Here is a 56,262-nt window from a genome sequence, read left to right as displayed (position 1 = left end):
TAAGAGGAGATTGTGATGGAATTATTTCCAGAACGATTTTTTTAAAATAAATAGGGTGATAATAACGTCAGGATATCGATTAAATATAACTTTTTCGCGCGCTAAATACTGTTATTCATTCGCCATGTTTATGTTTAACATTCCGCTCGTCGCAGCAGAATGTTATTTTCTATTATTGTCAGCGAGTCATTTTGCGCAGTAATACGCCTTAATCCGGGCGCTGCTTTTCGCTCATCAGCTGGCGACAGCGCTGCTGGTCCTGGCTGATACTTTTCTGCTCTTCCGGCGTCAACTGCTGCCAGGTGTCCAGCATCCGTTGGCCCAGAGCGGGCACGTAGTGGGTCTTATGCAGCGCATAATCCGAATTGCCGCCTTCAATCATATTTTCCATATCGCGGAGAAACGCACGGCTGTCCTGATGGTCAATAACGCAGAAGACGGAGCGGTAGTACGCGACGTCCTCTTCGGCGTAGCGGGGCGTGAACCACCAGATAAGTAGAGCGATAAGCGCCAAAAGCGGGGCAATAAAAACGAGTTTCTTCAACATGAGTCATTCAAAAAGGCAAATTGAAGGATCAGTGTAGCCGTTGATGAAACAGGATGTAAGCGCCGTCGCGGGCCGGCAGCGTAATTCCGGCCCGCAGCGGCGCCGGTCAGTAGCCGACCTTATAGATCCGTCCGCTCTGAACGCCTTCTACGCTACGGCGGTAGGCCTGAGCCACGCTGGCGGCGGGGACGCTGGTAAAACCGGGGAAGAAACCGTCGTAGGCTGCCGCCGATTCCGTTAATACGGTGGGGCTAATCAGGTTAATTCGTATTCCGCGCGGCAGTTCGCAGGCGGCGGCGCGAACGAATCCTTCCAGCCCGGCGTTGACGGTGGTTGCATTGACGCCCTGAGCGATGGGCTCATGGGCGACGATCCCGCTAATCAGCGTAATAGATCCGCCGTCGTTCAGATAATGCTGGCCGGTCAGCGCCAGGCGAATCTGCCCCAGTAGTTTATCCTGTAAGCCCTGGTTGAAATCGCTGTCGGTCATGGTCGCCAGCGGGCCAAAGAAGAGATTGCCGGTGGCGGAAACAATCGCGTCTACCCGACCGGTTTTCGCAAACAGGTTCTGCACGCTCTGCTGTGAGGTGATATCGACCTGATAGTCGCCCTGAGTGCGGCCGACGCGAATGACTTCATGACGCTGGTTTAATTCTTGCGCAACCGCGCGGCCAACGGTACCGCTGGCGCCAATAATGATGATTTTCATAGCAGGTTCCTCTCTCGGGTGAGAGGCTATTCTTTAATAAAACAAATATCGGATAAACTGGCTAAAAGTTAAATAATTACTAACCAGGGGTTTGTAATATGGATAAGCTGCGGGCGATGGAGACCTTTATTGCGGTCGTGGAGTGCGGAAGCTTTACCGGTGCCGCAGCGCGGCTCGAGATGTCGGCGGTGATGGTCGGGAAATATATCGCGCTGATCGAGCGGCAGCTTAATACCCGTCTTCTTGAGCGCAATACCCGTCGCCAGAGCCTGACCGACGCCGGGCGGGTCTATTTTGACGAGGCGAAACGCGTCCTGGAGCAGGTCTCCATCGCCGAAAGTTCAGTGGAGAGACTACGGGTCGCGCCCGCGGGCACGCTGCGGGTAAGCGCGCCGACGTCGTTTGGCGCCTGCGTGATTGCCCCGCTGACCGCCACGTTTCTGCAGGCCTGGCCCGACGTGCGCGTGGAGCTGGATCTGACCAACCGGATGGTCGATCTGGTGGATGAGGGCATCGATCTGGCGATCCGCATCGGCGAGATCCGCAATAACGATCTGGTGGCAAAGTATCTCGCGCCCTACCGGATGACGATCTGCGCCGCGCCCGGGTATTTAGCCCGCCACGGTACGCCGACAACGCCTGCGGACCTGGCCGATCATCTCTGTTTGTCGCATACGGTGTGGACCGCGCGCAATGAGTGGAAGCTGCCGGGCGCGGAGGAGGGCGTACGCTGGAAGCGCGACGCTGTTCTGCGCTGTAATGATGGCTACGCGCTGCGAACGGCGGCGATCGCCGGCGCCGGGCTGCTGCTGCAGCCGGAAGTGCTGCTGGCGGATGCGCTCGAGTGCGGCAAACTGGTGCGCGTGCTCGAGGCGTATACCCCGCAGCCGAGGCCGATTCACCTGCTCTGGCGGCAGGATCTGCGGCCGCTGCCGAAGCTGACGCGCTTTGTTGAGCATCTTCTGCAGGGGCAGGGCCAGAACGGGCAGACTGCTTAATTCTCTGCCGGGCGGCGGGCCTGATGTGATAGGGGATCTTGCCGCCCGGCAAGGCGTTAGCCGCCGCCGGGCAATCTGCTTAGTCGCGCAGCGCGTGGCGCCAGTCGGCGATCAGATCCTGCGGATCTTCAATGCCTACCGACAGCCGAATCAGCTGCGGAGTAATGCCGTTGGCTAAACGCTGCTCCAGCGGGATCGACGCGTGAGTCATGCTAAACGGCTGGCTCACGAGGCTTTCCACGCCGCCGAGGCTCTCCGCGAGGGTAAACAGCTTCAGCTTACGAATAATCCGCTCGGCGTAGCCATCGTCGCCTTTGACCACCACGGAGATCATTCCGCCGGGAAGCGCCATCTGCCTGCGCGCCAGCTGATGATGCGGATGCGAGGCCAGCCACGGGAACCAGACCCTTTCGACCTGCGGCTGCTGCTCCAGCCACTCGGCGAGCAGCAGCGCATTGCTGCTGTGGCGCTCCATACGCAGCGCCAGGGTACGAATACCGCGCAGCGTCAGGAAGCTGCTGAACGGGTCGAGGACGCCGCCGACCGCGTTTTGCAGGTAGCCCAGCTTTTCCGCCAGCGCGGCGTTGTCGCCGACCACCGCCAGCCCGGCGACCACATCGGAGTGGCCGTTAAGGTATTTGGTCGCCGAATGCACCACGATATCAAAGCCCAGCTCCAGCGGACGATGGATAGCCGGCGAGGCGAAGGTGTTGTCGGTGACGCTGATAATATTGTGCCGCCGCGCAATGGCGGCGATGGCGCTGAGGTCGGCCAGCTTAAGCAGCGGGTTGGTCGGCGTTTCAACCCAGATCATGCGCGTATCGGGCCGAATAGCCGCTTCGATGGCCGCCAGATCGTCGGGCTTCACCCAGCTCACCCGCAGGCCGGCGCTGCGGCGGCGAACGTTTTCAATCAGCCGGTATGTACCGCCGTAGACGTCGTCGACGGCGACCAGGTGGCTGTCTTTATCCAGCAGCTCTAGCACGGTTGAGATGGCCGCAAGGCCGGAAGCAAAGGCGTAGCCGCGCGTGCCGCTTTCCAGGTCGGCAATCGCCGTCTCCAGCGCGTGACGGGTCGGGTTGCCGCTGCGCGAATATTCGTACCCGGTATGCTGGCCCGGCGCGGGCTGAGCAAAGGTGGAGGTGGCATAAATAGGCGGCATCACCGCGCCGTGTTCATCGGTAAATGTGCCGCTATGTACGCTCAGGGTATGCAAATTTGTCATTGAGAAGTCCTTACTGTTCGAGTCGGTTACGCCAGGTGGTCAGCACATCGCTGCGGGTAATGAGGCCAAGAAAACGATCGTTGTCGGCGATAACGGCCACCAGGCCGCGATCGAAAATGGCCTTCAGCGCGCTTTCCGGCGCGTGCTTATCCAGGGTCTCCACGTTACGGGTCATCGCTTCCCTGACCGGCAGAGAAAAGCGTTGACTGTCGCCCTGGACGTGGCTAATCAGATCCCATTCGTCGACGATGCCGACGACGCGGCCGTTTTCCAGCACCGGCAGCTGCGAGATGTCGTAGAGGCGCATACGCGCGAGGATGGCCGCCAGGGTATCGTCCGGCGCGGCGGTGACGGTTGCCCCTTCGTCGTGGCGCAGAGCGATAAAATCGCTGAGGTCGCCGCGCGATGGACGGCTTAAAAAGCCCTGCTGGCGCATCCAGTCATCGTTAAACATCTTTGATAGATATTTATTGCCGCTGTCGCAGGCGAAGGTCACCACGCGTTTAGGGGATGTCTGCGCCCGGCAGTAGCGCAGGGCGGCGGTGAGCAGCGTTCCGGTAGAGGAGCCTGCCAGAATGCCTTCAACCTGCAGCAGCTGGCGGGCGGTGGCGAAAGCTTCGCTATCGGTGACGCGGTATGCGCTGCGGACGCCTTCAAGATGGGCCAGCGGCGGAATAAAGTCTTCGCCGATCCCTTCCACCAGCCAGGAGCCGGTTTCGCCGTAGCGCCCGGTTTCGACCTGGTCCGCCAGAATGGAGCCCGCCGGATCGGCGAGGATAAATTCCGTTTCAGGGGAGTGCTCAGCAAACCAGGCCTGAAGCCCGCCGAGCGTTCCGCCGGAGCCGACGCCGACGACGATTGCGTCAATATCGCCATCCAGCTGCTGGAAGATCTCCGGGGCAGTGGTGGTGGCATGCGCCAGCGGGTTAGCCTCGTTATTAAACTGGTCGATATAAAAGGCACCTGGCGTTTCGTCGGCAAGGCGCCGGGCGTAGTCCTGATAGTAGGCGGGATGGCCTTTGTTAACGTCCGATCGGGTAAGCTGCACCTGCGCTCCCAGCGCGCGCAGATGGAAAATCTTCTCGCGGCTCATTTTGTCCGGCACCACCAGAATCAGGCGATAATTTTTCTGCGCGGCGATCAGCGCCAGACCGAGGCCGGTATTGCCGGCGGTGGCTTCGATAATCGTGCCGCCGGGTTTTAATTTCCCTTCGCGCTCTGCCTGCGTAATCATGGATAGCGCGACGCGGTCTTTTATCGAGCCGCCGGGATTTTGATTTTCCAGTTTTAGAAACAGGCTGCAGGGGCCGGTATCAAGCTTATGGAGCTGCAGCAGGGGAGTATGACCAATCAGGTCGCTAACGGAATGAAAAACTGACATAACATTTTGCCCATTCGTATCGAGATGATTTGAATGGTAGGGCTGCAAAATTGGCATTTTAAAGAACTTTTGTCTGCCGCTAAGAGCAAAAAGGAATATAAGATGCTTTTTAGCCGTCCGGAGGGAAAGGTAGTTAGCCGCCTGGGTGTGTTGATTTCCAGAATAGCGCGCTTTTGCCCGGTTTTTCACCGAATTATCCGTTTTTACGCGCTGCTTTATCTCTATTTCAGAAATGGATTGCCGAAAATAATCGATGGATCTCTGGGGCTATTTTAGATGTTGGTGAAACTATCAACGCCGCGTATACCGGCGCGGCAGCCAAAGACAGAAATTCAGACGAAGGAAATTAAAGCTAATAAAGTCGGCCTGCTCGCTTCAATAAATCGTCTATATCAGGAACCTCTTTCCGGAAATATCCTGACCTGGGTGTCATTCAGGCGGGAAATTGTCTGGTACGATCCAGTTAACAGAACAGGAACATAATTTATACCTGAAAGACATATACATGTAATGATTCAGTCGTAACCAGTTACAAGGAAGCTACTATGAATAAAAACGACATGAGTCCTTTACCCACCAATACCCATGAGTGGTTTTTTAATCGTAACAGCATCATCATTTTGCTCGATATTGTTTTGTTTATCGTTCTCTACAACACGCTACCCTATGAGCCGAAGGTGGTCATGGGGCTGAGTATGCTCGCTTTTATCGCCGTATTATGGTTAACGGAAGCGCTGCACGTGACCGTTACGGCAATCATGGTTCCCGTCATGGCCGTGCTGCTGGGGGTATTTAATACCCAGGCGGCGCTAAACAGTTTCGCCAACTCAACGATATTCCTTTTCCTCGGCGGTTTTGCTCTGGCGGCGGCGATGCATGTGCAGGGGCTGGATAAAGTCATTGCCGATAAGGTATTAGCGATGGCGAGGGGTAAAATGCGCCTCGCGGTCTTTATGCTATTTGGCGTGACGGCGCTGCTGTCAATGTGGATCAGTAATACGGCGACGGCCGCAATGATGATGCCGCTGGTATTGGGGATCCTGAGTAAAGTCGATGGCAAAAACCGCCATTCGACCTATGTGTTTGTGCTCCTCGGTATTGCCTATAGCGCCAGCATTGGCGGAATGGCGACCATCGTCGGCAGTCCACCGAATGCGATTGCCGCCGCCGAGGTGGGGCTCTCCTTCTTTGACTGGATGAAGTTCGGTTTCCCGGCAATGATCGTCTTACTGCCTGTCGCTATTGCGATTCTTTACCTCGTGTTCAGGCCGGAACTTAAGGGGACCTTCGAAACGAATAGTGAACAGGTCGATTGGGATAAAGGCAAAATAGTCACCCTGGCTATTTTTGGCCTTACCGTATTCTTCTGGATTTTCAGCGGACCCATTAACGATCTGCTGGGCGGTTTTAAATCCTTCGATACCATCGTGGCTTTAGGCGCCATTATATTAGTCAATTTCGCCCGGGTGGTTCACTGGAAGGATATAGAGAAAACGGCTGACTGGGGCGTGCTGTTATTATTCGGCGGCGGTATCTGCTTAAGTAATGTGTTGAAAGAGACGGGCACCAGCCTGTTCCTGGCAAACCAGATTAGCGGGATGGTGGCTCATATGGGGATATTTATTATTATCCTGGTGATTGCAACATTCGTGGTGTTTCTGACCGAGTTTGCCAGTAATACGGCCAGCGCCGCTTTGCTCATTCCCGTATTTGCCTCAGTGGCCGAAGCGTTCGGCATGTCTCCTGTGATTCTGTCGGTATTGATTGCCATTGCGGCTTCATGCGCTTTTATGCTGCCCGTGGCGACGCCGCCAAACGCTATCGTTTTCGCCACCGGCCATATCAAGCAGCAGGAGATGATGCGCGCCGGCCTGTTTTTGAATGTCGCTTGTATCGTCGTTTTGACCGGATTTAGCATGTTGTTTTGGGTATAACTTCTGATAAGCGAGTTTCCACCCAATATCTTGCAAATTAAGACTGCTGTGCGGCGAATAATCGAACGCAGTTCGATGGAGAGTCCGGCCGCAGAAAAGCAAAAACCCGCCTTTTGGGCGGGTTCTTTAAATAGTGGTGCCCGGACTCGGAATCGAACCAAGGACACGGGGATTTTCAATCCCCTGCTCTACCGACTGAGCTATCCGGGCAACGGGGCGCATTAAACCTGATTCACCGCACCTCGTCAACGAAATTTATCTGTTTCGCAGCAGACTGAACAATCTATCACCACATTGCGTCAAAAGCACGCATCTTCAGGCGAAAAACGCCGTCCAGGCCACTGAAATCGGCATCGCCAGCACCAGGGCCGGCAGCATATTCACCACGGCGAACATTTTAATTCCGCAGATGCGCAGACCGGTCGCGACCAGCAGCATACCGCCGACGGCGGTGAAATCCGCCATCATCATCGGCGTGGTTAACGGCATAATCAGCGACGCGCAGGCCGCCAGCGCCAGCTGGATGGCCAGCATCGGTACGCAAATGGCCGAGACGGCCAGCCCCAGGGTGCAGGCGAAGATAGTGGCGGTAAAGAAGTCGAGAAACGCTTTGGCAATGAGAATGCTGGCGTCGCCGGTCATTCCTTCGCGCATCGCGCCGAAAATCCCGGTTCCGCTGGCGCAGAACAGCACGATTATCGCGACGTAGCTTTGAATATAGGACTCATGCGCTGAGACCTTTTTCTGCCCCTTTTTGGGCGAAAGCAGCTGCTGGAGCTTACTGACCAGCGTATTAATGCCTTTCTCCATGTTGCACACTTCGCCGAGCAGCGCGCCCACCAGCGTTGAAAGCACCATCACCGGCAGGTTGGCGCATTTGATCACCAGCAGAATGCCGATGCCCAGCGACGCGAGGCCAAAAATAGAGGTCATTGATGTACGAATCCGTTCCGGCAATCTTTGACTTAAGAGTGCGCCGAGTACGCCGCCCAAAAGGACCGCGCCGGCGTTAATAAATGGCCCTGTAACCACAGCATGACTCCTGTTAATTATCCCTAATGACTGCATTATTATGACGCTAAACGGGCCAAAAGGCTTGCGCATCCGTGGTATGGCTGCATACGTAATTCATCTTGCGCGGTAGATTTAAAGGTGACATGATTGCGCGAATTTTCTCCTCTCCTGAATGAGGCCGCCGTGATGACGACATCGCCGCTACATCGCCGTTGCCGCTGCGTACAGATGCGCAGGCAGCCTCGTCTTGCTACCCTTACACTGCAACTTCTGCCCACCATGCGGTGAGCGTAACGCAGGCTCACTGCAGGACAACAGTAAGATCGGACGCGGTCTGCTTTTACTGATGTCTGGCGGTCGGAGCTGGGATCCAGCCAGACCCTGACATTTCGTTGGCCAGAGCCCAGACGCCCTGGCCGAAGCCTTTTACTCTCCGGAAACGGGTATTCGCGCTCATGAAATCAATGCACATTGCCGCCAGCCGCGAGCTGGTATCCCGCCTGTCCACCCACCGTCGCGTGGTGGCCCTGGACAGTACAGATTTTACCGATGTGGCGGCAGTCGTCATTACCGTAGCGGACAGCCGCAGCGGCATCCTTGCGTTACTGAAACGCACCGGGTTCAACCTGCCGGTTTATCTGTTCAGTGACGCTGACCACGAAAAACCAGAAGGCGTGACGGCCATCGTTAGCGGCAAAGAGCAGGAGTGGCTCGAACTGGAAGCCGCCGCCTGCGGCTATGAAGAGAACCTGCTGCCGCCGTTCTTCGATACGCTGACCCAATACGTTGAGATGGATAACAGCACCTTCGCGTGCCCGGGCCATCAGCACGGCGCCTTCTTTAAGAAGCATCCGGCGGGACGGCAGTTTTTCGACTTCTTTGGTGAAAACGTCTTTCGCGCCGACATGTGCAACGCCGACGTTAAGCTTGGCGATCTGCTGATTCATGAAGGGTCTGCCAAACACGCGCAGAAGTTTGCGGCGAAGGTCTTCAACGCCGATAAAACCTACTTCGTCCTTAACGGCACCTCTGCGGCGAACAAAGTGGTGACCAACGCGCTGCTGACGCGCGGCGATCTGGTACTGTTTGACCGTAACAACCATAAATCCAATCATCATGGCGCGCTGATTCAGGCCGGCGCAACGCCGGTTTATCTCGAAGCGTCGCGCAATCCGTTCGGTTTTATTGGCGGTATCGACGATCGCTGCTTCGATGAGAAATACCTGCGCGAACTGATACGTGAGACGGCGCCGGAAAAAGCCGATGCGCCGCGCCCGTTCCGCCTGGCGGTGATTCAGCTCGGTACTTATGATGGGACGGTGTACAACGCCCGCCAGGTGGTCGATAAAATCGGCGGTCTGTGCGACTACATCCTGTTTGACTCGGCCTGGGTCGGCTACGAGCAGTTTATCCCGATGATGGCCGACTGTTCGCCGCTGCTGCTGGACCTGACGCCGGACGACCCGGGCATTTTTGTCACTCAGTCGGTGCACAAACAGCAGGCCGGTTTTTCGCAAACGTCGCAGATCCATAAAAAAGATAACCACCTGCGCGGACAGGAACGTTTTTGCCCGCATAAGCGGCTCAACAACGCCTTTATGCTGCACGCCTCGACCAGCCCGTTTTATCCGCTGTTCGCCGCTCTGGACGTGAATGCCAAAATTCACGAAGGAGAGAGCGGGCGCCGCCTGTGGGCGGAGTGCGTGGCGCTGGGTATCGAAGCGCGCAAGGCGATTATCGCCAACTGCAAAATGATCCAGCCGTTTATTCCACCGGTGGTGGCGGGGCGTCCGTGGCAGGATCATCCCACTGAAGCCATCGCCCGCGAACGGCGCTTCTTTAGCTTTGAGCCGGGCGCGCGCTGGCACGGCTTCGAAGGCTATGCCAGCGATCAGTATTTCGTTGACCCCTGTAAACTGCTGCTGACGACGCCGGGGATCGATGCGGAGAGCGGAAAATATACCGATTTTGGTATCCCGGCGACCATTCTGGCCCACTACCTGCGCGAAAACGGCATCGTGCCGGAGAAGTGCGATCTGAACTCCATTCTGTTCCTGCTGACGCCCGCAGAGAGCGCCGAGAAGCTGGCTCAGCTGGTGGCGATGCTCGCCCAGTTTGAGCAGCATATTGAATCCGACACCCCGCTGGCCGACGTTCTGCCGACCATCTTTAATAAATATCCGGTGCGCTATCGGGATTACACCATCCGCGAGCTGTGCCAGGAAATGCATAACCTGTACGTCAGCTTTGACGTGAAGGATTTGCAAAAAGAGATGTTCCGCAAGAGGAGCTTCCCGCGCGCGGTGATGAACCCGCAGGACGCCAACCGCGAGTTTATTCGCGGTAACGTTGAACTGGTGCGCTTAAGCGAAGCAGAAGGGCGCATTACGGCGGAGGGCGCGCTGCCGTATCCACCGGGCGTGCTGTGCGTCGTGCCTGGCGAAATCTGGGGCGGGGCGGTGCTGCGCTATTTTCTGGCGCTGGAGGAAGGCGTCAATATGCTGCCGGGCTTCTCGCCGGAGCTCCAGGGGGTCTACAGCGAAACGGACCCTGACGGCATTAAGCGGCTATATGGCTATGTGCTGAAAGCATAAAAAACGCGCCCCGTTGATAACACCGGGGCGCGTTTTTTTATTCGTAAATCTGGGGTAAGCCGTTTATTTAATGTGCGACGGTCTGCGCCCCGGTTGGTACGCGGACGTGCTTGTACTTAAACAGCGCCACAAAGGCAAAAGCCAGAACCAGCGAATAGCCGGCGAAAATCAGCCATACGGTTTGCCAGTCGGTAATCCCTTCGACGGTAAAGTGCTCCACCACTTTGCCGCTTACCATCCCGCCAAGTATGCAGCCGAAGCCGTTGGTCATCATCAGGAACATCCCCTGCGCGCTGGCACGGATTTCCGGGCGAACCTCTTTTTCCACAAACACCGAACCCGAGATGTTGAAGAAGTCGAAGGCGCAGCCATAAACGATCATCGACAGCACCAGTAGCACGGTGCCGAACGGGGTCGGGTCGCCGTAAGCGAACAGGCCGAAGCGCAGCATCCACGCCACGATACTAATCAGCATCACGTTTTTGATGCCGTAGCGGCTGAGGAAGAACGGGATGGTCAGGATGAACAGGGTTTCCGAGATCTGCGAAATCGACATCATCACCGAGGCGTGCTGCACGATAAAGCTGCTGGCGAACAGCGGATCTTTATCAAAGCTGTGCAGGAAGGTGTTGCCGAACATATTGGTGATTTGCAGTTCGGCGCCCAGCATCATCGAGAAAATAAAGAAGATCGCCATACGTTTGTTTTTAAACAGCGCGAAGGCATCAAGGCCCAGCATGGCGGTCCAGCTCTGGTTTTTCTGCTGATTGGCCACCGGAATATGCGGCAGCGTCAGGGTGAAGAGCACCAGCAGCAAGGAGAGCGCCGCGCCGATATAGAGCTGCATATGGCTCAGTTCAAAGCCGGAGAAGCTGACGCCCCACATGGCGAGGATAAAACCAATGGTGCCCCAGATACGAATCGGCGGGAAATCGGTCACGATATCCATATCCGCAGACTGCAGGCGGTAGTACGAAATGGTGTTAATCAGCCCCAGCGTTGGCATATAGGCCAGCGAGTTGAGCAGGATGACGAGGAACATTTCGCCCGGCGTGGTGACCTGGGCGGCGAGCCACAGCGTCAGCGCGCCGACCAGATGGCAAATGGCATAAACCCACTTGGCGCTGATCCATTTATCGGCAACGATACCGAGCAGCGTCGGCATAAACACCGCGGCGATACCGAGTGAGCTATAGACCGCTCCGATGGCCGCACCGTCGAACTTGAGGGTGACGAACATATACGAGCCGAGCGTGGTCAGCCAGCTTCCCCAGAGGCAGAACTGCAGGAACGACAGTACTTTGAGCTGCAGCTTAAGATTCATGTTTTGATCCTCACGGATATAGAATTGTTTTGTGTTTTAAATAACATTTATGGCGTTATTTTGGTTGGATTCTATCATTTATGCGATGGATGCTTTTGTTAACTGCCGCAGAAAATCGCAAAACAGTTGCGCAACTCTATTGTGTATAGCAAAAGGAATACGCCCTTGAGGAAACAAGGGCGCTGGAGGGAGATTACCTGCGGCGGTAGCCTTTCTGCGCCGAGTTAACCTTATACAGATAACGACGCGACTCGGCGGAGGGGTGACGGCTGGTGATGGTCTGATAAACATCGCCCGGCGTCATGTTGTTGATGATATTCGCCGCCTGAACCTTATCGTTGGAGAAGACCCGCAGTACGCTGCCCGCGCCGCCGTTATAGGCGGTGATGACCGCATAGCGACGCGAGGTCGGGTTGGTGATGCCGGACAAATAGACGTTGTTCAGCATCGCCAGATAGGCGGTGCCGGTGTCGATGTTATTGACCGGATCGAACAGATAGCTGCGGCTCGGCAGGCCTGATTTGCCCTGCGAACGGAACACGTCCTTCCCGGCGCTGTGCTGCACCACCTGCATCAGCCCCAGCGCGTCGGCGTGGCTGACCGCATAGGGGTTAAAGGAAGATTCGGTTTGCATAATTGCCAGGATCAGCGATTCATCAACACCGTATTTGCGCGATGCCTGACGGACCATGCCAATGTATTTATGCGCGCGTTTGTCGAGGTGGTTCGGCACCAGGTTGATGGTGATGCTGTAGATCATGCGCGGGCCGTTGCTGCGGCTTTTCAAGCGCGTTTGCAGCAGATAGTCGGCGAAGCGCGAGGCGCGCCACTCCCAGCGAATCGACTCGCCGGTGTTATCCACCACCTGACCGTACAGGAACGGCTCTTTTGAAATCTGAATATCATCGACGTCGGAATAGAGGTCGATGGAGTTCGGGTCGTCGCCCATCAGCAGGGTTTTAATAATCGCCTGGCGCAGGCGCCCGGCCGGGTCGGTCCCGGCGATGGTTTCGACGGTAATCGTCCCCGCATCAAAGTTGATATGGCTACGGGTCTGATACTGGTCGGTGTATTTGACGTAGTCCTTCGGCCCGGCGAGCAGAACTTCGTTATAACCCCAAATATTCTCGATGTTATGGGCGAACTGGCCCATCAGAATGTCAAAGCCGTTGGTGTCCTTTACCCACGCCTCGTTGTACTCGGCGCCTTTTTTGGTTGAGCTGGAACACGAAACGAGCAAAGGCGCAATCAGCGCTAGCGCTAAGTATTTTTTCATCATTCCGGGAGTGCGTGTTGTGTTTATTGTTGTAAAGGGCCGTCAGGCCCTTACTGTTTTTCTGGCGGCGTGTAGCCTTCGATGTGCACGTCTTTACCTTCAAACAGGAACTGAACCATCTCCTGCTCCAGCAGTTTGCGATGCTCCGGGTTCATCATGCTGAGTTTTTTCTCGTTGATCAGCATCGTCTGCTTATGCTGCCACTGGGCCCAGGCTTCTTTGGAGATTTCGTTATAGATGCGTTTGCCCAGCTCGCCCGGGTACAGCTGAAAATCCTGGCCCTCGGCTTCACGCTGCAGGAAAGTACAAAAAATCGTTCTGCTCATTCTTAATCCTCTTTAATCGCCAGAAAGCTAAACCGGTGCTCCGGCTTTTAACTGTTGCAACAAGCGCTCCACGGGAGCCGCCAGACCGACGGACGGCGGCTGCGCTAAGTTATACCAGAGTGCGCCCCCTTCATCCATGCATGCGCCGGATGAGTGCACTGTAAGCCACATCGGCACAATATCCAGATGGAAATGGCTGAAAGTGTGGCGGAACGCGGTTAATTGCGTCAGATTATCGGTCTTAATCTGACGCTGGGCCAGCCACGCCCGCAGGGCATCTTCATCCTCAAACTGCGGGAAGCAGAACAAACCGCCCCATAAGCCCACCGGCGGACGCTGGGAGAGGAACACCTCGTCGCCGTGCTGCATCAGCAGGAAATAGCCGGTACGCTCGGGGATCGTCTGTTTCGGTTTTTTGCCTGGGTATTGAGCCCATGAATGATTTGCGTAAGCCACGCAGCCGTTATTCAGCGGACAGAGCTCGCATTTTGGCTTAGAGCGGGTACACACCATCGCCCCGAGGTCCATCATGGCCTGGTTAAAACGCTCGACGCCTTTGGCCGGCGTGACGTCCTCGGCGATCTCCCACAGGCGTTTCTCAACCTCTTTTTTCCCCGGCCAACCGCTGACAGCATAGCAGCGCGCGAGCACGCGCTTCACGTTACCGTCGAGAATCGGATAATGCTGACCGAGAGAAAGGGATAAAATCGCGCCGGCGGTAGAGCGGCCCACGCCCGGCAGCGCGGCGACTTCATCGAAGGTCTGTGGGAATTTGCCGTCGTGCAGGGTGGCCACCTGCTGCGCCGCTTTATGTAAATTGCGCGCGCGGGCGTAATAGCCCAGGCCGGTCCACAGATGCAGGACTTCATCGAGGGGCGCGTTCGCCAGGTCGGTAATCGTTGGGAAACGCGCCATAAAGCGTTCAAAATAGGGGATGACTGTCGCCACTTGTGTTTGTTGCAACATCACCTCGGAGAGCCATACTTTGTAGGGCGTCTTGCCGATTTGCCAGGGCAGGGTTTTACGCCCGTATTTGTCGTACCAGTCCAGCACCTGGGCTGAAAATTGCGCGGCGGGAAAAGTCAAAGCTACGGCTCCGGGATAGCGATTATAAGGTGGCAGATTGCAGCACAAGGGCGAGAGGCTGTAAACCCTTGCATCCGCCGGGTAACTTTGGATAATGCCCGTTTTCCGAACACTCTCACAAGCAGACTTAACTTTTATGAAAAACGACGTCATATCTCCGGAATTCGATGAAAACGGCCGTCCGCTGCGCCGTATTCGCAGCTTCGTCCGTCGTCAGGGCCGCCTGACCAAAGGTCAGCAGCACGCGCTGGACAATATTTGGCCGGTGATGGGCGTTGAATTTAACGATGCGCCGCTCGATTTCGCCGCGCTGTTTGGCCGTGAGGCGCCGGTCACGCTGGAGATCGGTTTCGGTATGGGCGCTTCGCTGGTGGCGATGGCGAAAGAGAAGCCGCAGCAGAATTTCCTCGGCATTGAAGTGCACTCGCCGGGCGTCGGCGCCTGCCTGGCGTCCGCCGAAGAAGAGGGGGTGCAGAACCTGCGCGTCATGTGCCACGATGCGGTGGAAGTGCTGCATACGATGATTCCGGATAACTCTCTGAGCATGGTGCAGCTGTTTTTCCCTGACCCGTGGCACAAAGCGCGTCATAATAAGCGCCGTATCGTTCAGCCGCCTTTTGCCGAACTGGTGAAAAGTAAACTGAAGCTGGGCGGCGTCTTCCATATGGCGACCGACTGGGAGCAATATGCCGAGCATATGCTGGAAGTGATGTCCTCGCTTGAAGGGTATCGTAACCGGTCTGAAAGCAACGACTATGTGCCGCGCCCGGAATCGCGCCCGGTAACCAAATTTGAACAGCGTGGCCATCGTCTTGGCCACGGCGTATGGGACTTAATGTTCGAGAGGGTGAAATAATGGCAACGAATCGTAGCCGTCGTCTGCGTAAAAAAATGCATATCGACGAGTTTCAGGAAGTGGGTTTTTCCGTCGCGTGGCGTTTCGCGGATGGAACCAGCGAAGAGCAGATCGACCAGACCGTTAACGATCTGATTGATGAGGTGATTGAGCCTAATAAGCTGGCCTTTGACGGCAGCGGTTATCTTTCCTGGGAAGGCCTGATCTGCCTGCAGGAAATCGGCAAATGCACCGAGGAACACCAGGCCATCGTACGTAAATGGCTGGAAGACCGCGGGCTTGCCGATGTACGCACCAGCGAACTTTTTGATATCTGGTGGGACTAAGTTTGACAAGGGTCGGCAACTGCCGGCCCGTTTTGTCTGAAGGGAGTTAAATGATGCGCAAAACGCTGTTGGCATTGGCGCTTTCCGTCACCGCTTTGTCCGCGCATGCGGACTACCAGTGTAGCGTCACGCCGCGTGACGATGTCATCCTCAGCCCGCAGCAGGTGCAGGTAAAAGGCGAAAACGGCGATCTGGTGATTAAGCCGGACGGCAACCTGACCTTTAACGGTAAAGCGTATTCCCTGAACGCCGCTCAGCGCGAGCAGGCTCAGGACTATCAGGCTGGCCTGCGCAGCAGCCTGCCGTGGATTGATGAAGGCGCCCGCACGCGGGTAGAAAAAGGCCGCGCCGCGCTGGATAAAATTATTACCGAACAGGTGGGGGCCAGCAGCAGCATGCATAGCCGCCTGACCAAGCTTGATGCGCAGCTGAAAGCGCAAATGAGCCGCATAATTGAACATCGTAACGATGGCCTGACCTTCCACTATAAAGCCATCGATCAGGTGCGCGCCGACGGCCAGCAGCTGGTAAATCAGGCGATGGGCGGCATTCTGCAGGATAGCATCAACGAGATGGGGGCGAAGGCGGTTCTTAAAGGCGGCGGTAACCCGCTGCAGGGGATCCTCGGCAGCCTTGGCGGCCTGCAAACGGCCATTCAGGATGAATGGAAAAACCAGGAAGCCGATTTCCAGCAGTTTGGTAAGGATGTCTGCAGCCGCGTGGTCTCCCTTGAGGAGAGCCGCAAAGCGCTGGTGGGGTCGTTAAAGTAAGTTTTATTTCGCTACCTGCGCCCGCAGGTAGCGATTATGGTCAGTCGATCACATCAGCCCCAGCAGCTGCGGAATAAACAGCGAGATCTGCGGGATATAGACAATCATCATCAGCGCGATCAGCAGGGCGGCGTAGAACGGTAGCAGCGGTTTGATGAGCTGCTGAATTTTAACGCCGGAAATGGAGCAGCCAACGAACAGCGCGCTGCCTACCGGCGGCGTCAGCAGACCGATGCACAGGTTGGCGACCATCATGATGCCGAAATGCACCGGGTCCATCCCTAAATCCTGCGCGATGGGCAGGAATATCGGCGTGAAAATCAGCACCGCCGGGGTCATGTCCATAAAGATCCCAACGATTAACAGCACGATATTAATCAGCAGCAGTATCACCACCGGGTTTTCTGACACCCCCATTAGCGCATCGCTTATCATGTAGGGAATGTCGGCGTTGGTCATCGCCCACGACATGCCGACGGAAAAGCCGATCAGCAGCAGCACGATAGAGGTCATCACCACCGATTCAAGGATCAGCTTCGGCAGATCGCGCCATTTCACTTCCCGATAAATGAGCACCGACAGGATAAAGGTGTAGACCACGGCGATAGCCGACGCTTCGGTAGCGGTAAAAATGCCGCCGAGGATCCCGCCCATCACAATAATCACCAGCAGCAGGCTGGGCAGGGCGTCGAAAAACGCTTTTGCCGCCTGGGCGCAGGTGGGGCGTTCAGAAACCGGATAGCCGCGACGTTTAGCAATGACGGCACAGACCACCATAATAGCCAGGCCCATCAGAATGCCCGGCAGATAGCCGGCCATAAACAGCGACGCGACCGACACGCCGCCCGCCGTCAGGGAAAAGACGATCAGCACGTTTGACGGCGGAATAAGCAGGCCCGTGATGCACGACGAGACGTTCACCGCCGTGGAGAAAGCCGGATCGTAGCCTTTCTGCGTCTGAATGGGGTTCAGCGTGCCCCCTACCGCGGCGGCGGCGGCGACCGCCGAGCCTGAAATCGAGCCGAACATCATGTTTGCCAGCACGTTGACGTGGCCCAGAGAGCCCGGTACGCGTCCGACCATCACCTGAGCCAGATTGATTAAGCGTATGGCAATCCCGCCGCTATTCATCAGCGTACCGGCAAAGATAAAGAATGGAATCGCCAGCAGGGCGAAGTTATCGAGGCCGTTCGCCAGGCGCTGAGAAACCGTAATCACCGCGATATCCCACGGGAACATCAGCAGCATTGAACCGACGGTGGCGATGCCGATAGAGAAGGAGATAGGTACGCCAATAAAAACCAGAATAAAGAAAGAGCCAAATAGCATCAGTGCGATATAGCTGTCCATCAATTTGCCCCCGCTTCAGCGTGCTTCATGTTTTTTAGCCCATTGCTGACAAAACATACTGCGTAAAACATCATAATGAGGCCGGTTAACGGCAGGATCAGATAGACGTAGCCCATGGGGATCTGCATTGCCGCTGAGACCTGGGAGGTCGACAGCGTTTTTTCAATCAGCTTCACGCCGCCGGTCACAATCACCGATCCGGCAAAAATAAAGATCAGCAGATTAATGATGACGCTGAGCAGCGCCTGCCTGCGGGGAGGGAGCGTCATCGCCAGTAAGTCGATAGCCAGATGACGCTGGGCGCCGACGGTATATGCCGCACCCAGTAGCCCGACCCAGATCATCAAAAAGCGCGCCAGCTCGTCGGTCAGGGTGCTGGGCTGGTTGAGTACGTAGCGGCTGAACACTTGCCAGACGACGCAAACAACCAGCGCAATCATAACGGCGACGGAGAATGCGGCGATCGTGCGGTCCACCGCCAGCTTTATGCGGTTAAGTATCATCATTGTTTTCCCGATGAAAGCGGGCCAGCGGCTGGCCCGCTAAGTGTTATTCGGCGGCAGCTTCAAATTTGGCCAGCAGGGCGGCCTGCTTCGGATCTTTTTTGAACTCATCAAACAGCGGCTGCACGGCGGCGCGGAACGGCGCTTTATCCACTTTGATAATTTCGCCGCCCATGGCTTTGGCCTGCGCGCGGGTGTCGGCATCGATCTTGTCCCACAGTTTTTGCTGATACGCTTCGGAAGCTTTCGCCGCCTTGATCAGGATTTGCTGCTGATCCGGCGTCAATTTGTCCCAGGTTTTACTGGAAATAACGAGGAAATCCGGGATGGAGGCATGTTCATCTTCTGAGAACACTTTCGCGATTTCGATATGGCGCGTTTGCACCCAGGAAGGCACGTTGTTCTCCGCGCCATCCACCACGCCCTGCTGCATGGCAGTATAAACTTCACCAAAGGAAATAGGGGTTGGCGAACCGCCCATTAATTCGACCATTTTTAAGGTTGTCGGGCTGGCCTGGACGCGGATCTTCAATCCTTTTAAATCTTCCGGTTTAGTGATGGGCTTTTTGGCGTAAAAACTGCGGGTCCCGGCAACATAGGCGGAAAGCGCAAAGAATCCTTTATCTTTCGTGGACTCCATAATTTCCTTGCCCACGTCACCAAAGACGACTTTATTGAAGTGATTCTGATCTTTAAACAGGAACGGTAAATTATATATCGCGTAGACGTTATCGAATGATTCCAGATCGCTGGCGGAACCTTTGGTCATATCCAGCGCGCCGTTTTGTAATAGCTCCATCGTTTCGCGCGCGCTGCCCATCTGGCTACTGGGATATATACGAATCTTCATATCACCGTTGGAAAGTTGGTTAACCTCTTTGGACATCGCCTCAAAGGCCTGATGGACAACGTGGCTACGTTCGAGGTTATGTGCCAGTTTTAACGTGACTTTTTCAGCTGCGCTGGCGCCGGAAGCGAGCAGGGCAAGCAGAGATACACACGCCAGAGAACGAGAAAAAGAGAGTTTTTTCATGAGTCGGCTCCATGCACTTAGGGTAATTGGTCAATATCTTAAAGGGTATTCCTTGTTTCTGTATGACATATTATCCTTGTTGTCGTACATCTTTAAGCTGTTCTGACTCACACTTTTTCGCAATCAGGCGATCAAATACGTATTTTTGTGCGGTAGGTTATATTTATTTTTAATAAATGAATGTGAATTTATTTTTATTGGAAATGTTGAATTGAGATGATTCGGAAATAGGGATATTGATATTTCGGAAAAAATGAATAATTAATTATCCCGTTATTTTTATAACGGGATAAGCATAGCGAGGTTTATTCGCTGAGGAATAATTCGAGAAGGGAGTTCAAAAAGAGCTTACCGTGCTCGGTAATCTGCCAGCAGCGCTCATCTTCCGTCAGATAGCCCTCAGCAATGGCGGCATCGATTTGCGGACGGATTGTACGCTCATCAAGCCCGGTGTAGCGGCTGAATTCATCTCGCGGCGCCGCTTCCAGCAGGCGGAAACGGTTCATAAAGAACTCGAACGGCTTATCCGCATCTTCCACATCATGCTGGCGCTCCAGATAACGGCCTTCCATATAGCCGCGCGGGTGGCGGGTTTTCGCCGTCCGCAGAATGCGCCCGTCCGGGAAGGACACTTTGCCGTGCGCGCCGCAGCCAATGCCCAGGTAGTCGCCAAAGCGCCAGTAGTTCAGGTTATGCTGGCACTGATATCCCGGCTTAGCGTAGGCGGAGGTTTCATATTGTTGATAGCCCGCCGCGCTGAGCAGGCTGTGCCCCTGCTCATAAATATCCCACAGCGCGTCGTCGTCCGGCAGGGTCGGCGGACGCGAGCCAAACAGGGTGTTTGGCTCAATGGTCAGCTGATACCAGGAGAGATGCGGCGGATTGAGCGCAATCGCCTGACGCAGGTCGTCCAGCGCCTCTTCCAGAGACTGATCCGGCAGACCGTGCATTAAATCGAGGTTAAAGCTGCGCAGTCCCAGACCGCTTGCCAGGTTTGCCGCGCGTTTGGCTTCCTGCGGCCCGTGGATGCGCCCGAGACGCTGGAGCTTCTGTTCGCTAAAGCTCTGTACGCCGATGGAGATGCGATTAATACCTGCGCGCTGATACTCGACAAAACGGTCCGCTTCTACGGTGCCGGGGTTGGCTTCCATCGTGATTTCCGCGTTGCCCGCCAGGGGAAGAGCTTCCCGCACGCCGTCGAGCAGAGTTTGCATCGCCGGGCCTGAGAGCAGGCTCGGCGTACCGCCGCCGATGAAAATAGTCCCGATTTCACGTCCCTGCGCATAGTGGGCGTCGGCCCGCAGATCGTTCAGCAGATGCTGAACGTAGTCGTCGTGCGGTACCTCGCCCTTCAACGCATGCGAGTTGAAATCGCAGTACGGGCATTTCTGCACGCACCACGGGATGTGAATATAGAGGCTCAGGGGCGGCAAATTAGCCATTACGTAAGGCTTCCAGTAACAGTTTGAGCGCGCGTCCGCGGTGGGAAATGGCGCTCTTTTCTTCACGGCTCAGCTCCGCTGCGGTTTTACCTTCCGTCGGAACAAAGAATATCGGGTCGTAACCAAAGCCGCCGCTGCCTGCGGCTTCGCGAGCGATGATGCCCGGCCAGCTGCCGTGGCAAACCAGCGGGGTGGGATCTTCCGCATGGCGCAGATAGACCAGCACGCAGTGGAATTGCGCCTGGCGCCGATCGTCAGGCACGTCGCGCAGCGCGTCGAGCAGCTTTTCGAGATTGCGCTGGTCGGTCGCGTCTTCGCCGGAATAGCGGGCGGAATAGATGCCGGGCGCGCCGCCTAACGCATCAACGGCCAGACCTGAGTCATCGGCGATGGCCGGGAGGCCGGTAATCTGCGCGGCATGACGCGCTTTCAGAATGGCGTTTTCGATAAAGGTCAGGCCGGTTTCCTCTGCGGAATCCACGCCCAGTTCGGTTTGCGCCACGATATCGAGGCCAAAATCTGCCAGCAGCGAGGCCAGCTCGCGCACTTTCCCGGGATTGCCGGTGGCGAGAACAACTTTTTGCATATGAGATCCTGTTTATTCTTTCAGGGCGGCGACCCCATCGGGGATCTGCTGCGGATGAATGATTTTTATCTGTTTGTGGCGGCCCAGTTCGCCTTTCTCAATAAGCACCTGGCTTTTCGCTACGCGAAACTGTTTGGCGAGGAATTTTACCAGATGGGCGTTGGCCTGGCCGTCAACGGGAGGCGCGGTAATGGCGACTTTAAGCTCGTCGCCATGTAAACCAACGATGCTGTCGCGGCTGGCCTTAGGCTGAATATACAGCCGTAAGACCAACCCATCAGCGCAGGCTTCGACGGCACTCATAGCGCCATCCACAGCCCCGGAAGCAGAACGTTGCCGGTAGCCTGCAACAGTTCGGCGATACCCATGTTGATCACGTACAGCAGCAGAACCAGCACCATCGGCGAGAAATCAATGCCGCCCATCGATGGCAGCAGTCTGCGGATCGGACGCAGCAGCGGATCGGCCAACTGCATCAGGACATATTCCACCGGGCTGCGTCCCTGGCTTACCCAGCTCATGATTGCCATGAGCAGGAGAACCCAGAATATCAGCGAGCCGACGGTTTTAATGAGGATCAGCAGCGCGGAGATCCAGATAATCGGCTGGAAGGTGACGACCATAAACAGCACGATAGCTTTCACGACGCAGAGAATAAAGGCGACCAGCAGGGAGGCGCTGTCGAGCGGCCCCATCGCCGGGATAATGCGGCGCAGCGGCCCAACGACAGGCTGCGTAGCCTTGACCACGAACTGCGAAAACGGGTTATAAAAGTCGCAGCGCGCCCACTGCATCCAGACGCGTAACAACACGACCATTGTGTAAAGCTCAATGACCGTTGAGAGCAGGAAAGTCAACGTCTTCATGGCGTTCCTCAGATTCCTTATTTTTTGCTGTAGTCGCGCGCGCCGAAAATTGCGGTTCCGATGCGCACCATAGTGCTTCCCGCCGCGATGGCGGCTTCCATATCATCCGACATTCCCAGCGACAACGTATCGACGGTAGGGTAGTGCGTTTTTAGCCGCGCAAATGCTACCGCCATTTGTTGGGCGACGGCAAACTGCCTTACATATTCTGACTCTGGCGCGGGAATGGCCATTAAACCGCGCAGCTGCAGATTCGGCAGTTTCGCGATCTCTGCCGCCAGCGCGTCCAGCTCGTCAACGGGAATGCCCGACTTGCTCTGCTCATCGCTAATATTTATTTGAATCAGTACGTTAAGCGGCGTCATTTGCGCAGGTCGCTGTTCGCTAAGGCGCATGGCGATCTTCAGGCGATCGACGGTATGGCACCAGTCAAAATGCTCGGCCACCAGACGGCTTTTATTGGACTGCAGCGGCCCTATAAAGTGCCACTGTAGCCCGGTTGCGCCCTTTTCCTGAAAGTAGCGGATTTTCTCCACCCCTTCCTGAACATAATTTTCGCCAAACGCGACCTGGCCTGCGGCCATCGCTTCTTCGATAGCGCCCGCAGGTTTCGTTTTACTGACTGCAAGCAATGTAACTTCTTCTGGAGCACGGCCGCAGCGTGCGGCAGCGGCTGAGATTTTGTCCCGGACCTGTGCCAGGTTATGCGCAATATCGTTCATATACCGAGGATGAGTTATGGAACTGGAAGAAATAGTGGCCCTTAGTGTAAAGCATAACGTCTCCGATCTACACCTGTGCAATGCTTCAACGCCGCGCTGGCGTCGCCAGGGCAAGCTGGAGCCCGCGCCGTTTACCTCTCCGGATATTGGCAAGATACTCGCTGATTGGCTCAACGCCGAGCAGCTCGCCCAGTGGCAGGCCTGCGGACAGGTCGATTTCGCGCTGGCTCCGGCGGACGGGCCGCGTCTGCGCGCCAGCGCATTTGTCCACAACCGCGGTCTGTCGCTGGCCCTGCGTCTGCTGGCGGAAACCTGTCCGCAGCTGGCGGATCTCGGCGCGCCGACCGCCTTAACGGAGCTGCTCAATGAGGAGAGCGGGCTTATCCTGGTCACGGGCGCCACCGGTAGCGGGAAATCCACCACCCTGGCGGCGATGGTGGGCTATCTTAATCAGCGCCTCAATGGCCATATCCTGACGCTGGAAGATCCGGTTGAGTTTATTCACCGCAGCGAGCGCTGCCTGATCCAGCAGCGGGAAATAGGTCGCCACTGCCCCTCATTTGCCGCGGCCCTGCGCGCTGCGCTGCGTCAGGACCCGGATGTCATTCTGCTAGGGGAACTGCGTGACAGCGAAACGATCCGCCTGGCACTGACCGCGGCGGAGACCGGACATCTGGTTATGGCGACGCTGCATACGCGCGGTGCGGCACAGGCGGTTGAAAGGCTGGTGGATGTTTTTCCTGCCCAGGAGAAAGAGCAGGTTCGTAGCCAGCTGGCGGGAAGTTTATGCGCGGTGCTGGCACAAAAATTGTTTCCGGATACTGCTGGCGGAAGAGTTGCGCTATACGAGCTTTTGGTTAATACCCCGGCGGTGGCGAATTTGATCCGCGAGGGGAAAACGCATCAGCTGCCCGGCGTGATGCAAACCGGGCAGCAATTCGGGATGCAAACTTTTACGCAAAGCTTTCAGCAACGTACGGCTGCGGGTCTTTTATAGCTGCATCTTTTATATTCAGACATCATACCAATGGCTTGTTATGATAATGTTTTATTAATGTTTGGTATCATTATTTTATATTACAAATAAGTACCTAAAATTAAGCCGAATAATGCACGCTATGAAAAACGAATTGACATAAACCTCCCATAACCAGGAAAAAAGTTTGATAATCTTTTGACTCTCTTAAGGCATTCGATTTATGCTGTTTACAGGGATAGGAAAATTCCCATGGAATAATGTTTCAAGGTGTAAGTTTGGTTTGAATTTATAAATACACCAGCGATCGTATTCTTGTTAATTCATTTAACCGCTATGAAGGCGGGAATCAACTAAGGAGAGTTTTAAGTGATTAATTTATCTGAGAATTCGGCTTTTTCTCACCAGGTTACTTTTATTACTCACCCCTCTATTCAAAGCAAAGCATTCGCAACCTGGCTGGCTGAGAAGTTATCTGCATCAGTCGTTCTGCAAAATATTAACAAACCCCTCGCGCAGCGTCTTTTGAAAGATTCTGTAATATTATTTGATATTGCAGTTTCAAATAAAAAGTTGAATAGCGTATGGCGTGACATTATTCGTCTGCAGGCGGATAACCCCCGTTTATTGATTATCAATAGCGCGCAAAAGTATGAGCTCTACGAAATGGCGCAGTGGCCAGCGCTGTACGGCGTTTTCCGTCATGACGATGATGAATCGCGCTTAATTGAGGGCGTTAAGGCTGTGCTGAACGGCGAACAGACGGCTGAATTGAGCGTGATGCACCCGGCGATGTATGCTGCGGATCATGTATCGGCGCCTGCGGAAAATTCACCGCTGACCGAGCGTGAATGTGAAATCCTGAATGAACTTCGCTGCGGGGCGACCAATCTGGATATTGCCCGCGCGCTGTTTATCAGTGAAAACACGGTGCGTACCCATCTGTACAACGTGTTCCGTAAGCTAAGCGTGAAGAACCGGACTCAGGCGGTCAGCTGGGCGAATGAGCATTTGCGCCACTAAAAATGAAATCAGGATGATGGCGCCTGCCGCTGCGGTAGGGCGCCATCATTGATGTTCAGAAACTTTGCTCGAAGTAGCTTTCCAGAATAATGACTGCAGAAGCGGAATCCACGCTGCCTTTATTGAGCGCCCGGAATCCACCGTGTTCGAATAGCCCGGCTCTGGCTTCAACCGTGCTCAGACGTTCATCATGCAGGGTTATTTGCACGCCGAAGCGGCCGTGGATTTTATTCGCGAAGTTGCGTGCGCGCGCGGTGAGGGGCTGTTCCGTACCGTCCATATTCAGCGGCAGGCCGACAATCACGGCTTCGGGCTGCCACTCTTTCAGCAGCTTTTCGATAATATTCCAGTCAGGCTTACCGTCCTGCGCTTTCAACGCGGGAAGGGGGCGGGCAGTGCCTGTGATGCGCTGCCCTACGGCGACGCCAATGCTTTTGGTGCCAAAATCAAAGCCTAAAAAAGTGCCGCTCATTACGCATGCCCCGCTTCGGCTGGCATCGTCACGATATCGATGCCAATGAGCTTCGCAGCATCGCGCCAGCGGTCAGCTATCGGCGTGCTGAACAAAATATTCCGATCGGCCGGCGCGGTGAGCCAGGCGTTATCCAGAATCTCTTGCTCCAGCTGGCCTTTCTCCCAGGAGGCATAGCCCAGCGCAACCAGCACGTTGTCCGGCTGTTTATCCGTACCCAGCGTTTCGAGCACGTCGCGGGAGGTGGTGATCACCGTGTTATCGGAAATACGAATGCTGGAAGAAAAGTCGGAAGGCGGCGAATGCAGTATAAAACCCCGATCCTCGGCCAGCGGGCCGCCAACCATCACCGGTTTATCCAGGCGAATCTCGGGATTGCGCGGTTCAGGCGTGATTTTTAACTTCTCCAGGATCCCTTCAACCTGCAGATTTTCCATCGGCTTATTGATGATGATGCCCATGGCACCGTCATCGTTATACTCGCAGATATAGACTACGGAGCGACGGAACATCGGGTCCTGGAGAGCAGGCATGGCAATTAGAAAGTGATGCTGTAAATTCATTGTCAGAGGTTCTGTTCCTGGTTCAAAAAAGCAGCACCCAGTATGCGGGTAAAGCAAGGGAGTGTCGATTCACTTTATCTTGCAGGCTCAAGGCGCGTTGCCGGTATGAACCTGAGCGTGAATCTCCTGAGCTGGCTCCAGGCTACAGGCGCTGGCCTGTAGCCTGAATAAGCGCTTTATTTATTGAGGCGCTTCTCGATGGCATCCATCAGCATCCCGGTAATGGAAATCGGGAAGGCGGCTTCGATTTCACGTACGCAGGTGGGGCTGGTGACGTTAATTTCCGTCAGGCGATCGCCAATGATATCCAGACCGACGAAGATTAAGCCTTTGGCCTTCAGCGTCGGGCCCACGCGGCGGGCGATAGCCCAGTCGCTTTCGGTCAGCGGGCGCGCTTCGCCACGACCACCGGCCGCAAGGTTACCGCGGGTTTCGCCGCCCTGCGGGATACGGGCCAGGCTGTAAGGAACCGGCTCGCCGTCAACCACCAGCACGCGCTTATCGCCATCTTTAATGGCCGGCAGATAGTTCTGCGCCATGCAGTAGCGGCTGCCCAGCTCGGTTAGCGTCTCGGTAATCACGCCGAGGTTGGGGTCACCCTCTTTAACGCGGAAAATGGAGGTGCCGCCCATACCGTCCAGCGGTTTGAGAATGACATCGCCATGTTTTTCCCAGAAGGCTTTCAGCTGGGCTTTATTACGGGTGACCAGCGTTTCCGGAGTCAGCTCGGAGAACCAGGCGGTAAACAGCTTTTCGTTACAGTCGCGCAGGCTCTGCGGCTTATTGACGATCAGCGTGCCTTGCTCTTCGGCGCGTTCGAGGATGTAGGTCGCGTAGATAAACTCGGTATCGAACGGCGGATCTTTACGCATCAGAATGACGTCAAGGTCCGCCAGAGGCAGATCCTGTTCGCCGTTGAACGCGTACCATTTATCGTAGTTCTGCTCGACGCTCAGCTTACGCGTACGGGCGCGGGCTTCGCCGTTGATTAAGTACAGATCGTTCATCTCCATATAATGGAGTTCATAGCCGCGACGCTGCGCCTCCAGCAACATGGCGAAGCTGGTGTCTTTCTTGATGTTGATGGTTGCGATGGGGTCCATCACGATGCCGAGCTTAATCATTGTTCTTCTCCGTTAACGCTTCAACCTAAGTCGCCAAAACGCACCTGCAGGGCGGTAATGGCAGTGAGCGCAGTTGTCTCTGTACGCAGAACGCGCGGTCCCAACAAGATATCAGTAAACCGGTAGCGAGCGGTCATCGCTATCTCTTCTGCCGAAAGCCCGCCTTCCGGGCCAATCAGCAGCCGGATACGTTCGACCGGCAGCGGCAGCGTATTAATGCTGGCGCTGGCGCGAGGGTGCAAATTAAGCTTCAGGCCCTCGTCCTGCTCCGCGCACCAGGCTTCAAGCTGCATGGCGGGGCGGATCTCCGGCACCACGTTGCGGCCGCTTTGCTCGCAGGCGGCAATGGCGATTTTTTGCCACTGCTGGATCTTCTTCTGCAAACGTTCGGCGTCCAGTTTAACGCCACAGCGCTCGGAAAACAGTGGCGTTATGAGGCTTACGCCAAGTTCGATCGATTTCTGGATGGTGAATTCCATTTTTTCGCCGCGGGACATCACCTGGCCTAAATGGATATGCAGCGGGGATTCGCGGTTATCCATTTTGCTGCTCTGAACGTCAACCAGAACGTTTTTCTTACCTGCCTCGACAATGACCGCCTCGAAGACCTGATTGCTGCCGTCAAAAAGCTCAATTGTCTGGCCTTTACCCATGCGTAAAACGCGACCGACGTGGTTGGCCGCGTCGTCGGAAAGGGCTATCTGGCTACCCGTGGTAATCGGTTCCGGGTGATGGATGCGAGGAATGCGCATGCTTGATATTCCGTTCTTTGCGCAGATATTCTCCTCCCCCGTGGCAGGGGAAGGAGTGAAGCTGCAAATTAACAATTGCCGCTAGTGTAGGTTAGCTCTTTTGCGCCTGGCAAGCCTGCAGGACGTAAGGATTATGGTTGCCCTGAACTTTTGCAATACGCGCGTCGCGTTCGCACTCCCAGGTTGTTACCGGGTACAGCTTATCCCAGGCGGTAAACAGCTGGGTTTGCTGGCGGGAAAGATTGAGCTGGTAGCGGTCGCGCATATAGAAGTAGGTTCTGGCGATAGCGCCCCGGGCGCGAGCCGGCGGCTCGGCAACTTTATCTTTAAAATCAACCTTCATCGCGCACTGGCCGTACTGGCCTTCGCCGCCGTTCCACTGGCTGTACATAAAGTTGGCGCGGTCGCCGTTGACCTCACCGACCGCCGGCTGCAGGTTATGCATGTCGCTTTCCATCTTGCGGTATTCCGGATCTTTAGCGCAGTTTTTACGCCCGCCGTCCTGCCAGCATTGACGCTGATGGCCAAACTGCCACGCGGGAACCACATGCTCCCACTCGACCCGGCTGGCGCGATTTTCATTTTTACGCACTTTATAGCCACAAGATTCCAGGTCGATAACCCCCTTTTTTCCCTGCCAGTTGATTTTACAGCCGCAGTAGAAATCGCCGGGGGCGTCGGCATTGACCTTGACCCCAGCGGTCTTGGCCTGAGAAAAACTGTTGATTCCTTCCGCTGCAAGCGGGGCGCATACCGCCGCGCTGAGAAACGCGGCAGCAAAAATATGAATACGGGACATCGTTAACTCCGTGTCAAAACGAGCCCGCAACGTATCGAATGTGATTGCCAGACGCAATCAGTCAGATCAGAAAATTTCCAGTTATTTCCGGAGATTACTTTTCCGCCACCAGAACATCTCCGCAGCGCACGCAGCGATAGGTGGCCTCCCCGCGCATCACGCGATTATGGCGGCGGACGGTAAGCTGGTGCTGCTGGCACTGGCAGCGGTAGGGGAAGGTATTTTTACGCACTGAATCGAGTTCGAAACGATGGGTGCGCAGAGCAGGAACGCCCAGCACGCTTTCCATCATCCATTTCCACTCTTTGCCGTGCGGCGCCACGCGGCCAAAGTGCTTCCATACCAGCAGGTGGGCCAGCTCGTGCGGCACGACTTCATCAATAAACGCCTGCTGGTTTTCCAGCAGCAGCACCGGGTTAAGGCGGATTTCATTTTTCTCCAGCCAGGCGGTACCGGCGGAGGTTCCCCGCTGCTGATAAACCAGCACCGGTTCAGGGTAATGTCGTCCCAGCTTGAGGTTCGCTTTGGCAAGATTTTCCCGCAGGCTGCGCATAACGGCCTGTTGGAGGGCAATGGGAATTCGGGGTGTTTTCATAGCGCCAGAGGATAGTGCGGCGGGATGAGGAGAGCAAGAAGAAGCTTCCTCCCGGGAGGGAGGAAGCGGGTTAGTCTAGTCGCGCGCGCCGATTTCGCGCAGCTTACGGCCTTTCATCAGGTTACGTTCGATATGTTCCAGCGAAACGTTTTTGGTTTCCGGGATCAGCCACAGGGTCAGGAAGATGAACAGGATGTTCAGGCCGCCATAGACCCAGAAGGTGTTGGCGCTGCCCAGCGAGTTCAGCATGGTCAGGAAGGTCGCGCCGACGATCATGTTGGCAATCCAGTTGGTGGCCGTTGAGCAGGTGATACCGAAATCACGCCCTTTCAGCGGCTGGATTTCGGAGCACAGCACCCAAATCAGCGGGCCGGCGCTCATCGCAAAGCCAACGATAAACATCAGCAGCATCAGGACGGCAAAGTACTGCGCCGTGGCGGAGTGAATGCCGATATGCATCATGCTGCCCAGTACGCCCATGCCGAGCGCCATAACGATAAAGCCGAGGATCAGCGTCGGCTTACGGCCCCAGCGGTCAACCAGTCCGATGGCGATAAAGGTCGCCAGAACGTTGGTCAGCCCCACGATGACGGTTCCCCACATCTGTTCGGTGGTGTTGGTATAGCCCGCCAGTTCAAAAATCTTCGGCGCGTAGTACATGATGACGTTCATACCGGTGAACTGTTGCATCACCTGCAGCAGGACGCCGAGGAATACCGCACGGCGGAAGTTGCTGTTTTCTTTAAACAGCGACCAGCCGGACTGTTTTACCTTCAGGCTTTCGCGGATCTCATCCAGCTCGCGTTTCGCTTCAGCGCTGGTGTCGCGCAGGCGCAGCAGGACGCGTTCGGCGTCGACAAAGCGGCGCTTAGCGGCAAACCAGCGCGGGCTGTCAGGCAGGAAAACCACGCCAATCAGCAACAGCACCGCCGGGATAATAATCACCCCGAGCATCCAGCGCCAGGCGCCGCTGTAGCTGAATGCCGTATCGGAAAGATAGGCGCCGAGAATACCAATGGTAATCATCAGCTGATACATCGAAATCATGCTGCCGCGGATTTTTTCCGGGGCGATTTCAGACAGATACAGCGGGGCGGTGTAGGAGGCGACGCCCACGGCAAGGCCGAGCAGCACGCGGGAGAGCAGCAGCACTTCCACGTTCGGTGCGGCGGCGGAGAACAGCGAGCCGGCAACGAACAGGATGGCGCCAATCATCAGGCTTTTTTTACGCCCGAGTTTGAAGGAGAGCCAGCCGCTGCCCACCGCGCCGACGGCGGCGCCGAACATCATAGAGCTGACCACCCACTCCTGAGTGTGGGCGCTTATCTGGAACTCGTTGGCAATAAAGGGTAAGGCACCCGCAATAACACCGATATCAAGGCCGAACAGCAGGCCAGCCAGTGCGGCGAGGAAACAGACAAAGAACGTCATCGTCTTGTTGGAACGCCCTTGTTTTTTGTTGTCAGGCATAACGCCCTCCGGTTGAGTTATTGATCTTGTCGATGCGTAGGGTAGGTAAATACGTCGTAAAAAAATGTGATAGTAATCACGGCTGTGTAATCGGTTACACTAGAGTAAAGAAACGTAATGACTATAAACGCATTTAAATCAGTATATTAATTAAGTTTAGCTCAAGAAATTAAAAGCGCTAATCGGACTTTACTGAAATATTGTGTAACAAAGTGAAGTCTTATTACATTTTGCATGCAATAACGGAAAAGGTTTGCTCTGCATATGATGTAATCGCTTCCATAAAAGGGAGTTGCAGGCGGTATGCCGGGCGGCTGAGGGGCGTAAAATAAAAAGGCCAGCGCGAGGCTGGCCTTGAAAGCGAGGAGAGCGGCGTCTTATTTCAGACCGGACGCTTCGCGCAGCTGGGCCGCTTTGTCGGTTTTTTCCCACGGGAAATGCTCGCGGCCAAAGTGGCCGTATGCCGCCGTCTCTTTGTAGATCGGGTGCAGCAGATCCAGCATCTGAATCAGGCCATACGGACGCAGGTCAAAGAACTCGCGCACCAGCAGGGTCAGCTGCTCAGAAGGCACTTTTTCGGTACCGAAGGTTTCAACCATGATTGAAGTTGGCTCCGCCACGCCGATGGCGTAGGAAACCTGGATTTCGCAACGATCGGCCAGGCCAGCGGCAACGATGTTTTTCGCCACATAGCGCGCCGCATAGGCCGCAGAACGGTCCACTTTAGACGGATCTTTACCGGAGAACGCGCCGCCGCCGTGACGAGCCATGCCGCCGTAGGTATCAACGATGATTTTACGCCCGGTCAGGCCGCAGTCGCCCATGGGGCCGCCGATAACAAAACGGCCGGTTGGGTTGATAAAGAATTTGGTCGCGCTGTTCAGCCACTCGGTCGGCAGAACCGGTTTGATGATCTCTTCCATCACCGCTTCCTGCAGCGATTTCTGATCGATGCTTTCGGCGTGCTGTGTGGAGAGAACGACCGCATCAATACCGACAACTTCGCCGTCGTCGTACTGGAAGGTGACCTGGCTTTTCGCATCCGGGCGCAGCCACGGCAGGGTGCCGTTTTTACGCACTTCAGCCTGACGCTGCACCAGACGGTGCGCATAGGTGATCGGCGCCGGCATCAGCACGTCGGTTTCGTTAGTGGCGTAGCCAAACATCAGGCCCTGGTCGCCCGCGCCCTGTTCCAGCGGATCGGCACGGTCAACGCCTTGGTTGATGTCCGGAGACTGTTTACCGATGGCGCTCAGCACCGCGCAGGAGTTGGCGTCAAAGCCCATATCGGAATGCACGTAGCCAATTTCACGGACCGTGTTGCGGGTGATCTCTTCGATATCAACCCATGCGCTGGTGGTGATTTCACCACCGACCAGAACCATACCGGTTTTGACGTAGGTTTCACATGCTACGCGCGCTTTCGGATCCTGTTCGAGGATCGCATCCAGCACGGCGTCGGAGATTTGGTCAGCAATTTTGTCGGGATGCCCTTCTGATACGGACTCTGACGTAAAGAGGTGTTTTGCCATGTTTTATTTCACCTGTGGACGATTCGGGTAGCTCATACTGTTGTGTAGAATGGCTTTGACGGATGACTCTACCAAAGCTTGCAGGTAGTGACACGAGCAGTCTGAGTGTTAATCAGTATAGATGGATTAACTTCTGGACGGCTATTTTAGGGCAGTTCTTGACCCCATTTCCAGCCTTTTTTGATATTCGTCGCATTTATAGAAAAAGGGCAGTGGCAATTTTTCCTGACAATACCCGGCAACGCGCATATTTTTATTTTGCTTTTTACCCCGCTTCTCGGTATAAAACGCCGCGCGCGGCTCATTAAAACAGCGCACGAGCACTCACCTCGTGACGCCACTTCCAGCCGGGTTAAGCAGTCTCTATTGACAGAGTCCCGCAGCGGCGTTTTCGCTGGCTGTCCGGAACCTATAGCTTTGGCTTGTCGCTGGCCCGACTCGGGGCAGTGTGGAGGTGATACCAGATAATGAACCCACGTTTTTCGCCTGATTCGTCGCGTCGTTCCGTCGCGCGTCACTACTCCTCAATCCGCATCTCTCTCATGCAAACCAGCCGATGTTCTACCCATCTCGGCGCTTCTCAGGATTCCCGGGCCGGCAGGCTGCTGGAAAACTGAACAAGGGCGCTCTTGCGATAGCAAGGGTTTTCTCGTGGTTTCTCCGGACTGTCATACTCCGTTCGGGTACGTGTTTTACGATGATATGAATAAGAAACCGGTCGCTCAGCCGCAAGACCAGCACTATCTACTGGGATTTCGGACTGTTTATGGGTTGTTATCGCTTCTTCGGATTGCGATAGTAGTCAACTGTTTTACACTTGTTACTAAAATTTGAGGTTCGCTATGTCTGACGACATGTCTTTATCTTCGCCTTCGTCAGCAGGCGATCACGGTGTACTACGTTCCATGCAGGAGGTTGCGATGAGCTCCCAGGAAGCCAGCAAGATGCTACGTACTTACAATATTGCCTGGTGGGGTAATAACTACTACGACGTTAACGAACTGGGCCATATTAGCGTCTGCCCGGATCCTGACGTCCCGGAAGCGCGCGTTGACCTTGCCGAGCTGGTGAAAGCGCGTGAAGCTCAGGGGCAGCGCCTGCCTGCGCTGTTCTGCTTCCCGCAGATTTTGCAGCACCGCCTGCGTTCGATTAACGCCGCCTTTAAACGCGCGCGCGAATCTTATGGCTATAACGGTGACTACTTTCTGGTTTATCCGATCAAGGTTAACCAGCATCGCCGCGTGATTGAATCGCTGATCCACTCCGGCGAGCCGCTGGGCCTGGAAGCTGGCTCCAAGGCCGAGCTGATGGCGGTACTGGCGCACGCCGGTATGACCCGCAGCGTGATTGTCTGTAACGGTTATAAAGACCGTGAATATATCCGCCTGGCGCTGGTGGGCGAAAAGATGGGCCACAAGGTCTATCTGGTCATCGAGAAAATGTCCGAAATCGCCATCGTGCTGGAAGAGGCCGAGCGGCTGAACGTGGTGCCGCGTCTCGGCGTGCGCGCGCGTCTGGCTTCGCAGGGCTCCGGTAAGTGGCAGTCCTCCGGCGGCGAAAAATCCAAATTTGGCCTCGCGGCGACCCAGGTTCTGCAGCTGGTTGAAATTCTGCGCTCAGCCGGGCATCTGGACAGCCTGCAGCTGCTGCACTTCCACCTTGGCTCGCAGATGGCCAATATTCGCGATATCGCCACCGGCGTGCGCGAATCGTCGCGTTTCTACGTTGAGCTGCACAAGCTGGGCGTGAATATTCAGTGCTTCGACGTTGGCGGCGGTCTCGGCGTCGACTATGAAGGGACCCGTTCGCAGTCCGACTGCTCGGTGAACTACGGCCTGAACGAATACGCCAACAACATCATCTGGGCGATTGGCGATGCCTGTGAAGAGAACGGCCTGCCGCACCCGACGGTGATCACCGAATCCGGCCGCGCGGTCACGGCGCACCACACCGTGCTGGTATCGAATATTATCGGCGTTGAGCGTAACGAATATACCGAGGCGACCCCGCCCGCGGAAGACGCCGCGCGTCCTCTGCAAAGCATGTGGGAAACCTGGCAGGAGATGCAGGAAACCGGCAATCGCCGCTCGCTGCGCGAATGGCTGCACGACAGCCAGATGGATCTGCACGATATTCATATCGGCTACTCCTCCGGCACCTTTAATCTTCAGGAGCGCGCCTGGGCCGAGCAGCTGTATCTCAATATGTGCCATGAAGTGCAGAAACAGCTCGATCCCAGCAACCGCGCGCATCGCCCAATTATCGACGAACTGCAGGAGCGTATGGCGGATAAGATCTACGTCAACTTCTCCCTGTTCCAGTCGATGCCGGACGCCTGGGGTATCGATCAGCTATTCCCGGTGATGCCGCTGGAAGGGCTGAATATGGTGCCGGAACGCCGCGCGGTGCTGCTGGATATCACCTGCGACTCCGACGGCGCGATTGACCACTATGTGGATGGCGACGGTATTGCGACCACCATGCCGATGCCGGAATACGATCCGGATAACCCGCCGATGCTGGGCTTCTTTATGGTAGGCGCCTACCAGGAGATCCTCGGCAATATGCACAACCTGTTCGGCGATACGGAAGCCGTCGACGTGTTTGTCTTCCCTGACGGCAGCGTCGAAGTGGAGCTGTCTGATGAAGGGGATACCGTCGCGGATATGCTGCAGTACGTGCAGCTCGATCCGAACACGCTGTTGACCCAGTTCCGCGATCAGGTGAAAAAGACCGATCTCGACGCTGACCTGCAGCAGCAGTTCCTTGAAGAGTTCGAGGCCGGTTTATACGGCTACACTTATCTGGAAGACGAGTGATCTATGCCCTCTCCGTAGCGGAGAGGGAAGAGGGAGAGAGAGGCCTGGTTCACCACTTGCCAGACTCACTTGAACGCGTAGACATTTACGGCGATAATTCGGCCAACTAAGCAGTAAACTCATTCAAACCCTTCCTCGTCGGGCCTAACGACGCGGAAGGGTTTTTTTATATTTGTATTTCAATACAACGACTGTAAAAGAGGTCATACCCATGAGCACCTTAGGTCATCAATACGATAACTCCCTGGTATCCAACGCATTTGGTTTTCTGCGTCTACCGATGAATTTCATGCCGTACGACAGCGATGCGGACTGGGTCATCACCGGCGTACCGTTTGATATGGCGACCTCCGGACGCGCGGGCGGCCGTCATGGCCCGGCGGCGATCCGCCAGGTGTCGACGAACCTTGCGTGGGAGCACAACCGCTTCCCGTGGAATTTTGACATGCGCGAGCGCCTGAACGTCGTGGACTGCGGCGATCTGGTTTACGCCTTTGGCGACGCGCGTGAAATGAGTGAAAAGCTGCAGGCCCACGCGGAAAAACTGCTGGCGGCAGGAAAACGCATGCTCTCTTTTGGCGGCGACCACTTTGTGACGCTGCCGCTGCTGCGCGCTCATGCGAAGCACTTTGGCAAAATGGCGCTGGTGCATTTCGACGCCCATACCGATACCTACGCCAATGGCTGCGAATTTGACCACGGCACCATGTTCTACACCGCGCCGAACGAAGGCCTGATCGATCCGAATCATTCGGTGCAGATCGGTATCCGTACCGAGTTTGATAAAGACAACGGCTTCACGGTGCTGGATGCGGGCCAGGTAAACGATCGCAGCGTTGACGATGTGATTGCGCAGGTGAAACAGATCGTCGGCGATATGCCGGTGTACCTGACCTTTGATATCGACTGCCTGGATCCGGCGTTTGCCCCGGGTACCGGTACGCCGGTGATCGGCGGCCTGACCTCCGATCGTGCGATCAAGCTGGTGCGCGGCCTGAAGGATCTGAACATCGTCGGCATGGACGTGGTGGAAGTCGCTCCGGCCTACGACCAGTCCGAAATCACCGCCCTGGCGGCGGCGACGCTGGCGCTGGAAATGCTCTACATTCAGGCGGCGAAAAAAGGCGAATAATCAGGTCGCTTACAGCGTGCGTTTTCCTCGAACGACCTGGAGGCGCAGTGCTTGCACCGGCCTAAGAATGAGTGCAGGTTGTGTTGCCGGGTAAGGTGTGAGCCGCTACCCGGCATACCGATAAGCTCCCCCAATTCTGTTTGTTATGCCACTTGGGGAGCCGGGGCTTACTTAATCCCGTCGGCCTTCATGCGATCGCGGATATGCTGAGCGCGTGCTTCCGATGCCGGGTGGTCATCAAACATGGAGCTTTGGCGTCCGGCTTCCAGCTGCGCCAGTTTCTCGAAGCTGGTGGCAAGTCCTGCCGGATTAATGCCGCGCTTGCGCAGCAGATCGTACGAGTAGTCGTCCGCTTCCGATTCCTGACGCTGGGAGAACTGCGAGTTCACCAGCTTCTCGCCCAGATCGCCCAGCTGCGACTGCGACAGGCTGCCGACGATGCCGCCCGCGGAGGCCGCCGCCGCGCGTACCGCGTTGGTGCCCAGCGCTACCTGCATCCCTTTCTTCACGTGGCCCAGCGCGACGTGGCCCATTTCGTGGCCGATAACCGCTTCGACTTCATTATCATTCATCAAATCCATCAGTCCGCTGTAAACGCGGATGCAGCCGTTAGCCATGGCGAAGGCGTTAACGTCTTTAGTTTGATACACCTTGTAGTTCACCGGCTGACCGTTAATGTTATCCCCCAGCGCGGCGGCGATTTTACTCAGGCGTTTGCTGTATTCACTGCTGGCAGGCGCGATAGTCGCTTTCGCATCCATCTCCTGACAGGCTTTGTCGCTTAAGGTTTTCACCTGCTCGTCGCTGAGCGAATAAGCCTGGAAAGCCTCCGCGCCGGAGCTAAGCAGGCCGTTGGAATCCATGTTCTGGCATCCGGTAAGCGTGGCTGCGATCCCAAGGGCAAGAAGAGCTGAGCGAATTTTCATTTTTTTATCTTCCACAATCTTATGGTTATTTATCCGAAAAAACGGCGATGGCTGCCTGCCGTATCCTGTGCAAATTATAAATACTATATGAGAATGCGGGCGAGAGGATTACGCCGTAGCACAACGTGTTCCAGAGATTTCTTAAACGGCAAAAGGATGCTCCATGTACATGCTTTGCCGCTTAGGTTACATTGTTCACACTTTTTTCCGGCGTAGCCCAAAACGCGCTGTCGTCAAGTCGTTGCGGGCATGGCCTTCATTATCCGATCTGGAGTCAAAATGTCCTCACGTAAAGAGCTTGCTAACGCTATTCGTGCGCTGAGCATGGACGCAGTACAGAAAGCCAAATCCGGTCACCCGGGTGCCCCGATGGGTATGGCTGACATTGCCGAAGTCCTGTGGCGTGATTTCCTGAATCATAACCCGCAGAACCCGTCCTGGGCCGACCGCGACCGTTTTGTCCTGTCCAACGGCCACGGTTCCATGCTGATTTACAGCCTGCTGCACCTCACCGGTTATGATCTGCCGATTGAAGAGCTGAAGAACTTCCGTCAGCTGCACTCTAAAACGCCGGGTCACCCGGAAGTCGGCTACACCGCGGGCGTGGAAACCACCACCGGTCCGCTGGGTCAGGGTATTGCGAATGCGGTTGGTATGGCCATCGCGGAGAAAACTCTGGCGGCGCAGTTCAACCGCCCGGGCCACGACATTGTTGACCACTTCACCTACGCGTTCATGGGCGACGGCTGCATGATGGAAGGTATCTCTCACGAGGTATGCTCCCTGGCCGGTACCCTGAAACTGGGCAAGCTGGTGGCGTTCTATGACGACAACGGCATCTCTATCGACGGTCACGTGGAAGGCTGGTTCACCGATGACACCGCGAAGCGTTTTGAAGCCTACGGCTGGCACGTGGTGCGCGGCGTTGACGGTCACGATGCTGACTCGATTAAACGCGCGGTAGAAGAAGCGCGTGCGGTCACCGACAAACCGTCCCTGCTGATGTGCAAAACCATCATCGGTTTCGGTTCGCCGAACAAAGCCGGTACCCACGACTCCCACGGCGCGCCGCTGGGCGACGCGGAAATCGCGCTGACCCGCGAAGCGCTCGGCTGGAAACACCCGGCGTTTGAAATCCCGTCTGAAATCTATGCCCAGTGGGATGCCAAAGAAGCAGGCCAGGCGAAAGAGTCCGCGTGGAACGAGAAATTCGCCGCCTACGCCAAAGCCTTCCCGCAGGAAGCCGCCGAGTTTACCCGCCGTATGAAAGGCGAGATGCCGGCTGATTTCGACGCGAAAGCGAACGAATTCATCGCGAAGCTGCAGGCTAACCCGGCGAAAATCGCCAGCCGTAAAGCGTCCCAGAACGCCATTGAAGCCTTCGGCCCGCTGCTGCCTGAGTTCCTCGGCGGCTCCGCTGACCTGGCGCCAAGTAACCTGACCCTGTGGTCCGGCTCTAAGGCCATCAACGAAGACACTGCCGGTAACTATATCCACTACGGCGTACGTGAATTCGGTATGACCGCGATTGCCAACGGTATCGCCCTGCACGGTGGTTTCCTGCCGTACACCTCCACCTTCCTGATGTTCGTCGAGTACGCGCGTAACGCGGTACGTATGGCGGCGCTGATGAAACAGCGTCAGGTGATGGTCTACACCCACGACTCCATCGGTCTGGGCGAAGACGGCCCGACGCACCAGCCGGTTGAGCAGGTGGCTTCCCTGCGCGTCACCCCGAACATGTCAACATGGCGTCCGTGCGACCAGGTGGAATCCGCCATCGCGTGGAAATACGGCGTAGAGCGTCAGGACGGCCCGACCGCGCTGATCCTCTCCCGTCAGAACCTGGCGCAGCAGGAGCGTACCGAAGAGCAGCTGGCGAACGTCGCCCGCGGCGGCTACGTGCTGAAAGACTGCGCGGGACAGCCGGAGCTGATCTTCATCGCCACCGGTTCTGAAGTGGAGCTGGCGGTTGCCGCTTACGAAAAACTGACTGCCGAAGGCGTGAAGGCGCGCGTGGTTTCCATGCCGTCCACCGACGCGTTCGACAAGCAGGATGCCGCTTACCGTGAAGCCGTGCTGCCGAAAGCCGTCTCTGCGCGCGTGGCCATCGAAGCGGGTATCGCCGACTACTGGTTCAAATACGTGGGCCTGAACGGCGCGATCGTTGGCATGACCACCTTCGGTGAGTCTGCGCCGGCGGAGCAGCTGTTTGAAGAGTTTGGCTTCACCGTGGATAACGTGGTCGCGAAAGCGAAAGCGCTGCTGTAGTTCTTTTACCGCCTCCGGGCTACGGGCCAGTGCGGTCGGGTAGCCCGGGAAGGTGCGCAGCACCGCCTCCGGGTAAAAACTCTGGCTGCCACCGTAAAAAACGGGTCGCTCTGGCGGCCCGTTTCTTTTTCAGACCATCCTCAGCACTCTGCCTTTTTCCAGAAGCACCCGGCGGGAAAAGTGCCGCCGTGTAAACGCCTCATCGTGGCTGATGGCCACTACGCTGGTCCCTCTTTTGCGGCAAACCGCCAGCCACGCTTCAAATATTGCCAGCCAGTGCTGGTCAAAATCGCGGCTGGGTTCGTCAAGCAGCAGTATTTCTGGCGCCATGGCTTCCAGAGAGGCGACGGCGACCATCCTGCGTTGGGCGGTATGTAAATCCAGCGGATGCGCGTCGGCTACGCTCTCCAGCCGGCATAATTTCAGCGCCGCCGCGGTGCGTTGCGCAACCTCCGCAGGAGGCAATTTCTGGAGCCGCAGCCCAAAGGCGACCTCTTCCGCGACTTTGCTGTGGAAGAGCTGGTTTTCGGCCTCCTGAAACAGCACGCCGATGATATTGGCGCGTTGACGGTTTTTGTATTGCGCAATCGGCTTATCCAGCAAATTGACGGTACCGGACGTGGCGGGTAGCAGTCCGGCCATCACCCGCAGCAGGGTGGATTTCCCCGCGCCGTTATCGCCGGTGAGCGCCAGCCATTCCCCCTGGCCGAGCGCCAGCGAGATATTTTGCAAACAGTCAGCCGTCGCGCCGGGCCAGCGCCAGGTCACCTGATTCAACGTTAGCATAGCGGGGAAAGCGCTCCATCGTGCAGTCGCCATCCCTGCTGACACCAGGCAAGAAAAGGCGAAGGGGGGCGTTCAAAAAGGATAATCAATGAACGCTGCGCCAGCGCCCAGTGCCCCAGGCGCTCCAGAAGCATAGCGCTTGCCTGCGCCGTCAGGCGGCTAAAGGCTTCGTCAAGGATCAGTAGCGTTGGCCGCATAGCCAGCGCGCAGGCGATCGCCACGCGCTGGGTTTCTCCCCCGGATAGCGTGGAGGGGTGGCGATGTCGTAACGCCTGGCACGCCGTCAGCGTCAGCGCTTCGTCAATACGGCGCATAATCTCCTCTTCGCTGAGGCAGAGATTTTCAGGGCCAAAAGCGACCTCTTCTTCGACGCTGAAGGTACAGCCGGAAAGCTGGAGATAGGGTGATTGCTGGACCAGCTGGCTGGTCTGCGCCCGTTCGACCAGCGATTGCTGCCCGATGGGGATACCAAGCAGGGTGCCTTTACCTTCGATATCGCCGGGCAGAAAATCCGGATACCAGCCCGCCATAATCTGCGCCAGAGTGCTTTTCCCGCTGCCGCTATCGCCAAAAATCGCCACAATGCCGGGCTGCGAATAATGAAAATCAAAGCATGCCGCAGATCGCGCCGCCTGGGTCGGGTGATAGCGGAATTGTTCTAACGTAACCATAGCCAGGCTCCAGCTTCAGCGACCATCGCCAGCAGCATGCCGTAACGCGCCAGACGTTGTAAGGCGCTGTCTTTCGGCGCCCAAAGCGTGGTGCGCCGACGATGTAAACGAAATGCCCGCATATCCAGCGCCGCTCCGCGTATCGCCAGATCGTTAAGCGCGTTGTGGGTCAGAGGGATAATGAGCGCAGGCATAGCGCGCAGCCGCTGATAGCCGTTCTCGTCCAGCGGTACGCCGCGGGCGCGTTGGGCCTCGTGGATAATCGTCAGCTGGCGCTTTAGCTGTTCGACAACCAGCAGCGGGCCAGCGAACAGATAAGCGACGCCCGGCGGCAGGCGTGAAGCAAACAGGGCGCGAATAAAGCGTTGTACCGGTACGTACTCCATCCACAGCTGTGACGTTGAAACAATCGCCAGAATTCTCAGCCACAGCGTGATGGCGCTGGCCCAGCGCTGCGGGTCGCGAGGGTGGCCGCTCAGCCACTGGGTAAACCAGCCGCCGTGGACCAGCCACAGGCCAATGCCCAGCGAGAAGAGGAGCCAGGCGACGTATTTTGCCCGTCGCCGCGTCGCCCTGAACAGCAGCAAGCTGAGAAACGCCGCTGCGCTATAAATCGGCAGCGCCGTCTCTGCGGGCAGCAGCAGCGTAGTCGCCGCCGCCAGCGCCCAGAGAGTTAATGACGTAAAAGGGTGCATTAGCGTACGGCAGACATCGCAGGAAACTGACGCAGCGTGCGCAGCGGCAGCTGGCGCAGCAGGATCCAGACGATAATCGCGGTAAGGATTTTATCCACCAGATTAGCGCCTAAGACGGTAATCGCCACCGATTCCAGCAGATTCTGACCTGCCGAATGGATCCAGGCGACAAACAGATCCGCGCCGCTGCCCGTCACGCCGCCGAACAGCGCCGTACGCAGCGGTACGGCGACCGCGGTCACGGCGAGGGTAATGACAACGCCGCTAATGACCACCTTCGGTAAGGTGCGGAACCATCCCGCGCGTGCCAGCCATCCGGCGACCAGACCAATCACCATCGCCACCGGCGCAAAGGCGGCGGCAATCGGATCGGTCAGCAGCCCCCACAGGAGGTTGGTCAGTAACCCGGTCAACATGCCAATGACCGGGCCGAGTAAAACCGCGCTGATTAAGGTGCCGATCGAATCGAGAAAGATGGGAAGCTTTAACAGACTGATGAGCTGTCCGCCGATCATATTGATGGCGACGGCGATCGCAATCAGCACCAGGGACTGGCTGGTAAATTGGCGACGAGCCATAGAAACCTCTTTAAGGGGAAAAGTTATCGGGATGAAATGACCAGTTCGTCATAGCCGGAAACCGCGCACGGCTGACGGCTAAACGCCAGGGAGGTCAGTTCGCCTATCACCAGCTCAAGGGTGGTGCGGACGGTACAGCCGGGCATCATATGGCCGCCGAGCATGGCGCCTTGCGGATCGGATATCGCTAAATGGAGATGTTCACCTTGCCATTCCAGCGTGCCGTTCAGGGAGATAACCTCATAGGTCCCGGTCAAAAAAGTGGTCTCATCCTGGCCGGCAAAACGTAATGCCGCATCGCTTAAGCTGCCGGTACAGCCGGCTATCCAGGCAGCCTGAATCTGTTGCTCTTGTATGAAGGCGCGCAGGCGTGAAAAAACTTCATCGCCCGGCAGTAAGCGAAGCGCATAGTAACGAGCCGCAGAGGGCTGCAAGTGGGGGATTGTCATTTTTCGAGGGACTCCGAGACTCGGACGTAACGGTCATCATATCGCCGCTATACGGTATAGTTTCTGATATAAATCAGAGTTTGCCGCCCGGCAACGAAAAGATTTTGCTACGCTTATTCGTCATTGTGGAATAGGGAATAAATTCCGCGGCAGAGAGGGTAAAAGTGTGATGTAAGTCAGATAAATGGTTTCTCCGGCTGGACAATCATTCCTTTTATTCCTTGTTTGGCTTATTCTAGCTGAAGCGTTTCAGTCGTCTAAATGTTCGACAATTAATCAATCAGTCGCAGTTTGCGACAGGTAAGGTTTCCCTTAGAGCGTTGCTGCATTACTCTGTCAGCCACCTCATATCATGGATAGCCTTGCAGGAGACCTATGACCATACGCATTGCGATTAATGGCTTCGGTCGCATCGGGCGTAACGTGGTTCGTGCTTTGTATGAATCCGGGCGTCGTGCGGAAATTACCGTGGTGGCAATCAATGAACTGGCGGATGCTGCCGGCATCGCGCATTTATTGAAATATGACACCAGCCATGGGCGCTTTGCCTGGGATGTACGTCAGGAGAGAGAGCAGCTGTTTGTTGGCGACGATGCCATTCGTCTTCTGCATGAATCTTCCCTTGAGGCGTTGCCCTGGCGGGAACTGGCGGTTGATGTGGTGCTTGACTGTACCGGCGTTTACGGCAGCCGCGAGCATGGCGAAGCCCATCTTCAGGCCGGCGCCAGAAAAGTGCTTTTTTCACACCCTGGCGGCAACGACCTCGACGCGACGATCGTTTTTGGCGTAAACCATGCTGAGCTCAGAACCGAGCACCGTATCGTCTCCAACGCCTCCTGCACCACCAACTGCATTATTCCGGTCATTAAGCTGTTAGATGATGCCTACGGCATAGAGTCAGGAACGGTAACCACGATCCACTCATCAATGAACGATCAGCAGGTCATTGATTCCTGGCATCCGGATTTACGCAGGACGCGAGCGGCCAGCCAATCAATCATCCCGGTTGATACTAAGCTTGCTGCGGGGATCACGCGTTTTTTCCCTCAGTTTAACGATCGCTTTGAAGCGATCGCGGTTCGTGTACCGACGATTAATGTGACGGCGATCGACCTTAGCGTAACGGTAAAAAAACCGGTAAAAGCAAGTGAAGTCAACCAGTTGCTGCAAAAAGCAGCACTGGGTGCATTTCATGGTATAGTTGACTATACGGAATTGCCGTTAGTCTCGATAGATTTCAACCACGATCCCCATAGCGCCATCGTCGATGGCACGCAAACGCGGGTAAGTGGCGCGCATTTGATCAAAACGCTGGTCTGGTGCGATAACGAATGGGGCTTTGCTAACCGGATGCTCGACACCACGTTAGCGATGGCCGCACAAGGTTTCAGGTAAGGCGCTCAGGCGCCTGCAAAACTTTATCAAGAATCAACGAGAGGATTCACCATGTCTGTAATTAAGATGACCGATCTGGATCTGGCTGGTAAACGCGTTTTTATCCGTGCGGATCTGAACGTACCGGTTAAAGAAGGGAAAGTAACCAGCGACGCGCGTATCCGTGCTTCTCTGCCGACCATCGAACTGGCCCTGAAACAGGGTGCGAAAGTGATGGTCACTTCCCACCTGGGTCGTCCTACCGAAGGCGAGTACAACGAAGAATTCTCTCTGCTGCCGGTTGTTAACTATCTGAAAGACAAACTGTCTAACCCGGTACGTCTGGTTAAAGATTACCTGGACGGCGTTGAAGTCGCTGCCGGTGAGCTGGTGGTTCTGGAAAACGTTCGCTTTAACAAAGGCGAGAAGAAAGACGACGAAGCGCTGTCGAAAAAATACGCTGCGCTGTGCGATGTATTCGTCATGGACGCGTTCGGTACCGCTCACCGCGCGCAGGCTTCTACTCACGGTATCGGCAAATTCGCTGACGTCGCTTGCGCAGGCCCGCTGCTGGCCGCTGAGCTGGACGCCCTGGGTAAAGCGCTGAAAGAACCGGCTCGTCCGATGGTCGCTATCGTGGGTGGTTCTAAAGTTTCTACCAAACTGACCGTTCTGGACTCCCTGTCTAAAATCGCTGACCAGCTGATCGTCGGCGGCGGCATCGCCAACACCTTCGTTGCCGCTCAGGGCCACAACGTCGGTAAGTCCCTGTACGAAGCCGATCTGGTTGACGAAGCGAAACGCCTGCTGACTACCTGCGATATCCCGGTTCCGACTGACGTTCGCGTGGCAACCGAGTTCTCTGAAACCGCAACCGCTACCCTGAAATCTGTTAACGACATCAAAGATGAAGAGCAGATTCTGGACCTGGGCGATGCTTCCGCAGAGAAACTGGCTGAAATCCTGAAAAACGCGAAAACCATCCTGTGGAACGGCCCGGTCGGCGTGTTCGAATTCCCGAACTTCCGCAAAGGTACTGAAATCGTGGCTAACGCCATTGCAGACAGCGAGGCGTTCTCCATCGCAGGCGGCGGCGACACCCTGGCAGCAATCGACCTGTTCGGTATTGCTGACAAAATCTCCTACATCTCCACCGGCGGCGGCGCATTCCTCGAATTCGTGGAAGGTAAAGTTCTGCCGGCAGTAGCCATGCTCGAAGAGCGCGCTAAGCAGTAATTCAGTTCAGGCGGGGAGACCCGCCTGTTTTTCAGCGCGCGTAAAAGCTCGCGAACCTTCTTCAACGGTCGAAGATACAGATACAGGACTACGTAACATGTCTAAAATTTTTGATTTCGTAAAACCGGGCGTCATCACTGGCGACGACGTTCAGAAAGTGTTCCAGGTAGCTAAAGAAAACAACTTTGCTCTGCCAGCGGTAAACTGCGTGGGTACTGATTCCATCAACGCCGTTCTGGAAGCAGCTGCAAAAGTTCGTTCTCCGGTTATCGTTCAGTTCTCTAACGGCGGCGCTGCGTTCATCGCGGGCAAAGGCGTGAAAACTGACGTTCCTCAGGGCGCAGCCATCCTGGGCGCTATCTCTGGCGCGCATCACGTGCATCAGATGGCTGAGCACTACGGTGTTCCGGTTATCCTGCACACTGACCACTGCGCTAAGAAACTGCTGCCGTGGATCGACGGTCTGCTCGACGCGGGTGAAAAACACTTCGCCGCAACCGGCAAACCGCTGTTCTCTTCTCACATGATCGACCTGTCTGAAGAGTCCCTGCACGAAAACATCGAGATCTGTTCTAAGTACCTGGCGCGTATGGCCAAAATGGACATGACTCTGGAAATCGAACTGGGCTGCACCGGCGGCGAAGAAGACGGCGTGGACAACAGCCACATGGACGCTTCTGCTCTGTACACCCAGCCGGAAGACGTTGATTACGCGTACACCGAGCTGAGCAAAATCAGCCCGCGTTTCACCATCGCCGCTTCCTTCGGTAACGTACACGGCGTTTACAAGCCGGGCAACGTGGTACTGACCCCGACTATCCTGCGCGACTCTCAGGAATACGTTTCTAAGAAACACAACCTGCCGCACAACAGCCTGAACTTCGTATTCCACGGTGGTTCCGGTTCTTCCGCTCAGGAAATCAAAGACTCCGTAAGCTACGGCGTGATCAAAATGAACATCGATACCGATACCCAATGGGCAACCTGGGACGGTATCCTGCAGTACTACAAAACTAACGAAGCTTACCTGCAGGGCCAGCTGGGCAACCCGAAAGGCGAAGACCAGCCGAACAAGAAATACTACGATCCGCGCGTATGGCTGCGCGCTGCACAGACGTCCATGGTGACTCGTCTGGAGCAGGCATTTAAAGAGCTGAACGCGATCGACGTTCTGTAAGAAAGGTTTGTTGCTTACCCGGAAGCCCGCAGAAATGCGGGCTTTTTTATTATCTGAACAACATGAAATGTTGCTAAATAAATGTGATCAATTTGGCAAAACGCACTCTTATTGTTTACCCTTAACCTGTTTGTAATTATCAGGTTTGGTTATTTTTTCCCCGTCCGGGTATCCATAAGGAAAGTTGAATGGAAGATTTGAACGTTGTCGATAGCATAAATAACGCCGGTTCATGGCTGGTGCGCAATCAGGCGTTACTGCTGAGCTATGCCGTCAACATTGTCGCGGCTATCGCGATTATTATTGTCGGTTTGATCGTGGCGCGGATTGTTTCCAACACCGTCAATCGCCTGATGCGGGCGCGGCATATTGATGCCACCGTTGCCGATTTTCTCTCTGCGCTGGTACGCTACGCCGTTATTGCTTTTACGCTGATCGCCGCCCTCGGCCGCGTGGGCGTGCAAACCGCCTCGGTTATTGCCGTCCTCGGCGCCGCAGGTTTAGCCGTTGGTCTGGCGCTGCAGGGCTCGCTGTCTAACCTTGCCGCTGGCGTCCTTCTGGTGGTCTTTCGCCCGTTCCGAGCCGGTGAATACGTTGACCTTGGCGGTATCGCGGGAACCGTGCTGAACGTGCAGATTTTCTCCACGACCCTGCGCAGCGCGGATGGCAAAATCGTGGTGGTGCCGAACGGTAAAATCATTGCCGGGAATATCATCAACTTCTCCCGCGAGCCGGTGCGCCGCAACGAGTTTATCATCGGCGTGGCCTACGACGCTGATATCGATAAAGTGAAGCAGCTGCTCACCAATATCATCGAATCGGATGAACGTATCCTCAAAGATCGTGAAATGACCGTGCGTCTCAATGAACTGGGCGCTTCTTCGGTGAACTACGTGGTGCGCGTATGGAGTAAGAGCAGCGATCTGCAAAGCGTATACTGGGACGTTCTGGAGCGTATTAAGCGCGACTTTGACGCCAATGGCATCGGCTTCCCGTATCCGCAGATGGACGTTCACGTCATTCGTCCGCAGGAAAAAGCAGAGTAATTCTCCTCTTTTATACAGGCCGGTTTGTCCGGCCTTTTTTCTGCGCCCTATTAGTAGTTCTTATTAACGATTAAAATTTTCAATTTCCTCTAATGATTTCCGCGCGCTATATTCCCCGGCATTGACTCTTTCAGTGGAAATCACTTGCGATGTTATCGTATTACTTTCAGGGCCTTGCCCTGGGAGCGGCCATGATTTTGCCGCTCGGTCCGCAAAACGCCTTTGTGATGAATCAGGGCATTCGTCGTCAGTACCACCTGATGATTGCTCTGCTGTGCGCCATCAGCGATCTGCTGCTGATCTGCGCCGGGATTTTTGGCGGCAGCGCGCTGCTGATGCAGTCACCGTGGCTGCTGGCGCTGGTGACCTGGGGCGGCGTCGCTTTTTTATTGTGGTACGGCTTTGGCGCGCTGAAAACGGCCTTGAGCAGCAATCTGGCGCTGGCCAGCGCGGAAGTGATGAAGCAGGGACGCTGGAAAATTATCGTCACCATGCTGGCTGTCACCTGGCTGAATCCGCACGTGTATCTGGATACGTTTGTGGTTCTCGGCAGCCTTGGCGGGCAGCTGGCGATGGAGCCGAAGCGCTGGTTTGCCTTAGGTACCATCAGCGCCTCATTCTTATGGTTCTTTGGGCTGGCCCTGCTGGCCGCCTGGCTCGCCCCGCGCCTGAGCACGGCGAAGGCTCAGCGCGTTATCAACGTGCTGGTCGGTCTGGTGATGTGGGTCATTGCCTTCCAGCTGGCGAAGGATGGCTTCGCTCATGTTCAGGCGCTGCTTAACTAAGCCTTGTCCGATGGACTTTCTCCGCGTACGCGCTAAGCTTGCAGGCATGCGTCTGCGTATAGACGACCAATGTAAGATGGAGAAACGACAGTGAAGTTAAAAGTCATGGCCCTGGCGGCGGCACTCGGATTTAGCGCAATGGCGGTTCAGGCAAATGAGTTGCCAAACGGCCCACATATTGTCACTTCAGGTACCGCCAGCGTCGCTGCGGTTCCTGATATCGCTACGCTGGCGATTGAAGTAAACGTCTCCGCGAAAGACGCGGCATCCGCTAAAAAACAGGCCGATGAGCGCGTGGCCCAGTATCTCTCCTTCCTGGAGAAGAGCGGCATTGCGAAGAAAGACATTAACTCAGCTAACCTGCGTACCCAGCCTGATTACGACTATCAGAACGGTAAAAGCATTCTTAAGGGCTACCGCGCGGTGCGTAGCGTTGAAGTGACGCTGCGCCAGCTGGATAAGCTCAACGGTCTGTTAGATGGGGCGCTTAAAGCCGGCCTGAATGAGATCCGTTCGGTTTCACTGGGCGTGGCGCAGCCGGACGCTTATAAAGATAAAGCGCGTAAAGCGGCGATTGATGATGCCATTCACCAGGCTCAGGAGCTGGCTACCGGGTTCCAGGGCAAACTGGGGCCCGTCTACAGCGTTCGCTATCATGTCTCCAACTACCAGCCGAGCCCGATGGTACGGATGATGAAAGCCGATGCGGCGCCGGTTTCTGCTCAGGAAACCTACGAGCAGGCGACCATTCAGTTTGATGACCAGGTGGACGTGGTGTTTGAGCTGCAGCCGACCCAGCCTGCGCCAGCACCTGCGGAACCGGCGAAACCCGCTGAAGAACCCAAAGCCGCACAGTAATCCTGTCGCCCGGCCTTTGCGCCGGGCTTTTTCTGTGACTATCTGTAAAATTGAGAGCGCGACAAAAGTCTTTTCCCTGAATAAGGTAAGGATATATCCCTGTTCTACGATGAGGTGAGCATGGATATCTTTATTTCGAAAAAGATGCGCAATTTCATTCTGTTGGCGCAGACCAATAATATTGCCAGAGCGGCGGAAAAAATTCATATGACCGCGTCTCCCTTCGGCAAGAGCATCGCTGCGCTGGAGGATCAGATCGGCTATACGCTATTTACCCGTAAAGATAACAGCATCAGCCTCAATAAAGCGGGGCAGGAGCTCTATCAGAAGCTGTTTCCCATTTATCAGCGCTTATCGGCCATCGATAACGAAATTCACTATTCCGCGCACCGCTCGCGCAACATCGTTATCGGCATCGACAATACCTATCCAACGATTATTTTCGATCAGCTCATCAGCCTGGGCGATAAATACGATGGCGTAACCACCCAGGCCGTGGAGTTCAGCGAGAATGGCGTGATTGATAACCTGTTCGATCGCCAGCTGGATTTTATTATCTCGCCGCAGCATGTTTCGCCCCGCGTGCAGGAGCTGGAAAATTTGACCATTAGCGAACTGGCGCCGCTGCGTCTGGGGTTTCTTGTTTCCCGCCGTTATGAAGATAAGCCGCCGCAGGATCTGTTACGTGAGCTGCCCTGGCTGCAGATGCGTTTCCAGAACCGGGCCAATTTTGAGGCGATGCTGGACGCGTATATGCGCCCCAGCGGGATCAACCCGACGATTATCTATCGCCCCTACAGCTTTATGGCCAAAATTAGCGCCGTAGAGCGCGGGCAGTTTTTGACGGTTATTCCTTACTTCGCCTGGCGTCTGGTGAATCCGGCGAAGCTGAAGTACTTCGACGCGCCCGGCAGCGCGATGTATATGCAGGAGTATCTCTATTCGCTGAAAAATCATCGCTATACCGCCACGATGCTTCAGCATATTACTGAAGATCGCGACGGTGCGGAGGGCTAGCCGAGCATTGAACCGTGCTCAAGCAGATTACGATGCAGGTCGAAGGCGTGGGCGAGGTCGTGGTGAATATGTCCGCCGGGAGCGCTCTCCAGATAGCGATGTAAATAGTCCCGGTAGAGCGGATGCGCGCAGTTATCAATGATGGCGCGGGCGCGCTGCAGCGGCGATAGCCCGCGCAGATCGGCGATACCCTGCTCGGTAACGATCGCCTTCACGCTGTGCTCGCTGTGATCGACATGGCTGCACATCGGCACGATGGTGGAGATCTTCCCGTCCTTGGCGATGGACGGCGCCATAAAGATAGAGAGCCAGGCGTTGCGTTCAAAATCGCCGCTGCCGCCGATGCCGTTCATCAGATTCACCCCGGCTACGTGCGTCGAGTTGGCGTGACCGTAGATATCAAACTCCAGCCCCACGTTGAGGGCGATAACCCCCAGACGGCGGATAATTTCCGGATGATTGGAGATCTCCTGCGGGCGCAGGACAATGCGGCTGGCGAAGAAATCCATATTGTCGTAAATCTTGCGCAACGAACCGGCGGATATCGTCAGGCTGGAGGCGCTAACGCCGGTGATTTTCCCCGTTTCCAGCAGATGAACCACCGACTCCTGTAAAACTTCCGAGTACATCATAAAAGCCGGGATATCCGGATTTTCGCCCAGCCGCGCCATGACCGCGTTGTTGATATTGCCCACGCCGCTTTGCAGCGGCAGAAATTCAGGCGGGATGCGTCCGCGAGCCATCTCTTCCAGCAGAAAGGTGACCACGTTATCGGCAATTTTCTGACAAACCGGATTATTGTTATCCAGAACGTTTCCGGCGTCGGGCAGCTCGGTCTCCACCACAGCGACAATCTTTTTCGGATCGATTTGCACGTACCGGCTGCCCACGCGATCCATCGCATGAAAGATGGCGATGCTGTTGCGCCGCGGCGGGGCGCCGGGGATCACGATATCGGCCAGCTCGGCAACCCGCGGGCTGTGGTAGTGATTCAGCTCAATGATCACTTTCTTCGCCCGCAGCAGCCAGGTTGGCGCGTTGCCGATACCGCTGGTGAGCCAGACCCGTCCGTCCGGCGCGATAGCCGAAGCTTCGATCACCGCGACATCAATCTCGCCAAAGAACCCATAGTTGACCATTTGCGCCACTTCGCTCAGGTGCAGATCGACAAACTTCACCTGCCCCTGGTTGATTTTTTGCCGCAGTCCGGAGGCGGTCTGATACGGCGCGCGCCACGAGACGGCATCGGCTGCCGATAGCGCATCATCGGCGGCGGCGCTGATGGAGGCGCCGGTCAGCAAGCGGATCTGAAAAGGCTTCTGCGCCCGATGTAATTCATCAGCGCGGCGAGCGATGGCCGCGGGCAGCGCTTTAGGCGAACCGGCGGGCGTGAATCCGCTGAACGCCACCATCTGGTCGTGCTGGATAATCTCCGCCGCTTCATCGGCGCTCATCCGTTTCATTTTATACTCCTTAATCCGGCGTGATTAATGGCCGACGAACTCAGGTTTACGCTTTTCCATAAACGCGCTCATGCCTTCCTGATAATCCACGCTGTCGTAGACGGCGCGACGCATTCCCTGAATACGTTCGAACTCATCGGAATTCATGGTGTGGGCTTCGCCAAGCACGCGCAGCTCTTCCTTAATGACCGCGATCGCCAGCGGCGCTTTCTCGGAGATGTGGTGCGCCATCTGCAAGGTAAAATCTTCCAGTTCGTCGGCGTCCACCACGTGATTGAGAATACCGACCGCCAGCGCGCGCTGGGCGGTAATCGGCAGGGCGGTGAAAATCAGCTCTTTCACGATATGAAAGCCGGCGTCGCGGGTCAGATTGTGAATGCCGACCAGGTTGTAGGGCACGCCGAGATTCACCGGCGTCATAGAGAACGTTGACGTGCTGGCGGCGATGATCAGATCGGAGCTCATGATCATCTCAAACGCGCCGCCCCAGACGCTGCCTTCGACCATGGAGATCACCGGTTTCGGATACTTTTGGATCATACGGGTGATCTGACGCAGCGGATCGTCATACGAGAGCGGATCGCGGCGCCCGCCGGGCAATTCGTGGATGTCATGGCCGGCGGAGAAAACCTTTGCTCCCCCGGGCGCGCGTAAAATGACGCAGCGAATTTCCGGCCGGTTGAGGTCGCTCAGCGCCTGCATCAGATCGTCGATAAACACCTTGCTTAAGGCGTTGAGCTTGCGGCTATAGTTGAACTCAATCACCGCAACCTTGCGGATAATTTCGACATTAACATATTGATAAGACATAAATATCCTTTTACGCAAAGTAATGATTCTGGAGGAATTCGCTAATCTGCCGCAGGCCGGTGCGCGGCGAGAGGCCGTTGTTTTTTACCGCCTGTAGCGTTTGCTGGAAGTAGCGTGCAAAGTCGGTTCTGGCAAACAGCAGGTGCAGCGCCTCGGTTTCGGCCTGCTTTTGTAGCCACTCCAGCGCCTGGCGCTGGCGCAGTTTTTCCAGATCGCCGCTGTCGGTGAGGGTGGTTTTGAAGTCAAGAATTGCGAGCCAGACGGCTTCGATGCCGCGCTGCTCCAGCGCGCTACAGCTCAAAACGCGCGGCTGCCACGCGGCGTGCTTACGGCGCAGAATATGCAGGGAGGATTCATACATATGACGGGTGATTGCCACGCTGGCGCGGTTCTCGCCATCATCTTTATTGATAACCACGATATCCGCCATCTCCATAATCCCCTTCTTAATGCCCTGCAGATCGTCACCGCCGCCGGCGATCTGCAGCGAGATAAAGCAGTCCACCAGCCGGGAGAGTTCCGTTTCCGACTGGCCGACGCCGACGGTTTCGACAATCACCGCGTCATAGCCCGCCGCTTCGCACAGCAGTATCAGCTCCCGCGCGCGCAGGCTGGTGCCGCCCAGATGGCCGCTGGAGGGCACCGGGCGAATAAAGGCCGAATCCGATCGCGCCAGTTCGATCATGCGCGTCTTGTCGCCAAGAATGCTGCCGCCGCTGACCGGGCTGCTCGGATCGACCGCTATCACCGCGACCCGCAGGCCGTGGCGAATCAGCAGCATGCCGAAAGCTTCCAGAAAAGTGCTTTTTCCGGCCCCCGGCGTGCCGGTGACGCCGAGGCGCAGGGCGTTGCCGGTGAAGGGCATAATGGCATCCAGCAGCTGTGCGCTTAGCGCCTGATGGCGGGGATGCTGGCTCTCCACCAGCGTCATGGCCTGGGCGAGCGTGGCCCGCTCGCCCAGGCGTAGTCGCCGCACGGCGTCCGTCAGCGTGGCGTGGTTAATCATGATATTGGCTAATCCTCATCAGGACGTCGCGTACGCTCTCCAGCATCGGCGTACCGGGGCCGTAAATGGCGGCCACGCCGCGCGCCTGCAGAAAGGCGTAATCCTGCGGCGGGATGACGCCGCCGGCGATGACGCAGATATCTTCCCGCCCCCATTTTTTCAGGGCATCGATCAGCTCGGGGATCAGGGTTTTGTGGCCTGCCGCCAGAGATGAGGCGCCCACCACGTGCACGTCGTTTTCCACCGCCAGGCGGGCGATCTCTTCTGGCGTGGAAAACATCGGGCTCAGGTCAACGTCGAAGCCGAGATCGGAATAGGCGCTGGCGATCACTTTGGCCCCGCGATCGTGACCGTCCTGACCCATTTTGGCGATCAGAATGCGCGGGCGGCGGCCGCGTTCCGCGAGGAATTTTTCGGTTTGCGCAACAATAGCGTCGAACTCGCCGGCGGCTTTGTCTGACTGGTGGTAGCTTTGCGCAATCACGCCGGTGACGCACTGGCTGGGCACCAGGTAGCGGTCAAACGCCGCCTCCAGCGCGTCGGAAATTTCGCCCAGCGTGGCGCGGACGCGGGCGGCGTTGATGGCGGCGGCCAGCAGGTTTTCACCATGCTGCGCGGCGTGGGTGAGGGCGTTCAGCGCGGCTTTTACCGTCACGTCGTCCCGACTGGCGCGAATTTTTTTCAGCGAGGCGATCTGTTCGTTGCGCACCTTGACGTTGTCGATCTCCAGTACCGCCGTTTCATCTTCTTTTTCCAGCTTGTACTTATTGACGCCGACGATGACGCGCTTGCCCTGGTCGATCAGCGATTGTTCACGGGCGGAGGCCTCTTCGATCATCCGTTTCGGCAGTCCGGCCTCGATCGCCTTCGCCATTCCGCCCGCGTCGTCGATCTGCTGCATAATGGCCCGCGCCTGCTTAACGACTTGATCGGTCAGCGATTCGAGGTAGTACGATCCGGCCAGCGGGTCTACGGTGCGGCAGATCTCTGACTCCTCCTGGATGATGATCTGCGTATTACGCGCGATACGGGCGGAAAAGTCGGTGGGCAGGCCAAGCGCCTCGTCGAAAGCGTTGGTGTGCAGCGACTGGGTGCCGCCGAGCGTGGCGCCGAGCGCTTCGATAGTGGTGCGGATTACGTTGTTATACGGATCCTGCTCGGTTAGGCTCCAGCCGGAGGTCTGGCAGTGGGTGCGCAGGGCTAAGGATTTCGGATTGGTGGCGCCGAAGCCGCTTACCGCTTCGCTCCACAGGTAGCGTGCGGCGCGCAGCATGGCGACGTTCATAAACAGATCCATACCGATGCCGAAGAAAAACGACAGGCGCGGGGCGAAGTCATCGATTTTCAGTCCGGCGGAGAGCGCGGCCTTGATGTATTCGATACCGTCGGCCAGGGTAAAGGCCACCTGCTGAACGCAATTGGCTCCGGCTTCGCCCATGTGGTAGCCGCTGATGCTGATGGTGTTAAAGCGCGGCATGTTGCCCGAACACCAGGCAATGATGTCGGCAATAATGCGCATTGAGGGCTTTGGCGGGTAAATATAGGTATTCCGGCACAGGTACTCTTTCAGAATATCGTTCTGGATCGTGCCGGTGAGCTGTTCAGGCTCCACCCCTTGTTCTTCCGCCGCGACGATATAAAACGCCATTATCGGCAGCACCGCGCCGTTCATGGTCATCGATACGGACATCTTATCCAGCGGGATCCGATCGAATAAAATCTTCATGTCTTCGACGGTATCGATCGCCACGCCGGCTTTCCCCACGTCGCCCGCCACGCGCGGGTTATCGGAGTCATAGCCCCGGTGGGTCGCGAGGTCGAAGGCGACGGAAAGCCCTTTCTGCCCCGCGGCGAGGTTGCGGCGATAGAAAGCGTTGGACTCTTTGGCGGTGGAGAAACCGGCGTACTGGCGGATGGTCCACGGCTGTGCGGTGTACATGGTGGCGCGCGGGCCGCGAACGAAAGGCGGCAGGCCGGGTAGGGTGCCGGTCACTTCCAGATTATCAAGATCGGCTTCGGTATACAGCGGCTTAACGTCAATGCCCTCTGCCGTCTGTTTTACCAGGGCATCGACGGTTTTTTCCCGCCGGCTGAGCTCTTTGTTGGCGAGCGTTTGCCACTCCCGTAACTCTGACATGTTGTGCTCCGTATGCGCAATGAAATGGGATATTGCGAATACGGTGAGCTTTTTCATCGCCCCTGTCGCCAGCAAAAAATAGCCATCGATGCGTCGTTTTTTGCCGCATGAAATGTTTTATTTTGTGATGTATTTCAAAGATATGAACAGGAGAAGGTGGGTCATACAGGCCGGACGGCGCCGGCCTGCTTGCGGGGGTTAATCTTGTCTCAACACTTTATGGCCGTAATCGATCAGCGCATCGGTCACCCGGCGCATCATGCGGCTTTCCGGAGCAAAACGGTGCCAGTAGAGCATCCGGCGCTGGAACAGGCCCGGCGTGAGGTTAATCAGTTCGCCGCTGTTCAGCTCTCTCTCAATTTGCAGATGCGGGATCATACAGCAGGTTGTTCCCTGACGGGCCAGCTGCACAAAGGCTTCCGAGGAGTTCACGATATGGCAGGGCACGCTGCCCGGCGGCAAATCGAAGTTCTGCTGCAAAAAGGCCTGGTGCATATCATCGAGATGATCGAATGCCACCACCGGCGCTTTCAGCAGCGCCGAGCGGGTCACCCCGTTGGGGAAATAGCGCTGGGCAAACTCCTTCGAGGCGACGAACAGGTAGTCGAGGGCGCCGAGCTGATCGACCAGGCAGCTGGGCAGCGCCTGCGGCTGAATACTGACCGCGCCGACCACTTCGCCGCGGCGCAGGCGTTCCTGGGTCCGGGTCTCGTCTTCCACCTGCAGGTTCAGCCGAATAGGGGAGTCGGAAAGCACGCTGGAGAGCGCGGGCAGCAGCCAGGTGGCCAGGCTGTCGGCGTTGACCGCCAGCGATAGCAGCAGCGGCGTGGAGCCGGTTTGTTCATCGCCAGC

General features: G+C 56.2%; 56 protein-coding genes and 1 tRNA gene. 20 read left to right on the top strand and 37 right to left on the bottom strand.

Features of this window, described 5'->3' with window-relative positions; genetic code table 11:
• Positions 1-208 precede the first annotated feature (208 nt).
• Together CDA56_RS11120 and CDA56_RS11115 are read right to left on the bottom strand one after the other, a co-directional pair.
• Positions 209-547 carry a hypothetical protein gene (locus CDA56_RS11120; RefSeq protein WP_032692867.1) on the bottom strand — a complete coding sequence of 113 codons (339 nt, stop codon included), beginning with the start codon at positions 545-547 and terminating at the stop codon, positions 209-211.
• A 106-nt stretch (positions 548-653) separates the two neighbouring features.
• Entirely contained in the window at positions 654-1,256 is a 603-nt protein-coding gene (locus CDA56_RS11115) for a short chain dehydrogenase (protein WP_014226852.1), read from the bottom strand.
• A gap of 98 nt (positions 1,257-1,354) precedes the next feature.
• On the opposite strand from CDA56_RS11115, the gene CDA56_RS11110 reads away from it, so the two are divergent.
• Entirely contained in the window at positions 1,355-2,254 is a 900-nt protein-coding gene (locus CDA56_RS11110; RefSeq protein ID WP_103813974.1) for a LysR family transcriptional regulator, read from the top strand.
• A gap of 79 nt (positions 2,255-2,333) precedes the next feature.
• Here CDA56_RS11110 and CDA56_RS11105 read toward each other — a convergent pair whose 3' ends face one another.
• Positions 2,334-3,479 (bottom strand): trans-sulfuration enzyme family protein, encoded by a 1,146-nt coding sequence (locus CDA56_RS11105; RefSeq protein ID WP_004854188.1) that lies wholly within the window; start codon positions 3,477-3,479, stop codon positions 2,334-2,336.
• 10 nt (positions 3,480-3,489) lie between these two features.
• Complete coding sequence (locus CDA56_RS11100; protein WP_025105933.1) at positions 3,490-4,860, bottom strand: pyridoxal-phosphate dependent enzyme; 1,371 nt, start codon at positions 4,858-4,860, stop codon at positions 3,490-3,492.
• Between the two features lie 545 nt (positions 4,861-5,405).
• On the opposite strand from CDA56_RS11100, the gene CDA56_RS11090 reads away from it, so the two are divergent.
• A complete protein-coding gene (locus CDA56_RS11090; RefSeq protein WP_049082823.1) occupies positions 5,406-6,794 on the top strand; it encodes an SLC13 family permease in 1,389 nt (462 codons plus the stop codon).
• Between the two features lie 134 nt (positions 6,795-6,928).
• On the opposite strand, the gene CDA56_RS11085 is transcribed toward CDA56_RS11090, so the two are convergent.
• Positions 6,929-7,004: transfer RNA gene (locus CDA56_RS11085), tRNA-Phe, on the bottom strand.
• Positions 7,005-7,109: 105 nt separating this feature from the next.
• Positions 7,110-7,826 (bottom strand): DUF554 domain-containing protein, encoded by a 717-nt coding sequence (locus CDA56_RS11080; protein WP_004135818.1) that lies wholly within the window; start codon positions 7,824-7,826, stop codon positions 7,110-7,112.
• Positions 7,827-8,263: 437 nt separating this feature from the next.
• On the opposite strand from CDA56_RS11080, the gene CDA56_RS11070 reads away from it, so the two are divergent.
• On the top strand, positions 8,264-10,402 hold the full coding sequence (locus tag CDA56_RS11070) for an ornithine decarboxylase (RefSeq protein ID WP_103813972.1): 2,139 nt from the start codon (positions 8,264-8,266) through the stop codon (positions 10,400-10,402).
• Between the two features lie 67 nt (positions 10,403-10,469).
• Here CDA56_RS11070 and CDA56_RS11065 read toward each other — a convergent pair whose 3' ends face one another.
• The 4 genes from CDA56_RS11065 to mutY all read right to left on the bottom strand — a co-directional run bounded on the left by CDA56_RS11065 (position 10,470) and on the right by mutY (position 14,414).
• Positions 10,470-11,726 carry a nucleoside permease gene (locus CDA56_RS11065; RefSeq protein ID WP_009651814.1) on the bottom strand — a complete coding sequence of 419 codons (1,257 nt, stop codon included), beginning with the start codon at positions 11,724-11,726 and terminating at the stop codon, positions 10,470-10,472.
• A gap of 193 nt (positions 11,727-11,919) precedes the next feature.
• A complete protein-coding gene (mltC, locus tag CDA56_RS11060; RefSeq protein ID WP_103813970.1) occupies positions 11,920-13,002 on the bottom strand; it encodes a membrane-bound lytic murein transglycosylase MltC in 1,083 nt (360 codons plus the stop codon).
• A gap of 50 nt (positions 13,003-13,052) precedes the next feature.
• Positions 13,053-13,328 carry an oxidative damage protection protein gene (locus CDA56_RS11055; RefSeq protein ID WP_004854175.1) on the bottom strand — a complete coding sequence of 92 codons (276 nt, stop codon included), beginning with the start codon at positions 13,326-13,328 and terminating at the stop codon, positions 13,053-13,055.
• A gap of 27 nt (positions 13,329-13,355) precedes the next feature.
• Positions 13,356-14,414 (bottom strand): A/G-specific adenine glycosylase, encoded by a 1,059-nt coding sequence (gene mutY, locus CDA56_RS11050; protein WP_009651815.1) that lies wholly within the window; start codon positions 14,412-14,414, stop codon positions 13,356-13,358.
• Positions 14,415-14,550: 136 nt separating this feature from the next.
• Between mutY and trmB the strand changes: the two genes are divergently transcribed.
• Genes trmB through CDA56_RS11035 form a run of 3 tightly spaced genes read left to right on the top strand, consistent with a single transcriptional unit; the run spans position 14,551 to position 16,366 of the window.
• The gene (gene trmB / locus CDA56_RS11045; RefSeq protein ID WP_004854170.1) at positions 14,551-15,270 is read left to right on the top strand and encodes a tRNA (guanosine(46)-N7)-methyltransferase TrmB; all 720 of its coding nucleotides are present in this window, start codon (positions 14,551-14,553) and stop codon (positions 15,268-15,270) included.
• A complete protein-coding gene (locus tag CDA56_RS11040) occupies positions 15,270-15,596 on the top strand; it encodes a YggL family protein (RefSeq protein ID WP_004854168.1) in 327 nt (108 codons plus the stop codon). The genes trmB and CDA56_RS11040 overlap by 1 nt, the downstream gene beginning before the upstream one ends.
• Positions 15,597-15,646: 50 nt before the next feature.
• Positions 15,647-16,366, top strand: coding sequence for a YggN family protein (locus CDA56_RS11035; protein WP_009651812.1), 720 nt, complete (start codon positions 15,647-15,649; stop codon positions 16,364-16,366).
• Between the two features lie 48 nt (positions 16,367-16,414).
• On the opposite strand, the gene CDA56_RS11030 is transcribed toward CDA56_RS11035, so the two are convergent.
• The 8 genes from CDA56_RS11030 to CDA56_RS10995 form a co-directional block, all read right to left on the bottom strand.
• The gene (locus CDA56_RS11030) at positions 16,415-17,716 is read right to left on the bottom strand and encodes a TRAP transporter large permease (RefSeq protein WP_004105725.1); all 1,302 of its coding nucleotides are present in this window, start codon (positions 17,714-17,716) and stop codon (positions 16,415-16,417) included.
• A complete protein-coding gene (locus tag CDA56_RS11025; RefSeq protein ID WP_014226842.1) occupies positions 17,716-18,219 on the bottom strand; it encodes a TRAP transporter small permease in 504 nt (167 codons plus the stop codon). Before CDA56_RS11025 ends, CDA56_RS11030 begins: the two co-directional genes overlap by 1 nt.
• 46 nt (positions 18,220-18,265) lie before the next feature.
• Entirely contained in the window at positions 18,266-19,252 is a 987-nt protein-coding gene (locus CDA56_RS11020; protein WP_014839537.1) for a TRAP transporter substrate-binding protein, read from the bottom strand.
• Positions 19,253-19,557: 305 nt separating this feature from the next.
• Positions 19,558-20,694 carry a radical SAM family heme chaperone HemW gene (gene hemW / locus CDA56_RS11015; RefSeq protein ID WP_102803246.1) on the bottom strand — a complete coding sequence of 379 codons (1,137 nt, stop codon included), beginning with the start codon at positions 20,692-20,694 and terminating at the stop codon, positions 19,558-19,560.
• Positions 20,687-21,280, bottom strand: a complete 594-nt coding sequence (locus CDA56_RS11010) for an XTP/dITP diphosphatase (RefSeq protein WP_004854157.1) — start codon at positions 21,278-21,280, stop codon at positions 20,687-20,689. Before CDA56_RS11010 ends, hemW begins: the two co-directional genes overlap by 8 nt.
• A gap of 12 nt (positions 21,281-21,292) precedes the next feature.
• Positions 21,293-21,583, bottom strand: a complete 291-nt coding sequence (yggU, locus tag CDA56_RS11005) for a DUF167 family protein YggU (protein WP_004854155.1) — start codon at positions 21,581-21,583, stop codon at positions 21,293-21,295.
• The gene (locus tag CDA56_RS11000) at positions 21,580-22,146 is read right to left on the bottom strand and encodes a YggT family protein (RefSeq protein WP_004105714.1); all 567 of its coding nucleotides are present in this window, start codon (positions 22,144-22,146) and stop codon (positions 21,580-21,582) included. Before CDA56_RS11000 ends, yggU begins: the two co-directional genes overlap by 4 nt.
• Positions 22,147-22,163: 17 nt before the next feature.
• The gene (locus CDA56_RS10995) at positions 22,164-22,868 is read right to left on the bottom strand and encodes a YggS family pyridoxal phosphate-dependent enzyme (protein WP_046877685.1); all 705 of its coding nucleotides are present in this window, start codon (positions 22,866-22,868) and stop codon (positions 22,164-22,166) included.
• A gap of 16 nt (positions 22,869-22,884) precedes the next feature.
• Here CDA56_RS10995 and CDA56_RS10990 point away from each other — a divergent pair, with 16 nt between their 5' ends.
• The gene (locus tag CDA56_RS10990) at positions 22,885-23,865 is read left to right on the top strand and encodes a type IV pilus twitching motility protein PilT (protein WP_102803245.1); all 981 of its coding nucleotides are present in this window, start codon (positions 22,885-22,887) and stop codon (positions 23,863-23,865) included.
• A gap of 348 nt (positions 23,866-24,213) precedes the next feature.
• Entirely contained in the window at positions 24,214-24,867 is a 654-nt protein-coding gene (locus CDA56_RS10985; protein ID WP_014226837.1) for a LuxR C-terminal-related transcriptional regulator, read from the top strand.
• A gap of 55 nt (positions 24,868-24,922) precedes the next feature.
• On the opposite strand, the gene ruvX is transcribed toward CDA56_RS10985, so the two are convergent.
• The 8 genes from ruvX to metK all read right to left on the bottom strand — a co-directional run bounded on the left by ruvX (position 24,923) and on the right by metK (position 32,174).
• Positions 24,923-25,339: a Holliday junction resolvase RuvX gene (ruvX, locus tag CDA56_RS10980; protein ID WP_014226836.1), complete on the bottom strand. Its 417-nt coding sequence runs from the start codon at positions 25,337-25,339 to the stop codon at positions 24,923-24,925.
• The gene (locus tag CDA56_RS10975) at positions 25,339-25,902 is read right to left on the bottom strand and encodes a YqgE/AlgH family protein (protein ID WP_014226835.1); all 564 of its coding nucleotides are present in this window, start codon (positions 25,900-25,902) and stop codon (positions 25,339-25,341) included. Before CDA56_RS10975 ends, ruvX begins: the two co-directional genes overlap by 1 nt.
• A gap of 176 nt (positions 25,903-26,078) precedes the next feature.
• Complete coding sequence (gene gshB, locus CDA56_RS10970; protein WP_103813968.1) at positions 26,079-27,026, bottom strand: glutathione synthase; 948 nt, start codon at positions 27,024-27,026, stop codon at positions 26,079-26,081.
• A 20-nt stretch (positions 27,027-27,046) separates the two neighbouring features.
• Positions 27,047-27,778 (bottom strand): 16S rRNA (uracil(1498)-N(3))-methyltransferase, encoded by a 732-nt coding sequence (gene rsmE / locus CDA56_RS10965; RefSeq protein ID WP_032720268.1) that lies wholly within the window; start codon positions 27,776-27,778, stop codon positions 27,047-27,049.
• A gap of 91 nt (positions 27,779-27,869) precedes the next feature.
• Positions 27,870-28,577, bottom strand: a complete 708-nt coding sequence (endA, locus tag CDA56_RS10960) for a deoxyribonuclease I (protein WP_014226832.1) — start codon at positions 28,575-28,577, stop codon at positions 27,870-27,872.
• A 94-nt stretch (positions 28,578-28,671) separates the two neighbouring features.
• Positions 28,672-29,172, bottom strand: a complete 501-nt coding sequence (locus CDA56_RS10955) for a SprT family zinc-dependent metalloprotease (protein WP_024274713.1) — start codon at positions 29,170-29,172, stop codon at positions 28,672-28,674.
• Positions 29,173-29,247: 75 nt separating this feature from the next.
• Complete coding sequence (locus tag CDA56_RS10950; protein WP_004854145.1) at positions 29,248-30,642, bottom strand: sugar porter family MFS transporter; 1,395 nt, start codon at positions 30,640-30,642, stop codon at positions 29,248-29,250.
• A 377-nt stretch (positions 30,643-31,019) separates the two neighbouring features.
• Complete coding sequence (gene metK, locus CDA56_RS10945) at positions 31,020-32,174, bottom strand: methionine adenosyltransferase (RefSeq protein ID WP_103813966.1); 1,155 nt, start codon at positions 32,172-32,174, stop codon at positions 31,020-31,022.
• Positions 32,175-32,641: 467 nt separating this feature from the next.
• Here metK and CDA56_RS30890 point away from each other — a divergent pair, with 467 nt between their 5' ends.
• From CDA56_RS30890 to speB, 4 genes are all read left to right on the top strand, one after another.
• Positions 32,642-32,791, top strand: coding sequence for a hypothetical protein (locus tag CDA56_RS30890; RefSeq protein WP_155774231.1), 150 nt, complete (start codon positions 32,642-32,644; stop codon positions 32,789-32,791).
• A gap of 85 nt (positions 32,792-32,876) precedes the next feature.
• Complete coding sequence (gene yqgB / locus CDA56_RS10935) at positions 32,877-33,008, top strand: acid stress response protein YqgB (protein WP_075210876.1); 132 nt, start codon at positions 32,877-32,879, stop codon at positions 33,006-33,008.
• Positions 33,009-33,016: 8 nt separating this feature from the next.
• Complete coding sequence (gene speA, locus CDA56_RS10930; RefSeq protein WP_014226827.1) at positions 33,017-34,993, top strand: biosynthetic arginine decarboxylase; 1,977 nt, start codon at positions 33,017-33,019, stop codon at positions 34,991-34,993.
• Between the two features lie 211 nt (positions 34,994-35,204).
• Positions 35,205-36,125, top strand: a complete 921-nt coding sequence (gene speB, locus CDA56_RS10925) for an agmatinase (RefSeq protein WP_004205166.1) — start codon at positions 35,205-35,207, stop codon at positions 36,123-36,125.
• Between the two features lie 167 nt (positions 36,126-36,292).
• Here speB and loiP read toward each other — a convergent pair whose 3' ends face one another.
• Positions 36,293-37,051, bottom strand: a complete 759-nt coding sequence (gene loiP, locus CDA56_RS10920; RefSeq protein WP_025105944.1) for a metalloprotease LoiP — start codon at positions 37,049-37,051, stop codon at positions 36,293-36,295.
• Positions 37,052-37,330: 279 nt separating this feature from the next.
• On the opposite strand from loiP, the gene tkt reads away from it, so the two are divergent.
• Entirely contained in the window at positions 37,331-39,322 is a 1,992-nt protein-coding gene (tkt, locus tag CDA56_RS10915; RefSeq protein WP_004854129.1) for a transketolase, read from the top strand.
• A gap of 129 nt (positions 39,323-39,451) precedes the next feature.
• On the opposite strand, the gene CDA56_RS10910 is transcribed toward tkt, so the two are convergent.
• The 5 genes from CDA56_RS10910 to CDA56_RS10890 are packed head-to-tail and all read right to left on the bottom strand — an operon-like array spanning position 39,452 to position 42,501.
• Entirely contained in the window at positions 39,452-40,108 is a 657-nt protein-coding gene (locus CDA56_RS10910) for an ABC transporter ATP-binding protein (protein WP_049078801.1), read from the bottom strand.
• Complete coding sequence (locus CDA56_RS10905; RefSeq protein ID WP_103813962.1) at positions 40,102-40,779, bottom strand: ABC transporter ATP-binding protein; 678 nt, start codon at positions 40,777-40,779, stop codon at positions 40,102-40,104. Before CDA56_RS10905 ends, CDA56_RS10910 begins: the two co-directional genes overlap by 7 nt.
• Positions 40,767-41,474: an energy-coupling factor transporter transmembrane component T gene (locus CDA56_RS10900; protein WP_038423621.1), complete on the bottom strand. Its 708-nt coding sequence runs from the start codon at positions 41,472-41,474 to the stop codon at positions 40,767-40,769. Before CDA56_RS10900 ends, CDA56_RS10905 begins: the two co-directional genes overlap by 13 nt.
• Complete coding sequence (locus CDA56_RS10895) at positions 41,474-42,052, bottom strand: ECF transporter S component (protein ID WP_014226821.1); 579 nt, start codon at positions 42,050-42,052, stop codon at positions 41,474-41,476. The genes CDA56_RS10900 and CDA56_RS10895 overlap by 1 nt, the downstream gene beginning before the upstream one ends.
• Before the next feature lie 23 nt (positions 42,053-42,075).
• The gene (locus CDA56_RS10890; protein WP_103813960.1) at positions 42,076-42,501 is read right to left on the bottom strand and encodes a PPC domain-containing DNA-binding protein; all 426 of its coding nucleotides are present in this window, start codon (positions 42,499-42,501) and stop codon (positions 42,076-42,078) included.
• A gap of 375 nt (positions 42,502-42,876) precedes the next feature.
• Here CDA56_RS10890 and epd point away from each other — a divergent pair, with 375 nt between their 5' ends.
• The 7 genes from epd (at position 42,877) to srsR (ending at position 49,994) form a co-directional block, all read left to right on the top strand.
• Positions 42,877-43,896 carry an erythrose-4-phosphate dehydrogenase gene (gene epd / locus CDA56_RS10885; protein ID WP_014226819.1) on the top strand — a complete coding sequence of 340 codons (1,020 nt, stop codon included), beginning with the start codon at positions 42,877-42,879 and terminating at the stop codon, positions 43,894-43,896.
• A 51-nt stretch (positions 43,897-43,947) separates the two neighbouring features.
• Entirely contained in the window at positions 43,948-45,111 is a 1,164-nt protein-coding gene (gene pgk / locus CDA56_RS10880; protein ID WP_004125049.1) for a phosphoglycerate kinase, read from the top strand.
• A 97-nt stretch (positions 45,112-45,208) separates the two neighbouring features.
• Complete coding sequence (gene fbaA / locus CDA56_RS10875; RefSeq protein WP_009654956.1) at positions 45,209-46,288, top strand: class II fructose-bisphosphate aldolase; 1,080 nt, start codon at positions 45,209-45,211, stop codon at positions 46,286-46,288.
• Positions 46,289-46,476: 188 nt separating this feature from the next.
• Entirely contained in the window at positions 46,477-47,334 is an 858-nt protein-coding gene (locus CDA56_RS10870; RefSeq protein WP_014839522.1) for a small-conductance mechanosensitive channel MscS, read from the top strand.
• A 149-nt stretch (positions 47,335-47,483) separates the two neighbouring features.
• Positions 47,484-48,119: an arginine exporter ArgO gene (gene argO / locus CDA56_RS10865; RefSeq protein ID WP_032751208.1), complete on the top strand. Its 636-nt coding sequence runs from the start codon at positions 47,484-47,486 to the stop codon at positions 48,117-48,119.
• A 90-nt stretch (positions 48,120-48,209) separates the two neighbouring features.
• Complete coding sequence (locus tag CDA56_RS10860; protein WP_104011362.1) at positions 48,210-48,977, top strand: oxidative stress defense protein; 768 nt, start codon at positions 48,210-48,212, stop codon at positions 48,975-48,977.
• A gap of 120 nt (positions 48,978-49,097) precedes the next feature.
• Positions 49,098-49,994 carry a LysR family transcriptional regulator SrsR gene (srsR, locus tag CDA56_RS10855; protein WP_014226814.1) on the top strand — a complete coding sequence of 299 codons (897 nt, stop codon included), beginning with the start codon at positions 49,098-49,100 and terminating at the stop codon, positions 49,992-49,994.
• Here srsR and CDA56_RS10850 read toward each other — a convergent pair.
• The 5 genes from CDA56_RS10850 to CDA56_RS10825 form a co-directional block, all read right to left on the bottom strand.
• A complete protein-coding gene (locus CDA56_RS10850; RefSeq protein ID WP_014226813.1) occupies positions 49,991-51,457 on the bottom strand; it encodes an acetyl-CoA hydrolase/transferase family protein in 1,467 nt (488 codons plus the stop codon). The two genes, srsR and CDA56_RS10850, sit on opposite strands and share 4 nt — an antisense overlap.
• A gap of 24 nt (positions 51,458-51,481) precedes the next feature.
• Positions 51,482-52,267 (bottom strand): methylmalonyl-CoA decarboxylase, encoded by a 786-nt coding sequence (gene scpB, locus CDA56_RS10845; RefSeq protein WP_014226812.1) that lies wholly within the window; start codon positions 52,265-52,267, stop codon positions 51,482-51,484.
• Positions 52,268-52,277: 10 nt separating this feature from the next.
• Entirely contained in the window at positions 52,278-53,273 is a 996-nt protein-coding gene (gene meaB, locus CDA56_RS10840) for a methylmalonyl Co-A mutase-associated GTPase MeaB (RefSeq protein WP_103813958.1), read from the bottom strand.
• Complete coding sequence (scpA, locus tag CDA56_RS10835; protein ID WP_103813988.1) at positions 53,266-55,410, bottom strand: methylmalonyl-CoA mutase; 2,145 nt, start codon at positions 55,408-55,410, stop codon at positions 53,266-53,268. The genes meaB and scpA overlap by 8 nt, the downstream gene beginning before the upstream one ends.
• Before the next feature lie 198 nt (positions 55,411-55,608).
• Positions 55,609-56,262 (bottom strand): ArgP/LysG family DNA-binding transcriptional regulator (locus CDA56_RS10825; RefSeq protein ID WP_104011361.1); only part of this gene is annotated, 654 nt, incomplete at its 5' end.

It is taken from the genome of Klebsiella michiganensis (assembly GCF_002925905.1).
GTDB classification, from domain to species: domain Bacteria; phylum Pseudomonadota; class Gammaproteobacteria; order Enterobacterales; family Enterobacteriaceae; genus Klebsiella; species Klebsiella michiganensis.
Note: the sequence above shows the minus strand (reverse complement) of the source record. Positions and strands in the feature narration are given on the sequence as shown.

What these genes read in the sequence shown, in the direction of transcription:
- CDA56_RS11120 (WP_032692867.1), bottom strand. Translation starts at nt 547, where the DNA reads ATGTTGAAGAAACTCGTTTTTATTGCCCCGCTTTTGGCGCTTATCGCT.
- CDA56_RS11115 (WP_014226852.1), bottom strand. Translation starts at nt 1,256, where the DNA reads ATGAAAATCATCATTATTGGCGCCAGCGGTACCGTTGGCCGCGCGGTT.
- CDA56_RS11110 (WP_103813974.1), top strand. Translation starts at nt 1,355, where the DNA reads ATGGATAAGCTGCGGGCGATGGAGACCTTTATTGCGGTCGTGGAGTGC.
- CDA56_RS11105 (WP_004854188.1), bottom strand. Translation starts at nt 3,479, where the DNA reads ATGACAAATTTGCATACCCTGAGCGTACATAGCGGCACATTTACCGAT.
- CDA56_RS11100 (WP_025105933.1), bottom strand. Translation starts at nt 4,860, where the DNA reads ATGTCAGTTTTTCATTCCGTTAGCGACCTGATTGGTCATACTCCCCTG.
- CDA56_RS11090 (WP_049082823.1), top strand. Translation starts at nt 5,406, where the DNA reads ATGAATAAAAACGACATGAGTCCTTTACCCACCAATACCCATGAGTGG.
- CDA56_RS11070 (WP_103813972.1), top strand. Translation starts at nt 8,264, where the DNA reads ATGAAATCAATGCACATTGCCGCCAGCCGCGAGCTGGTATCCCGCCTG.
- CDA56_RS11065 (WP_009651814.1), bottom strand. Translation starts at nt 11,726, where the DNA reads ATGAATCTTAAGCTGCAGCTCAAAGTACTGTCGTTCCTGCAGTTCTGC.
- mltC (WP_103813970.1), bottom strand. Translation starts at nt 13,002, where the DNA reads ATGAAAAAATACTTAGCGCTAGCGCTGATTGCGCCTTTGCTCGTTTCG.
- CDA56_RS11055 (WP_004854175.1), bottom strand. Translation starts at nt 13,328, where the DNA reads ATGAGCAGAACGATTTTTTGTACTTTCCTGCAGCGTGAAGCCGAGGGC.
- trmB (WP_004854170.1), top strand. Translation starts at nt 14,551, where the DNA reads ATGAAAAACGACGTCATATCTCCGGAATTCGATGAAAACGGCCGTCCG.
- CDA56_RS11040 (WP_004854168.1), top strand. Translation starts at nt 15,270, where the DNA reads ATGGCAACGAATCGTAGCCGTCGTCTGCGTAAAAAAATGCATATCGAC.
- CDA56_RS11035 (WP_009651812.1), top strand. Translation starts at nt 15,647, where the DNA reads ATGATGCGCAAAACGCTGTTGGCATTGGCGCTTTCCGTCACCGCTTTG.
- CDA56_RS11030 (WP_004105725.1), bottom strand. Translation starts at nt 17,716, where the DNA reads ATGGACAGCTATATCGCACTGATGCTATTTGGCTCTTTCTTTATTCTG.
- CDA56_RS11025 (WP_014226842.1), bottom strand. Translation starts at nt 18,219, where the DNA reads ATGATACTTAACCGCATAAAGCTGGCGGTGGACCGCACGATCGCCGCA.
- CDA56_RS11020 (WP_014839537.1), bottom strand. Translation starts at nt 19,252, where the DNA reads ATGAAAAAACTCTCTTTTTCTCGTTCTCTGGCGTGTGTATCTCTGCTT.
- hemW (WP_102803246.1), bottom strand. Translation starts at nt 20,694, where the DNA reads ATGGCTAATTTGCCGCCCCTGAGCCTCTATATTCACATCCCGTGGTGC.
- CDA56_RS11010 (WP_004854157.1), bottom strand. Translation starts at nt 21,280, where the DNA reads ATGCAAAAAGTTGTTCTCGCCACCGGCAATCCCGGGAAAGTGCGCGAG.
- yggU (WP_004854155.1), bottom strand. Translation starts at nt 21,583, where the DNA reads ATGAGTGCCGTCGAAGCCTGCGCTGATGGGTTGGTCTTACGGCTGTAT.
- CDA56_RS11000 (WP_004105714.1), bottom strand. Translation starts at nt 22,146, where the DNA reads ATGAAGACGTTGACTTTCCTGCTCTCAACGGTCATTGAGCTTTACACA.
- CDA56_RS10995 (WP_046877685.1), bottom strand. Translation starts at nt 22,868, where the DNA reads ATGAACGATATTGCGCATAACCTGGCACAGGTCCGGGACAAAATCTCA.
- CDA56_RS10990 (WP_102803245.1), top strand. Translation starts at nt 22,885, where the DNA reads ATGGAACTGGAAGAAATAGTGGCCCTTAGTGTAAAGCATAACGTCTCC.
- ruvX (WP_014226836.1), bottom strand. Translation starts at nt 25,339, where the DNA reads ATGAGCGGCACTTTTTTAGGCTTTGATTTTGGCACCAAAAGCATTGGC.
- CDA56_RS10975 (WP_014226835.1), bottom strand. Translation starts at nt 25,902, where the DNA reads ATGAATTTACAGCATCACTTTCTAATTGCCATGCCTGCTCTCCAGGAC.
- gshB (WP_103813968.1), bottom strand. Translation starts at nt 27,026, where the DNA reads ATGATTAAGCTCGGCATCGTGATGGACCCCATCGCAACCATCAACATC.
- rsmE (WP_032720268.1), bottom strand. Translation starts at nt 27,778, where the DNA reads ATGCGCATTCCTCGCATCCATCACCCGGAACCGATTACCACGGGTAGC.
- endA (WP_014226832.1), bottom strand. Translation starts at nt 28,577, where the DNA reads ATGTCCCGTATTCATATTTTTGCTGCCGCGTTTCTCAGCGCGGCGGTA.
- CDA56_RS10955 (WP_024274713.1), bottom strand. Translation starts at nt 29,172, where the DNA reads ATGAAAACACCCCGAATTCCCATTGCCCTCCAACAGGCCGTTATGCGC.
- CDA56_RS10950 (WP_004854145.1), bottom strand. Translation starts at nt 30,642, where the DNA reads ATGCCTGACAACAAAAAACAAGGGCGTTCCAACAAGACGATGACGTTC.
- metK (WP_103813966.1), bottom strand. Translation starts at nt 32,174, where the DNA reads ATGGCAAAACACCTCTTTACGTCAGAGTCCGTATCAGAAGGGCATCCC.
- CDA56_RS30890 (WP_155774231.1), top strand. Translation starts at nt 32,642, where the DNA reads ATGAACCCACGTTTTTCGCCTGATTCGTCGCGTCGTTCCGTCGCGCGT.
- yqgB (WP_075210876.1), top strand. Translation starts at nt 32,877, where the DNA reads ATGAATAAGAAACCGGTCGCTCAGCCGCAAGACCAGCACTATCTACTG.
- speA (WP_014226827.1), top strand. Translation starts at nt 33,017, where the DNA reads ATGTCTGACGACATGTCTTTATCTTCGCCTTCGTCAGCAGGCGATCAC.
- speB (WP_004205166.1), top strand. Translation starts at nt 35,205, where the DNA reads ATGAGCACCTTAGGTCATCAATACGATAACTCCCTGGTATCCAACGCA.
- loiP (WP_025105944.1), bottom strand. Translation starts at nt 37,051, where the DNA reads ATGAAAATTCGCTCAGCTCTTCTTGCCCTTGGGATCGCAGCCACGCTT.
- tkt (WP_004854129.1), top strand. Translation starts at nt 37,331, where the DNA reads ATGTCCTCACGTAAAGAGCTTGCTAACGCTATTCGTGCGCTGAGCATG.
- CDA56_RS10910 (WP_049078801.1), bottom strand. Translation starts at nt 40,108, where the DNA reads ATGCTAACGTTGAATCAGGTGACCTGGCGCTGGCCCGGCGCGACGGCT.
- CDA56_RS10905 (WP_103813962.1), bottom strand. Translation starts at nt 40,779, where the DNA reads ATGGTTACGTTAGAACAATTCCGCTATCACCCGACCCAGGCGGCGCGA.
- CDA56_RS10900 (WP_038423621.1), bottom strand. Translation starts at nt 41,474, where the DNA reads ATGCACCCTTTTACGTCATTAACTCTCTGGGCGCTGGCGGCGGCGACT.
- CDA56_RS10895 (WP_014226821.1), bottom strand. Translation starts at nt 42,052, where the DNA reads ATGGCTCGTCGCCAATTTACCAGCCAGTCCCTGGTGCTGATTGCGATC.
- CDA56_RS10890 (WP_103813960.1), bottom strand. Translation starts at nt 42,501, where the DNA reads ATGACAATCCCCCACTTGCAGCCCTCTGCGGCTCGTTACTATGCGCTT.
- epd (WP_014226819.1), top strand. Translation starts at nt 42,877, where the DNA reads ATGACCATACGCATTGCGATTAATGGCTTCGGTCGCATCGGGCGTAAC.
- pgk (WP_004125049.1), top strand. Translation starts at nt 43,948, where the DNA reads ATGTCTGTAATTAAGATGACCGATCTGGATCTGGCTGGTAAACGCGTT.
- fbaA (WP_009654956.1), top strand. Translation starts at nt 45,209, where the DNA reads ATGTCTAAAATTTTTGATTTCGTAAAACCGGGCGTCATCACTGGCGAC.
- CDA56_RS10870 (WP_014839522.1), top strand. Translation starts at nt 46,477, where the DNA reads ATGGAAGATTTGAACGTTGTCGATAGCATAAATAACGCCGGTTCATGG.
- argO (WP_032751208.1), top strand. Translation starts at nt 47,484, where the DNA reads ATGTTATCGTATTACTTTCAGGGCCTTGCCCTGGGAGCGGCCATGATT.
- srsR (WP_014226814.1), top strand. Translation starts at nt 49,098, where the DNA reads ATGGATATCTTTATTTCGAAAAAGATGCGCAATTTCATTCTGTTGGCG.
- CDA56_RS10850 (WP_014226813.1), bottom strand. Translation starts at nt 51,457, where the DNA reads ATGAAACGGATGAGCGCCGATGAAGCGGCGGAGATTATCCAGCACGAC.
- scpB (WP_014226812.1), bottom strand. Translation starts at nt 52,267, where the DNA reads ATGTCTTATCAATATGTTAATGTCGAAATTATCCGCAAGGTTGCGGTG.
- meaB (WP_103813958.1), bottom strand. Translation starts at nt 53,273, where the DNA reads ATGATTAACCACGCCACGCTGACGGACGCCGTGCGGCGACTACGCCTG.
- scpA (WP_103813988.1), bottom strand. Translation starts at nt 55,410, where the DNA reads ATGTCAGAGTTACGGGAGTGGCAAACGCTCGCCAACAAAGAGCTCAGC.